At 50.7% G+C, this 51,533-nt stretch carries 47 protein-coding genes and 2 pseudogenes; 25 read left to right on the top strand and 24 right to left on the bottom strand.

The window, feature by feature from the left end; all coding sequences use genetic code 11:
• Positions 1-341 precede the first annotated feature (341 nt).
• On the top strand, positions 342-2,279 hold the full coding sequence (locus NR177_RS21385) for a methyl-accepting chemotaxis protein (RefSeq protein ID WP_256853598.1): 1,938 nt from the start codon (positions 342-344) through the stop codon (positions 2,277-2,279).
• 576 nt (positions 2,280-2,855) lie between these two features.
• Here NR177_RS21385 and NR177_RS21380 read toward each other — a convergent pair.
• Positions 2,856-3,830, bottom strand: coding sequence for an IS110 family transposase (locus NR177_RS21380; protein ID WP_256853597.1), 975 nt, complete (start codon positions 3,828-3,830; stop codon positions 2,856-2,858).
• Positions 3,831-4,313: 483 nt separating this feature from the next.
• Here NR177_RS21380 and NR177_RS21375 point away from each other — a divergent pair, with 483 nt between their 5' ends.
• Together NR177_RS21375 and NR177_RS21370 are read left to right on the top strand one after the other, a co-directional pair.
• Entirely contained in the window at positions 4,314-5,858 is a 1,545-nt protein-coding gene (locus NR177_RS21375) for a methyl-accepting chemotaxis protein (protein WP_256853596.1), read from the top strand.
• Entirely contained in the window at positions 5,851-6,180 is a 330-nt protein-coding gene (locus NR177_RS21370) for a hypothetical protein (RefSeq protein WP_116585159.1), read from the top strand. The genes NR177_RS21375 and NR177_RS21370 overlap by 8 nt, the downstream gene beginning before the upstream one ends.
• Positions 6,181-6,677: 497 nt before the next feature.
• Here the strand turns inward: NR177_RS21370 and NR177_RS21365 are convergent, their stop codons facing one another.
• Complete coding sequence (locus NR177_RS21365) at positions 6,678-6,920, bottom strand: XRE family transcriptional regulator (protein WP_116585160.1); 243 nt, start codon at positions 6,918-6,920, stop codon at positions 6,678-6,680.
• Positions 6,921-7,344: 424 nt separating this feature from the next.
• On the opposite strand from NR177_RS21365, the gene umuD reads away from it, so the two are divergent.
• The 7 genes and pseudogenes from umuD to umuC form a co-directional block, all read left to right on the top strand.
• Positions 7,345-7,794: a translesion error-prone DNA polymerase V autoproteolytic subunit gene (gene umuD / locus NR177_RS21360; RefSeq protein WP_110287057.1), complete on the top strand. Its 450-nt coding sequence runs from the start codon at positions 7,345-7,347 to the stop codon at positions 7,792-7,794.
• 8 nt (positions 7,795-7,802) lie between these two features.
• Positions 7,803-8,030, top strand: a pseudogene (locus NR177_RS21355) (DNA polymerase V subunit UmuC); the annotation flags it as partial.
• Positions 8,031-8,103: 73 nt separating this feature from the next.
• Positions 8,104-9,087, top strand: coding sequence for a site-specific integrase (locus NR177_RS21350; protein WP_256853595.1), 984 nt, complete (start codon positions 8,104-8,106; stop codon positions 9,085-9,087).
• Position 9,088: 1 nt separating this feature from the next.
• Complete coding sequence (locus NR177_RS21345) at positions 9,089-11,200, top strand: tyrosine-type recombinase/integrase (RefSeq protein WP_256853594.1); 2,112 nt, start codon at positions 9,089-9,091, stop codon at positions 11,198-11,200.
• Positions 11,201-11,476: 276 nt separating this feature from the next.
• Positions 11,477-12,124 carry a hypothetical protein gene (locus NR177_RS21340; protein WP_256853593.1) on the top strand — a complete coding sequence of 216 codons (648 nt, stop codon included), beginning with the start codon at positions 11,477-11,479 and terminating at the stop codon, positions 12,122-12,124.
• Positions 12,121-13,344: an XRE family transcriptional regulator gene (locus tag NR177_RS21335; protein ID WP_256853592.1), complete on the top strand. Its 1,224-nt coding sequence runs from the start codon at positions 12,121-12,123 to the stop codon at positions 13,342-13,344. Before NR177_RS21340 ends, NR177_RS21335 begins: the two co-directional genes overlap by 4 nt.
• A gap of 219 nt (positions 13,345-13,563) precedes the next feature.
• A pseudogene (umuC, locus tag NR177_RS21330) lies at positions 13,564-14,619 on the top strand (translesion error-prone DNA polymerase V subunit UmuC); the annotation flags it as partial.
• Here umuC and NR177_RS21325 read toward each other — a convergent pair.
• The 5 genes from NR177_RS21325 to NR177_RS21305 form a co-directional block, all read right to left on the bottom strand.
• The gene (locus NR177_RS21325; protein WP_256853591.1) at positions 14,620-15,159 is read right to left on the bottom strand and encodes a hypothetical protein; all 540 of its coding nucleotides are present in this window, start codon (positions 15,157-15,159) and stop codon (positions 14,620-14,622) included.
• An 830-nt stretch (positions 15,160-15,989) separates the two neighbouring features.
• A complete protein-coding gene (locus tag NR177_RS21320; protein WP_256853590.1) occupies positions 15,990-17,105 on the bottom strand; it encodes a ParB/RepB/Spo0J family partition protein in 1,116 nt (371 codons plus the stop codon).
• Positions 17,105-17,968 carry a ParA family protein gene (locus NR177_RS21315; protein WP_256853589.1) on the bottom strand — a complete coding sequence of 288 codons (864 nt, stop codon included), beginning with the start codon at positions 17,966-17,968 and terminating at the stop codon, positions 17,105-17,107. Before NR177_RS21315 ends, NR177_RS21320 begins: the two co-directional genes overlap by 1 nt.
• Before the next feature lie 273 nt (positions 17,969-18,241).
• Positions 18,242-19,579: a hypothetical protein gene (locus NR177_RS21310; RefSeq protein WP_306278068.1), complete on the bottom strand. Its 1,338-nt coding sequence runs from the start codon at positions 19,577-19,579 to the stop codon at positions 18,242-18,244.
• A 141-nt stretch (positions 19,580-19,720) separates the two neighbouring features.
• Positions 19,721-20,572 carry a hypothetical protein gene (locus NR177_RS21305; RefSeq protein ID WP_256853587.1) on the bottom strand — a complete coding sequence of 284 codons (852 nt, stop codon included), beginning with the start codon at positions 20,570-20,572 and terminating at the stop codon, positions 19,721-19,723.
• Between the two features lie 555 nt (positions 20,573-21,127).
• Here NR177_RS21305 and NR177_RS21300 point away from each other — a divergent pair.
• Entirely contained in the window at positions 21,128-22,444 is a 1,317-nt protein-coding gene (locus NR177_RS21300; RefSeq protein WP_256853586.1) for a hypothetical protein, read from the top strand.
• 48 nt (positions 22,445-22,492) lie between these two features.
• Here the strand turns inward: NR177_RS21300 and NR177_RS21295 are convergent, their stop codons facing one another.
• Together NR177_RS21295 and NR177_RS21290 are read right to left on the bottom strand one after the other, a co-directional pair.
• Entirely contained in the window at positions 22,493-23,272 is a 780-nt protein-coding gene (locus tag NR177_RS21295; protein WP_256853585.1) for a site-specific integrase, read from the bottom strand.
• 246 nt (positions 23,273-23,518) lie between these two features.
• Positions 23,519-23,836, bottom strand: coding sequence for a hypothetical protein (locus tag NR177_RS21290; protein WP_256853584.1), 318 nt, complete (start codon positions 23,834-23,836; stop codon positions 23,519-23,521).
• Positions 23,837-24,357: 521 nt separating this feature from the next.
• Between NR177_RS21290 and vapB the strand changes: the two genes are divergently transcribed.
• On the top strand, positions 24,358-24,588 hold the full coding sequence (gene vapB / locus NR177_RS21285) for a type II toxin-antitoxin system VapB family antitoxin (protein WP_174260979.1): 231 nt from the start codon (positions 24,358-24,360) through the stop codon (positions 24,586-24,588).
• Entirely contained in the window at positions 24,585-24,998 is a 414-nt protein-coding gene (locus NR177_RS21280; protein WP_256853583.1) for a type II toxin-antitoxin system VapC family toxin, read from the top strand. Before vapB ends, NR177_RS21280 begins: the two co-directional genes overlap by 4 nt.
• Before the next feature lie 371 nt (positions 24,999-25,369).
• On the opposite strand, the gene NR177_RS21275 is transcribed toward NR177_RS21280, so the two are convergent.
• The 7 genes from NR177_RS21275 to NR177_RS21245 form a co-directional block, all read right to left on the bottom strand.
• Positions 25,370-26,239 (bottom strand): N-acetylmuramoyl-L-alanine amidase, encoded by an 870-nt coding sequence (locus NR177_RS21275; protein ID WP_256853582.1) that lies wholly within the window; start codon positions 26,237-26,239, stop codon positions 25,370-25,372.
• Positions 26,240-26,265: 26 nt separating this feature from the next.
• The gene (locus tag NR177_RS21270; RefSeq protein WP_256853581.1) at positions 26,266-26,541 is read right to left on the bottom strand and encodes a helix-turn-helix transcriptional regulator; all 276 of its coding nucleotides are present in this window, start codon (positions 26,539-26,541) and stop codon (positions 26,266-26,268) included.
• Between the two features lie 93 nt (positions 26,542-26,634).
• On the bottom strand, positions 26,635-27,384 hold the full coding sequence (locus NR177_RS21265) for a molecular chaperone (RefSeq protein WP_256853580.1): 750 nt from the start codon (positions 27,382-27,384) through the stop codon (positions 26,635-26,637).
• Positions 27,384-28,676, bottom strand: coding sequence for a fimbrial protein (locus NR177_RS21260; protein WP_256853579.1), 1,293 nt, complete (start codon positions 28,674-28,676; stop codon positions 27,384-27,386). Before NR177_RS21260 ends, NR177_RS21265 begins: the two co-directional genes overlap by 1 nt.
• Before the next feature lie 10 nt (positions 28,677-28,686).
• On the bottom strand, positions 28,687-31,170 hold the full coding sequence (locus NR177_RS21255; protein ID WP_256853578.1) for a fimbria/pilus outer membrane usher protein: 2,484 nt from the start codon (positions 31,168-31,170) through the stop codon (positions 28,687-28,689).
• Between the two features lie 18 nt (positions 31,171-31,188).
• Complete coding sequence (locus NR177_RS21250; protein ID WP_256853577.1) at positions 31,189-31,860, bottom strand: molecular chaperone; 672 nt, start codon at positions 31,858-31,860, stop codon at positions 31,189-31,191.
• 39 nt (positions 31,861-31,899) lie between these two features.
• On the bottom strand, positions 31,900-32,454 hold the full coding sequence (locus NR177_RS21245; RefSeq protein ID WP_256853576.1) for a fimbrial protein: 555 nt from the start codon (positions 32,452-32,454) through the stop codon (positions 31,900-31,902).
• A gap of 442 nt (positions 32,455-32,896) precedes the next feature.
• On the opposite strand from NR177_RS21245, the gene NR177_RS21240 reads away from it, so the two are divergent.
• Together NR177_RS21240 and NR177_RS21235 are read left to right on the top strand one after the other, a co-directional pair.
• The gene (locus tag NR177_RS21240; protein WP_256853575.1) at positions 32,897-33,775 is read left to right on the top strand and encodes a winged helix-turn-helix domain-containing protein; all 879 of its coding nucleotides are present in this window, start codon (positions 32,897-32,899) and stop codon (positions 33,773-33,775) included.
• Positions 33,768-34,226, top strand: a complete 459-nt coding sequence (locus tag NR177_RS21235) for a hypothetical protein (protein WP_256853574.1) — start codon at positions 33,768-33,770, stop codon at positions 34,224-34,226. Before NR177_RS21240 ends, NR177_RS21235 begins: the two co-directional genes overlap by 8 nt.
• Positions 34,227-34,293: 67 nt before the next feature.
• Here the strand turns inward: NR177_RS21235 and NR177_RS21230 are convergent, their stop codons facing one another.
• Entirely contained in the window at positions 34,294-35,850 is a 1,557-nt protein-coding gene (locus NR177_RS21230; RefSeq protein ID WP_256853573.1) for a sensor domain-containing diguanylate cyclase, read from the bottom strand.
• 828 nt (positions 35,851-36,678) lie between these two features.
• On the opposite strand from NR177_RS21230, the gene NR177_RS21225 reads away from it, so the two are divergent.
• The 5 genes from NR177_RS21225 to NR177_RS21205 all read left to right on the top strand — a co-directional run bounded on the left by NR177_RS21225 (position 36,679) and on the right by NR177_RS21205 (position 42,078).
• The gene (locus tag NR177_RS21225) at positions 36,679-37,770 is read left to right on the top strand and encodes a transcriptional regulator (RefSeq protein WP_256853572.1); all 1,092 of its coding nucleotides are present in this window, start codon (positions 36,679-36,681) and stop codon (positions 37,768-37,770) included.
• A gap of 1 nt (position 37,771) precedes the next feature.
• Positions 37,772-40,009, top strand: coding sequence for a P-loop NTPase fold protein (locus NR177_RS21220; RefSeq protein WP_256853571.1), 2,238 nt, complete (start codon positions 37,772-37,774; stop codon positions 40,007-40,009).
• A gap of 576 nt (positions 40,010-40,585) precedes the next feature.
• Complete coding sequence (locus NR177_RS21215; protein ID WP_256853570.1) at positions 40,586-41,056, top strand: hypothetical protein; 471 nt, start codon at positions 40,586-40,588, stop codon at positions 41,054-41,056.
• 84 nt (positions 41,057-41,140) lie between these two features.
• Positions 41,141-41,557, top strand: a complete 417-nt coding sequence (locus NR177_RS23910) for a hypothetical protein (protein WP_306278065.1) — start codon at positions 41,141-41,143, stop codon at positions 41,555-41,557.
• Positions 41,554-42,078, top strand: a complete 525-nt coding sequence (locus NR177_RS21205; protein WP_256853569.1) for a hypothetical protein — start codon at positions 41,554-41,556, stop codon at positions 42,076-42,078. Before NR177_RS23910 ends, NR177_RS21205 begins: the two co-directional genes overlap by 4 nt.
• Positions 42,079-42,293: 215 nt before the next feature.
• Here NR177_RS21205 and NR177_RS21200 read toward each other — a convergent pair whose 3' ends face one another.
• Together NR177_RS21200 and NR177_RS21195 are read right to left on the bottom strand one after the other, a co-directional pair.
• Positions 42,294-42,578, bottom strand: a complete 285-nt coding sequence (locus NR177_RS21200; protein ID WP_256853568.1) for a hypothetical protein — start codon at positions 42,576-42,578, stop codon at positions 42,294-42,296.
• Between the two features lie 175 nt (positions 42,579-42,753).
• A complete protein-coding gene (locus NR177_RS21195; protein WP_256853567.1) occupies positions 42,754-42,963 on the bottom strand; it encodes a hypothetical protein in 210 nt (69 codons plus the stop codon).
• A 402-nt stretch (positions 42,964-43,365) separates the two neighbouring features.
• On the opposite strand from NR177_RS21195, the gene NR177_RS21190 reads away from it, so the two are divergent.
• The 3 genes from NR177_RS21190 to NR177_RS21180 all read left to right on the top strand — a co-directional run bounded on the left by NR177_RS21190 (position 43,366) and on the right by NR177_RS21180 (position 45,495).
• Positions 43,366-44,007 carry a hypothetical protein gene (locus tag NR177_RS21190; RefSeq protein WP_256853566.1) on the top strand — a complete coding sequence of 214 codons (642 nt, stop codon included), beginning with the start codon at positions 43,366-43,368 and terminating at the stop codon, positions 44,005-44,007.
• Entirely contained in the window at positions 44,004-45,020 is a 1,017-nt protein-coding gene (locus NR177_RS21185) for a hypothetical protein (protein ID WP_256853565.1), read from the top strand. The genes NR177_RS21190 and NR177_RS21185 overlap by 4 nt, the downstream gene beginning before the upstream one ends.
• Positions 45,021-45,114: 94 nt before the next feature.
• Positions 45,115-45,495 (top strand): hypothetical protein, encoded by a 381-nt coding sequence (locus NR177_RS21180; RefSeq protein WP_256853564.1) that lies wholly within the window; start codon positions 45,115-45,117, stop codon positions 45,493-45,495.
• Positions 45,496-45,532: 37 nt separating this feature from the next.
• Here NR177_RS21180 and NR177_RS21175 read toward each other — a convergent pair whose 3' ends face one another.
• From NR177_RS21175 to NR177_RS21155, 5 genes are all read right to left on the bottom strand, one after another.
• On the bottom strand, positions 45,533-45,826 hold the full coding sequence (locus NR177_RS21175; protein ID WP_256853563.1) for a DUF1493 family protein: 294 nt from the start codon (positions 45,824-45,826) through the stop codon (positions 45,533-45,535).
• Complete coding sequence (locus NR177_RS21170; RefSeq protein ID WP_256853562.1) at positions 45,820-46,278, bottom strand: STM2901 family protein; 459 nt, start codon at positions 46,276-46,278, stop codon at positions 45,820-45,822. The genes NR177_RS21175 and NR177_RS21170 overlap by 7 nt, the downstream gene beginning before the upstream one ends.
• A 151-nt stretch (positions 46,279-46,429) precedes the next feature.
• Positions 46,430-47,734, bottom strand: a complete 1,305-nt coding sequence (locus NR177_RS21165; protein WP_256853561.1) for a DUF1173 family protein — start codon at positions 47,732-47,734, stop codon at positions 46,430-46,432.
• A gap of 39 nt (positions 47,735-47,773) precedes the next feature.
• Positions 47,774-48,292, bottom strand: coding sequence for a phospholipase D family protein (locus NR177_RS21160; RefSeq protein ID WP_256853560.1), 519 nt, complete (start codon positions 48,290-48,292; stop codon positions 47,774-47,776).
• Between the two features lie 523 nt (positions 48,293-48,815).
• Positions 48,816-49,037 carry a KTSC domain-containing protein gene (locus NR177_RS21155; protein ID WP_256853559.1) on the bottom strand — a complete coding sequence of 74 codons (222 nt, stop codon included), beginning with the start codon at positions 49,035-49,037 and terminating at the stop codon, positions 48,816-48,818.
• 188 nt (positions 49,038-49,225) lie between these two features.
• On the opposite strand from NR177_RS21155, the gene NR177_RS21150 reads away from it, so the two are divergent.
• Both NR177_RS21150 and NR177_RS21145 read left to right on the top strand, forming a co-directional pair.
• Positions 49,226-49,429: an Hha/YmoA family nucleoid-associated regulatory protein gene (locus tag NR177_RS21150; RefSeq protein WP_256853558.1), complete on the top strand. Its 204-nt coding sequence runs from the start codon at positions 49,226-49,228 to the stop codon at positions 49,427-49,429.
• A gap of 377 nt (positions 49,430-49,806) precedes the next feature.
• On the top strand, positions 49,807-50,673 hold the full coding sequence (locus NR177_RS21145; RefSeq protein WP_019105437.1) for a RepB family plasmid replication initiator protein: 867 nt from the start codon (positions 49,807-49,809) through the stop codon (positions 50,671-50,673).
• The last annotated feature ends 860 nt before the right edge of the window (positions 50,674-51,533 follow it).

The raw sequence follows: 51,533 nt of genomic DNA, 5'->3' as shown, positions 1-51,533 counted from the left end.
CCGCACTCCACGCTGAATTATCAGACGCCGTCTGAATTTGCAGCGAGCTGGAGAAAGGGTAATTCTGAGAGTGAAGGTACCGACATTACTAACTGACGGTTGTATCTAATCCCGGGGGCAGGTCAACTAATGCCGCTGCGAACAGAACTTCATCCCGAGAAAAAATGATTATTTAGCTTAAGTGCTTTGTTTAGCGTTACTAAAAGTTTATTCCGTAAAGCAGTAAATCAACAATGCGGTATAAAGTTAATGAAGGAATAACCGATAAAAAGGTTAAGGTGCTTTGCAAATGTATCTTTTGTAATTGTCACTATAACGAATTAATTCACCAGGAATTATAAATGAATAAGATTCTTAACAATATAAGTCTTACCGCCAAATTTGCCATTCTGGGCCTGTTTTCCCTTGTCCTGTTCTCAGTTCCTACCATGCTTTTTGTTTCCGAAGGTAATAAATACATTCAGGATAAGCAAAGGGAGGTAACAGGTGTACCCGTAGAAAATAAGATTTTAGCCCTACTCAATTTGATACAGCGCCATCGTGCAGAAACCGCCCTTGCCATTGCAACTAAAAATCCAGCAACACCGTCCCGCGTTCAGGTCAGAGATGAAATTGAAAACATTACTGACGTTATTACTAAAGATATGGCCAAGACAGAAGGCAGCGCTGCCATAATCAGCAAAATTAATGATGTGCGCACACAGTGGAGCCAGCTACAGCAGAGAATCGATTCTTCACAACTGACTCTGACAGCCAGTCTTGATGCGCATGCCCTCCTCATTCGCAACCTTTTGAACGCGAACCGTGATGTGCTGGATTTTTACGGCCTTTCTCTCGATTCAGATATCAACACGTACCGTTTAATTACGAGTAATTTTTCATCATTGCCTGAATTGACCGAAAGCCTTGGGAAAATACGTGCATTCGGCACTTCCCTTCTTGCCCGAAATGAAAGCATAAGTGAAGCAGACTCTGTCCGTATGGAGTCTTTAATCAGTAATGGTTCGTATAACCTGAATTTATTTGTTCAGGATTCTGAAAAACTATTTTTATCTGATAACACACTTAAGCAAAAGTTCAGTGCAGATGCAGATGCAGCCGTTCAGGAGGCAAACAGTGCTCTCAAAACCGCTGAGGCGATTTTTATTAACCGGAGCATGACGAATCAAAACCCGAAGGACTATGCAGCGCTCTTTACGCACGCTATTAACAAATTCAGCGACTACGCCATTGGTGGAGGTAATGAGCTGAGTGAAATACTGAATGCGCAGATTAAGGAACACCGATATGCACAATATGCACTACTGACCGTTCTTGTTTTTATCGTCCTGTTGGCAGTAATTTTCGCTCTGGTTATCATTCGCTCCGTTACCAGACCTGTCAGTGCAGCATCAAAGCTGGCGCTTGAAGTCGCAGGTGGTGACCTTACGTCAACATTTACGGTGACAGGACGTAATGAAACTGCCGGGCTGCTCAAGGCATTACTGCAAATGAGTCAGCGACTTACACTTACGGTTGAAAACATCAAAAGCAACGCTGTCACTATTGCTACCTCATCTGAAGAAATTGCTCGCGGAAATGGTGATCTTTCTGCGCGAACTGAACAACAGGCAGCCTCTCTGGCTGAGACTGCGGCCAGTATGGAGCAGTTATCGTCAATTATCGGCAATAATGCAGATAACACGCGCCATGCTGCTGAAATGGCCAACTCCGCTACCAGTGCGGCCTTAAGAGGCGGTGAGGCGATGGAGTCAGTGCTGGCTTCAATGGAAAAAATAAGCAACAGTGCGGGGCAGATTAAAGAAATCATCTCCGTTATTGACGGGATAGCGTTTCAGACTAATATTCTTGCTTTAAACGCAGCCGTTGAAGCTGCCCGGGCAGGTGAGCACGGCAAGGGCTTTGCTGTTGTTGCATCTGAAGTCAGGGCACTCGCACAGCGATCGGCTGGAGCGGCGAAGGAGATCAAAGGACTGATTGAGCAGTCAGTTGAGCATGCCGAACAGGGAATTTCGATGGCCCTGGATGCCGGTGAAAAAGTTAAGCAAAGCGTGGAAGCTATTGAGCAAACATCTCAATTAGTCAGAGAGATTTCATCTTCTTCTGAAGAACAAAGTGCGGGCATATCTCAGATAAATATTGCGGTGACACAGATGGATCAGGTTACGCAGCAGAATGCCGTACTGGTTGAAGAGTCTGCATCATCTGCTGATGAACTTGCAAGCCGGGCCGCAAGCCTGAGGGATGCTGTCAGCGTATTCCGCACAAACGCTGTATAATTGGTTCAAATACTTTAGTTGTGTGCCATTTAATGCGGCAACATTTTTACAAAACTTCTTCTGTATTTGCATTTGATAAGCCATCTTGAGGGATGGCTTATCTCCTTTAAAACCATGATAAAGTTATACTGTTGCAATTAAAGGCCCGGTGGACTAATTGAACGCCTGTTGAAATATTTGGCATTACCCCCCAACTGCCCATATGAGCTACGCTCATAACATCCGTAATGCAACCTGCGACGCGTTCCTCTTTATAGTTGTTTCTATTGCGGATGGCCTTCATAATTCCTCTCGTGCCGGACGGCGCGTTACACCTTCCCCCTGGGGCGCTGTTCTGCACTCGCGCCATCCGGCCATTCAGTCAAATCTCTTACTACGCAGTTTCATCAATCAGACTTCAAATTTAAAAATGGCGATATGCAGCAAATCATTAGAGGCGGGGTTAGCTGCATAGAGGCGCTGGCCTGCTCTCGGTAAACTAACATTCCATGATGCAAGCAACGTCCGCTTTTGGCACAAAGCGGACATGAGTCCCCGACCTAACATTAGATGCAACTATCGGTTGATAGTGTCACTTTAATGTACGCAAGACTTCTGAATTAAGATCGCCTGCCCTACGGTCTTTTTTTCTCCATCACGGACTATTGCATTTATGATTGTTATCAGCTTTCGCATACATGCCGTTATGGCAACCTTGAAAACCTTTCCTCTGGCGATCAGATTTTCATAAAAAGCCTTAATTTCCGGGTTATAACGTATAGCCGAAAGTACAGCCATATACAGCATTGAACGGATATCAGATCGGCCCTCCCATATAGTCCTCTTCCCCCTGAAATTACCACTATCCCGCGAATAAGGGCAAAGCCCTATGAGGGCACTGATTTTGCGGCGATCAAGCGTTCCCAGTTCAGGCACCTGAGTAAGTAATCCTGCCATCACAACCGGCCCTACCCCTTTAACTTCCCTTAGCAATTTCACTTTTTCTTTCAGCATGGGCATTTTACCGATTCTTTCAGCGAGGACTGCATCGATGCGCTTGATTTCTGATGTCAGCCAATGAATATGACGTCGTATGTCGGACTTGATTTCCTGATCTGTCTGCGCTTCGAGACGATTCGTTTCCATCGTGCGACTGGCAACAAGCTGACGACGGCGGCTCGCCATTGCTTTAAGCCTCAAGAGCTCACTGTCACACTTTTGTCTGACCGGCGGCTCCATACGCACGCCGTACTCGTGAATAACTTTGGCATCCTGAATGTCAGTTTTTGATCTAATTCCCATAGCCCGGCTGAAGTTCTTTATCAGGCGGGGGTTAACCACAGCAACGGCAAAACCATTGAGTTCCAGTACATCTACAAGTGCTCTGTGGTAGTTACCCGTTGCTTCAATAACAAAAAGACTGATCTGTTGTTTTCTCACTGAATCCAGATTCAACAGTTCATCAAAACCTTTCGCTGAGTTTTCAAAATGAAAGGTGTCTGAGTTGTCACTGATACACACATCAAAGCTCTTCTTGGCTATATCAATACCTATGACAGTTTTCATGTTCATTTCAGTTCTCCCGGTCTTGCAAAATTCGGGCTGGTATTAACCGCCCAGGCAGTTGTTCGGGCTGCTTATGAAAAGAATGCTGCGCGGTCCGGCTCACCCTCGGGCTTCAAAACCCAGCAGGACGGTCGTGCTGCAGCATCGTGTAGCCAGTCTAAACGGGCTTTATGAACATACAAGCAGGACGAGCGCCAGCGGCACTTGACTGCGCAGCGGCCCGGCTAACGTGAAGGCACGGTGCAGGCCCCGAAAAAAGAGAAAGAGAGAAATGCGTCAGAGGGAAACGGTGAAGTCCGGCGTCAGGCGAAGCCGCCACGCCGCTTAAAAGCGGAGCGCAGCGACGGCCGCAAAAAGCGGTGATTAACGGCCGTTAACTGATAAGAAAAATTTGCCAATAAAGACATAGAACCCGTGATACCGCGTGCCGATAGTAACCTGTGGTTAGCAAACACAAACACAGCAGATAACTTTAAAAAGAGAACGTTTATGAAAATTTCCACCCGCCTTGTCGCAGGTTTTGGCCTGCTCATTATCCTGCTCACGCTGTGCACCGGCACGGCACTGCAGGCGCTTCATCATGCCCGTGAGGGCATGGACGACACTGTTAACCGTAAAATGAAGAAATATCAGCTCGCTCAGGCGATGTTCGGTGAAAACAGGGACATCGCCATTACGGTCAGGAACATTATCCTGTTCAGTGATCCGGCGCTGATGAAGCCTGAAGTTGAGCGCATCAACAAACAGAAAGCCCTGTTTATCGCCAACCGGCAGGCCCTGGCCGACATCATGAAGACCGATTCGACTCCTGCTGGCCGGGAAGCTTACAGACGTATCACCGACGCCGAAGGCCCAACCTTTGCAGCCGTGGATAAAGGCCTTCAGCTCGGGCTGGCCAACCTTGACAAGCAGGCAGCGGATTACCTCATCCGGGAGTTACGCCCGGTTCAGGGTAAGCTTCTCGCGGCCCTTAAAGATATGGCCGAGATACAGGAGCGTAACAGTCAGATTGCGGTGGAGCAGAACAGTACCGCCACCGACCGCGCCTCGCTCATCCTGATGTTGCTGACGGGCACCTCCGTCCTTGTGGCGGCGGGCGCCTGCTTTGTGGTCATCCGGATACTGATGCGCCAGCTGGGCGGCGAACCCGCGCAGGCGCAGGCGCTGGCCGCAACCATCGCAGCCGGTGACCTGACGTCACCCGTAACGCTTCGCCGAAACGACACAACCAGCCTGCTTGCCTCCCTCGGTACTATGCAGGCCAGCCTGCGCGGCCTGGTGACGCAGATTAAAGAGACCGCCGCCTCGGTCGCGCTGGCCGCCGACGAAATTGCGCAGGGCAACACCGAGCTGTCCTCCCGGACCGAAGAGCAGGCAGCCGCGCTGCAGGAAACGGCCGCCAGCATGGAGCAGCTCACCGCCACGGTGAAAAGCAACACGGCCGGTGCACAGCAGACCGCAGAGTCCGCCCGCGAGACCGCGCGGACGGTGGATGGCGACAAGGAAAAGGTGCGCGACATGACCGAGACCATGCACAGCATCCAGGAAAGTGCCCTTAAGGTCCGGGACATCACGTCGGTGATTGAAGGCATCGCATTCCAGACCAATATTCTGGCGCTCAACGCCGCGGTGGAGGCAGCACGTGCCGGTGAAGAGGGCCGCGGTTTTGCCGTGGTGGCCGGCGAGGTCCGTACGCTGGCGCAGCGCAGCGCCACGGCCGCGAAGGACATCAAGGCGCTGATTGAACAGGCCGTCGCTCAGGTGGAAAGCGGCGTGGAGGTCGCGTCGGGGACCGGACAGAGCATCCTGAAGATTGTCGGCATGGTCGGCGAACTGGCCGACTCCATGGACACGATTGCCCTGGCCTCGTCGGAGCAGATGCAGGGGATTTCCCAGGTGAGCGTGGCCGTGAGTCAGATGGACGGCGTGACGCAGAACAACGCGGCGCTGGTCGAGGAGTCCTCATCGGCCTCACGCTCGCTGTCTGAGCAGGCGCACGCGCTGAGAGGTATGGTGGAGGCATTCCGTGTCTGATGATGACCAGCCACATCCTGATGAGAAACTGATGAAGGCCGTCAGGTCGATGAAAGCGGATCTGGACGCGATTTACACGCAGCTGAGGGACGGAACCTATGCTGACCCGGATACTTTCGTCAACAACTGGGCGCATCTGATAGACCGGGTCAACAAAATGACGCCGGTACTCAGTGAGCCCGGCGTCATGGAGGTGCTGCTGCGCACGGACGTGATGGCTGCGGCAGAGCTGCTGGCCATGACGCATGCCGTAGGCATCATTGAGAACTTTATGCGGTGCCTGGAGCATCAGACCACAGAGAGAAGCCTCAAACCGCGATAAAGTCTGACCTCACCTGACAGTAGAATGTCACAAAGCGCGGGTTTACTGTGTGTCGCTGTGATGTGTTCGTTGTCAGAAAGATGTCCTCGCCTCCGGGCAGGCCCGTCGCCTTCGTGCTGACGGGCTTTTTTTTGCGCATATCACTTTCCCGGCTCTCTGCTGGCAGGCTGAATACCCGCGCCATGCCTGGGCGAAAAAAAACCGCCCTGCTCAGAGGGCGGCAAATCATCAGACTTCAAGTGGGTTACTCTGCCTGTGGCAGAGGGGGTTATTCTGTCGACTGCCCCGCCCGTCTGCAAGCGTGAGCAATGAGCTTTTTAACTGAACACGTAACTTCAGTCAGCACCTGCCCTGCCGTTATACAGGTGCTCACAAAGTGAAACAGGATGCTTACAGAGATGAACAAAAAGGTGGCTACGCTTTCTTTCGCTGCATACCGTCGTGTCAGCTAAAGATGGCTGTTTTTGACTTATTTTGCCCGGCATACCGGGCTTTTTTTAGCTGTCGTGACTGAGCTTCCTGAGTTCCGACATCGCCTGCCGGACCAGCCAGAAACCGGGCGAATAAAACACGCGGCCCAGCTTTTCCGCCAACGCAGGCGTCACCGTCATCACATCCCTGAGAATGAGGCGGACCTCATGCTCCCGCAGCCCGGAACGCCGGCAAAATTTGTCCACGCTCATGTCGTATTCACCCAGCAGGGACGCCAGAAAACGGCCCACTGATTCATGCTCATCCATACAAGCTTCCTTCGTCCGTGATTTTCACCCGAGCATAAAACATGCACCTGCCCTGTTCAACGTTCACACAGCCAGATAATACCGCCCTTAAAACGTGAGCAGGCAACGCTCGCCGCAGAACACGGCTGAGGCGTACCGCAGCGGAGCGAGGAACGAACAGCCGTGTCGGGGAAGCGTCATTTCACTTATGTCAGCAACGACTGCTTACGCGCTCCCCTGACTGAAACTACCTGACAAAAAAATTATTAGCCTGCTCAGTAAGATAAGCGTCCCCTGAATTGCCTGGCGTCCGGTTCCCCTTGCCATGCGACTCCGGCTCAATAATACTGTTTTTATATACAGCATTATTTAAGGGGGAATTTATCATGTCAGAATCATTCACTGCCGCACCGGCTTCAGGCCATTCAGTCCGGAGAGCGGCGCCATGAAAGCAACATCCTCCCGGGGCGGGCTGACAGTATTCAGGCCTGCCGACATCCGTCCCGTGATGCGCATCCCGCTGTTTGTTGAGCGCTGCGCCGCCGGGTTCCCCTCCCCTGCCACCGACTACGTCGAGGCAGAGCTGGACCTGAACGAGCTCTGCATCACCCACCGGGCCGCCACGTTTTTCGTGCGCGCCAGCGGCAGCAGCATGGAAGACCTGGGGCTGTACGACGGCGACGTGATGGTCGTCGATCGCGCAAAGGAAGCCACGCACGGTGACATCGTCATCGCAGAGGTGGGCGGGGAGTTCACCGTCAAGCGCCTGCAGCTGCAGCCACAGATTGCGCTGCGCCCGATGAACCCGGCCTATCCGGTAATATACCCCGAGGAGCTGCAACTGCTGGGCGTGGTCACCTGGTTTTTCCACAATACCGAGGCGCGCCGGAGGTAACCATGCCGATGTTTGGTCTGGCTGACGTCAACAGCTTCTACGCGTCCTGTGAGGCCCTGTTCAGGCCTGATTTGCGGGGAAAACCTGTCGTCGTCCTTTCGAACAACGATGGCTGCGTCATAGCAAGAAGCAAAGGAGCCAAAGCCCTGGGCATAAAAATGGGGACGCCGTGGTTCCAGATAAAGACGCTGGATTTCCCGGAAAAAGTGCATGTCTTCAGTTCAAATTATGCGTTATAGTATGTTAAGTGGAATGCAACATTAGCTGAGTAAACTTTGAGCAGCAACACTGCTGACAGAGGTGAACGCAATGCTGATTCCTCCGAATGAACATGTCCTGTTGCTCGCAGAGCGCTGGCTGAAACTCTTATCCGATCTGGGGCGGGCGCAGGCTACGCTCACGGCCTACCGCAGTGCCCTCCATCATTATTTTGCATTCTGCAGCCAGCGCAGTATCGAACCTGAAAAAGCCCGGTTTGAAGACTTAGCAGCCTATATCAGTCCTCAGCTACCCGGTATGCCTTTTCCCGCGGCCAGCGCCACGCTTCAACTTCGCCTGTCTGCGATCCGTCTCTGGTATGACTTTCTCGTGTACTTGGACCTGTGCACGGTAAATCCGTTACCCCGCTCCGGCACGCCCGGCATGCTGAATTCAGGCCGGGGGCTGGTCCCACGCGTTGTAAAACTGCCACGTATTCCTGACGATGCGCAGTGGCAGTCTTTTCTTTTCCATGCCGCCGATTCTCCGCTCCGCGACCGCCTGATGCTGGCCTTAACCTATTACGGGGCGCTGCGGCGGTCGGAGGTAACCTCGCTGAGTATCGAAGACTTCGATTTTGCACACCGTCTCATTCGCATTCGGGCAGAAACCACGAAGAGCCAGCGTGAACGGATTGTCTGTTACAGCCCGGCAATAGTACCCGTACTTACGGCACACCTTATGCAGATAAAGCGCACCGGAATAGCACGGGGGGCTCTGTTCCGTTCTCAGTCCGATCGTAATCAGGGCGCGCCGCTTTCGTTTTGGACATGGAGCAAAACGGTACGAAAATGGGCATTGGAGACCGGGATGCCGGATATCTCAACGCACACTTTCCGGCACTTGCGGTTGACGCACCTGGCGCGCGCAGGCTGGAAGCTGCACGAGCTTGCGACCTATGCGGGACACCGCGATCCGGTGACCACCCAGATTTATATTCACCTGTCGGGTCGGGATCTTGCTGCCAGGATGGCCGGGGCCATTGAAACGGCAGACAGCCGAATGGCTAACCTTATTTTCAGCAGAGGAAAATAATATGGAACCGTCTAAACAACCTGAGAATGTGTGGGTCCCCTTCGACCTTTCCGTGTACAGGCTTGATATTTCACTGACAATGGCTGAAAAAACGGAGCTGAGTACCCATGTTGGTCGGGGCCATATGTTACGTATGAGACCCGTACCGAATATCATCAGACCGCTGTATGACATAGCCACAGACAGTGGTACCAGCAAGGAAGTCTCTGCTCTGGTCATACTGAATATTCTGAGAGAAATACATTTGTCCGGCATGCCTTGCTGGCAGTGGCCACAAATACGCTGGCAAACACTGTGCCAAAACACTACACAAGGCCGTCCCTTGATGGCAGCATTTGCCTGGCATCTGGCTGGTCTGCATGACACGCTCAGTCTTCCTGATATCCGGAAGCCGGCACTTTATGCATGTGCAATTTTCGGAAAAACCATTTACTTCAGGGAACTGCGTCGGCTGACTGACATTTTAAAGTCGCTGGGCTATGCACCCGGCAGCCAGAACACGCATATGTCAGGAATTCTGGCCACGCTAATGATCGTAAACAGGGATCCGCGGCTTGAGACATTTACGCCGGAACTGCTGTGGCAGGTTCAGACCAGCATAGCGGCACGGACTTCCCGGTATGTCGGGCGGGTTTCACACGGGCTCGCCGCGCTGGGGATTATCAGCGCACCGCTTAGAATGCGTAATTATACGAAATGGTACGATAAACCGGTGGAAGGAATCGATCCGGCTTGGGTGAACTGGTGCCGGCGCTGGCGAGAAACATCTGTGCTCAGGCCTCGCACCCGCGAAAACCAGTACAGCTTTATTTTGCGTTGCGGCCTGTGGCTGGCAGAGGCCCATCCGGAAGTGAGGGAGCCCGCGGACTGGACCATGGAAATCTGTGCAAGCTTTATCGCGGCGGTAGGCCGGATGAACGTGGATGAACTTCAACTGGGTACGGAAAGAGGTGTCCGGAAGTCAGCACGTTCCGGCGAGCCCATGATGCCTCACTCTCGTGCAAATTTTATTTACTCTATCCGTCGCTTTATGAACGACTATGAGAACTGGGGGTGGGGGCGTCTACGTTTCAGCCCTGCACGTCACCTCTCCACACCGGATACTCCTCTTTTCCGGCGCGGCGTCAATCCCCGGGTTATCGACGATCCGGTCTGGCTGAAGCTGATATGGGCCAGCCTTAATCTGCGTCAGGAAGACCTGCTCACTGAAATACATTACCCGCTGGCCATGCTACAGGCTATGGCTGTAATCTGGACCCATGCTGGGCTCAGGAAGGGTGAACTGCTCCGGCTGACCACTGGATGTATCACACCGCAGGCTGAAGATATTGTGAAAGAAGACGGCAGCATCATCCCGGCCAGTACCCTGTGCTATCTGAATATCCCTGCTGGTAAAACTTCTAAAGCCTTTGTTAAACCAGTCGCGGCCGTCGTGAAAAAGTATGTCGATATCTGGCTGGCCGAACGCCCGGTAGAACAGGCGATGCTTGCCGACGAGCGCACCGGCGAAAAAGTGCGGTTTCTGTTTCAGTACCGCGGTAAACCTGCCGGTGGTGCCATTCTAAACCGTACGCTGATTCCGATGCTGTGTGCAAGAGCAGGCGTTCCTACAGAAGACAGCTACGGAGTGATAACCAGCCACCGCGGACGGGCCTCAGCAGTGACCGCACTGGCCAGCGTACCCCAAGGAATGTCGCTGTACGAACTGATGCAGTGGACGGGGCATTCCACGCCTCAGTCCACCATGCATTATCTGCGTATCCGACCGACTCAGCTGGCTGCCTCGTTCGTCAAAGCAGACAGAGTCGCCCACATGATTAGCGTGCTGGTTGATCACGATCCTGAAGCTGCCAGCCTCACCGGACCCGCGACATATTATGATTTAGGCGATTCGTACTGTACTAACCCTTTCTGGAGCAGCTGTCCGCATAGAATGGCCTGTATCGGCTGCGACTTTAATCTGCTGAAAGACAGCGCGCGCGGACTCTTACTGGAGAGTAAAGCATCCATCAAGCGTTATCTAGAAGAGGTTCCGCTAACCCCCGATGAGAAAGCCATAGTCGAACAGGATACCGAAAAACTTGACCGGGCCCTTAATAAGATCAACAGATAAAGCATAGGGGATAAGATGGGAGCCTATGCGCATCAAACAGATATCGTTATTCCTTTACATTTCTACACGTTACAAGATTAAGTCTATTCCCTCATCTGGTGAATCGCCGTCCATTTAATGAGCGGTATTTTCTGTTCTCCGCAGAGTCAGAGGAATGGCGTTCGCACCCTGATTAACATACGGCACACCTCTTAAAGGAAATTTTTTAAGATAAAAACGTAGACACGCGAAAAAATAAAGATGTAAAATCGCGACTATCAGTGACAGTGATAGGAAATGGTCGTGAAAAAATCAAAAGTGGCAGATCTTATCGTCAAGCATGTCCCAAAACAACTTCTCATGGCCCTTTCTGACGCGATTTATGCGGCGTCAAAGCGTTCATTTGATTCCGCAAAAAAGAAGAATCAAGGTCATAGAGCGACAGCCCTAGGACTTGAGCGCTATCTGAATTTGAATGAAACTATTCATGAGGTATTTGAAGCAAATGGTTGTAATCCCGGTAAGTTGTCGGGCAACCGAATAGTTGAAGGTCATTGTGGTATCTTCACTATTGCTCGTGAAAGTTATAGCGATAATCAGTGGAAAAAACTTTTTCGCAGCAAACGTAAGCAAGCACTTATCGCTGAGAACGTTTATTTGGAAAAAGTAGTACAACCGGATTTATTCTCCGAAGCTTCTGATATACCTAGAGCCACACTATTCATAGTATGTCGATTTTCTGGTTCGCTGGAGTCACAGCCCGAAGCCCCTGTTTCAATAGAGCTAGTTGTTCCAAGTTCTGACCGGAAGAACTGGGTTTTTCATGAACCAATTGAACTTTTTCTAACCCGATATGATGTTGTTCCGTCTCAAGAAGATAATGCGTTCCCTGGATTGAGAAAAGGCGTTATCAAAGGTGACGGCACAAAGGATGATGATGTATGAGCCGAGGAATTACTGAATTCCAACCTGACAGATTAGCTCAAGTTTTAGCCGCCAGACGACTATCACAAACTCAACTGGCAACTATGATTGGCGTATCTCCTGCGACTATCAGCAAATGGCGCTCTGGGCTTCAGGCTCCTGAGTCAGAAGCTTTAGAGCGCCTCGCCTCCGTCGTCAACGTTACTCCTGAATGGTTTACACGCCCACCATTGCCGGGGATGTCGAAGCCCTTGTTCAGGAGTAATGCTTCTGCCCATGTAGCAGCCCGAGCTATGCTGGAGATCCGTATTCAGTGGGCTAATGAACTTGTTACTAAGCTCGCTGAATTTGTTGAACTGCCAAAATTAAAATTACCACACCGTACTTTTACCAATATTGACGAGATAAGTGATCCTGATATCGAAGATGCTGCTAATGAATGCCGCGCTTTGTGGAACCTTGGTACAAAGGAGATCCCCGACCTTGCTTTAGCTGCAGAGAGTAACGGCATCATCCTTGTTAGAGAAGAGACTGGAGTCGCTCAAATTGAAGGGCTTTCTGCCTGGAGTGATACTTTAGGAGTTCCTTTTATTCTGCTTTCCTCGGATAAAGGCAATGCATTCCGTAGCAGATTCGATCTTGCGCATGAGATTGGGCACCTGATTCTTCACAGGTATGTTGGCAATGAGCTTGAGTCAGAACGTTACAAACTAAAAGAAAGCCAAGCTCATAAATTTGCCGGAGCTTTATTACTACCTGCTGAGACATTTGCCGAGGAAATCAGGACCCCTGTCACATTAGACAGCCTGCTTTTAACTAAACAGAGATATGGGGTTTCTGTTGCAGCAAGCATAATGCGTTTGCACGCACTGAGCATTATTACTGATGATGAGAAGCAAAACCTCTACAAACGCCGTTCAGCACGCTGGGGGGTTAAGTCAGAACCCGGAGATGATTATCGTGCCCCTGAAAAACCACGTCTATTGAAACGTACAATAGAATTATTGTCTTCTTCGGGGATCATCTCTGTTGAAGGAATGGCTGCTTTTGCGGGATTATCGGCTATTGATGTTGAAATGTTAGCTGGTTTACCTGAGGGCTATCTGTCCGGTAAGAAAGCAGCGGTAGTACATTTGGCTAGATTGAAATCTATGTTAGCCGAAAAGCGTGAAGAGCAAGTGGGCAGTCACAGTGGTAACTTGGTACATTTTCCAAAATCTCCAAAGCGTTCAGGCTCTTAATACTCACATAGCCATGTGTTAATTAGGCATGGCTTCACATCAGGATTAATAAATTGGTTTTTCGCATTTTAATCAAAAACATAGTTCTATGCCCTTCCAGTTCCAGCTTTTATTAATTTTCAAATCACCTCAGTAGAGCTGCTCAATGGACGCAAAATAAATATTCGCTTTTTGCTGATAGCTGCCAGAACTTCTTTACTAGCAACTCTAGAAATTCCATTCCACATAAATCATAGCCTTAGCCAGCGTGTGATGTCTGCTCTGGAGGATATGACGCCAAAAGTGGAGCAGTATTCTATCGATGAAATGTTCCTCGACCTGACCGGCATCGATGGCTGTGAAGACTTTGAGCACTTCGGGCACCGGCTGCGTGCCCATGTTCTGGCCAGAACCGGACTGACCATCGGGATCGGCAGTGCCCCCAGTAAAACTTTAGCAAAATCAGCCCAGTGGGCCTCCAAAGAGTGGCCACAGTTTAAGGGCGTACTGGCGCTGACGCCCGGAAACCCGAAGTGGACCGAGGCGCTGCTGATGCGCCAGCCTGTCGAGGAAATCTGGGGCGTTGGCAGACGTATCGGCAAAAAGCTGAACCTGCTCGGCATCACAAACGCGCTCGAGCTGGCACGCACGCACCCCGCCTTCATCCGGAAGAACTTTTCGGTGGTGCTGGAAAGGACGGTGCGGGAGCTGAACGGCGAGGCGTGCATTCCCCTGGAGGAGATGCCGCCGGCAAAGCAGCAGATTGTCTGCAGCCGCAGTTTCGGTTCACGCATTACCACCAAAGTGGCCATGCAGCAGGCGCTCTGTCAGTACGCCACGCGCGCAGCCGAGAAGCTCCGTGGCGAACGCCAGTACTGCAGGCACATCAGCGTGTTTGTGCGGACGTCGCCGCATGCGGTCGGCGAGACGTTTTACGGCAACACGGCCGGGGAAAAACTCACCCTGCCCACGCAGGACACGCGCGACATCATCGGCGTGGCCATGCGCGCGCTGGACCGTATCTGGATTGATGGCCACAGGTACATGAAGGCCGGTGTCATGCTTGATGACTTCACGCCTCACGGCGTCAGCCAGCTCAACCTGTTTGACGACAACCGGCCACGGGCCAACAGCACGCAGCTGATGCAGGTACTCGACGGCATAAATCAGTCAGGTCTGGGACGAGTATGGTTTGCGGGTCAGGGAATTGATACCGAGTGGAAGATGAAGCGGGATATGCTGTCACCGGCGTGGACCACACGCTGGAGCGATATCCCTGTCGCACGAGTAATGTGATCAGATACGAAATGTATCATTCATGTCCGCGTTCTCGAGCAAATTATTAATTTTACTTTGCTCACTAATTATATTATCCACGAGTTTAAATTGATACCTCTCACGGGCATAACTGTTTGTATAATCTTTACCATCCATTCCATAGAATCGGGTGTTATATGGATTATTGTGAGACTGAGTAACGCGATCCAGTTCACCCAGATGTACTCGGAGAACTTCATAACTAGCCGAAATTTTAGTCTGTAACAAGTGGATTTCGGCAGTCCTTTTTGCAACCTGAAGCTGCTCTGCAGTTGCCACATCGTTTTGTTTTACCTCTTCCCTCTGTGCTAGATAGGTTTTGAGGACAAGCATGACGGTGACGAGAGAGATTATTGGATTCAGTAAGCCGCCAAAGTAATCGCCCAGAACCCCCCAGTCAGCAGGATTATCCGACAAGGAATAATGGGCGAAATGAATCGCATAGACGCCTATTGCAATTAGGCCTGTTAAGATGCACAAAGCTATACATCCAATGAACATCCAGTTTACCTTACGCACTTCTGTACTCCCTGTTGTCTTAATATCCAGGCTTAAAATTTCGCATGCGAAATTTAACGGCGATGTAATTCTCTGACGTGGTTAGTCAGAGCGTAGTGATGTCTGGCCCAACGCCCGCGTTTTGCTTCAGCATGAAGCTGCAGACCCGGACTCGAGGTAGTTGAATAAAGGATGTTTATAACCCCGGCATTACTCAGAAAAGATGCCACAGTCCTGATATTAGTACGCGTATAACCACTGTTTCTCTCAAACACGTCCAGAGACAGAGTGTCTTCCCCTGCATCGAGTGCATCCAACAGTGCAGAGATGAGCCGGGAAGCAAGTGAACGACGGCCTGATTCGTTTATAAGATGATCGAGCTCAGTAAATGTCATGGCTTACTCGCTATAGCTTTTTTCTCGTACGGTAGTGATGGTCTTCTTCGATGGCTGCAATTATCCACCCTGTGGCAACTTCACGTGAGATGCCCTCAGGCAAAGCAGCGCAAATGGATGCCCAGTCATTTTCAAGCCGGAGACGGATGTATAGGGCAGCGAAACCAGCCCATTCAGTTTCTGTCGCTGGTCTCCAGCCGCTTTTTATAAGCAGATCGAAAGCTGACAAAGCAGCCCACATTGGGGACACCTTTCGCTTACTCCATTCACTTAGAGCAGAGCCTGGCACCGCAGTCTCACGCGAGATTAGTCCGGCTTGGCAGGCATGTTCAGTAAGGAAAGCGGCTTTTTCAGCCGCTGTTCCTGTTGAACTTTTAGCCCAGATATTTATGACGCTTCCCCGGAACTTGCCTGCAAGCTCAGTGAATGGGGTGACGGGATACTTGCTCAATCGCTTTACCTTACACCCAGGAGCAGAATTTCGCTTGCAGGTACATGTATCTCGCCATCTATGGTTTTGATCCAGACCATGCCAAAATCGTCAGGAGATTTATCGAGCATCAAGTTGCATTCCTGCCCCTCGAACGAATAAACAGGAAGCAGGGCAGTTTTGGGCTTTGATTTTACTGGCTCGGGCCTGATTTCAGGATCGGCAGGAAAGGGAGGTATTGCTTCCTGAGAGGAACCATCATTATGACCGGTATCACCGCCTTCAAATTTCGCATGCGAAATCTCAGGACCTGTCAGGGTAGGTTCTGTCGGAACGCTTTTCTGACGCCCACGGAGCTCATCAAGTTTTCTCTTAACCAGAGCACGGGTAAGCGTCTGTCCCGCGTTCGCCTGGGTAATGAGCGCATCTGCAGCACTCTCATTCAATTCATTAAGCTGAATCAGCGAATAAATTAAATCAACGTCGGAAATCGCCTTGCTACGAAGCAGCTTCTTGATTTTATCGGGAGCAGATTCTATGCGCATGTGTTTGCTGACAAAAGCCGTTGGTTTTCCAACCGCTTTAGCTATCTGTTCCCCGGACATACCGAACGTTTCTTTCAGCTGGGCAAAACTGACAGCGGTGGCCAGAGGTTTAAGTCCGGATTGCTGAAGGTTCTCGATCAATTGGCCCAGAATTCGCTCTTTCTCGGTCTTAGGCGGCTTACCGATATAGATTTCAATGAACTCATCCCCACGCTTCTTCATAGAGCGTATGCGTGTTGCACCCAGCCAAACGCGGTAACCCTTTTTGTCTCTCGGGAAGCATCGAGCGGGCGAAAGTGTTCCAAAATCCTGCATAGAATCAACCATGCCGGAAATGATTTCGTCGTCAAAGTCTTCCTCAGGACGAACCTGCTCAAGTTCGTAAATTTCATCTGCCCTGACGCGAACTATCTGCCCTTCTGTTTCAAGTGAAGGGCGTGCGATTTCGGAACGAATTTGCAAGGCTTCAGTAGTACCTGTAGGCGCAGCAGCAGAACGGGTTGCCACACTCGCTGCAACCTCCGGCAGTACCTGATTAGGTGAAGTACTACCGACTTTCTTTTGCTGAAGTTTTTTCTGAAATTTACTGGAGGCCATTATTGCTTACCTCCAGTCAGCTCAACGATTCTTGCTGTCAGCTCCTGATATTGATGCGCAGGCTTACTGGCTGGCGCGTATTCTCTAATTGTCTGCCCCAGTTCAATTGCTTCTTTAGCAAGGTTTTTAACCCATGAGATGTACCCAAGAACCTTTTCCGGACCGTAGTTTTTTTCCGCCAGTATCTCAAAAAGCTGAGTTAAGTTGTGCGTTTCAACAGGGCTGAGGTAACCATCCAGTAAGCCCTTACTGTAGCTCTGCACTGATGCCTGAGTAACGTAAGCCCCAAGAAATTTCAGTTGGGGGTTGTAGTTCTTTTTGATCCTTTGCATGTATGAAAGCTGCTTACCAACGCCGATGCGAGACTGCTTTTCGAGGAGCGTCGGTATCATCAGATAGTCAGCCACGAGATGTGAAGCGATAAGCAAATTGCTGTAGTCAGGTGCAGAGTCAATGAAAATATAATCGTAGTCATAGCGCAACGCTTCCATTCGCTCTTTAAAATCAAAAATGCAGTCCTGAGGACGATAGTTGATCTCATTAAGCTCATTCGTTGAGCCGATGATATGACGACCATCAGGCAGTTCGTGAGGCTTTACCTCGGTATTAAGATAGAAGAGCTGATGGGCATTGGCTTCGCCAGGATTAAATGCATTTCCCATTGGGTCCTTGTCAATCGACAAGGGAAGTTCCTCAGGGAATGTTCTCTCTGTCAGACCTGAGGTAGCATCAAAATCAATCATGAGCGTTTTAAGCCCCGATTGTTGCATGTTGTAGGTTATTTCATTAGTTGACTGAGACTTTACTACACCGCCTTTCTGGTTACCGATGATGATAACCGTACCTGCACGTTTTGAACCCATCGCTTCATCCTCAAGATTTCGCATGCGAAATTTTTGTGATGGCTCGTCGCTGACTGGAATGGCCCTTAAGGACCGGAACTGACTAGCTCCTGAGAGTCTGGCGTTTCGCCCTGAATGTTAACCGGCTTTCCGGCAACACAAGCAGTATGCCAGGGCAGACATAAAGAATCAATATTGATTCTTTATGTTATCCGGATTTCGCATGCGAAATTAAGGTGATAGTCGGTAAAAGATTTCGCATGCGAAATTTTTAATCGGTGGAGCTCCATCTGCTTAGTCTTTCAGGTGCTGAAATTTTCCAAACAGGTGACGGCTAAATGATTTATCGGGTTCTTTAGGCCAGTTTTGCGGATCTGTTACTAACCCCCCTATCTGACGCATCCCTTTGTGCTGCTCTGATTTACGTTCACAATAATCTTCGTCCGTATAGCCCATAGTTTCGATTACAACAGCATGTTTTGCGCCTTCTGGCTCAACCACATTGATCAGAAAGTCAGGCAGGACATAGCCTATCTCGTCGTCAACGGTGACCTCAATATCGAAGAGTGGGCGCTCCAGTGACAGCCTGGGCGCTGAATCTTTTCTGGACAGCCACAGTGCTGATTCGAAAAGGCTGTCAAGCGTCTGCCGCTCAAGGTTACTGTCTACAGGAACGGGGCAGGTGCGACTGTATATGGCATGCGCGTAAGCTTCGCTGCAGATAACCTCACCAGTCGATGATCGTCTGTATGCCGCAATGACCAGGTATGGTGGACGAACGCCATCCTGCGATTCACCGTTAATGCTGACGCCTTTTTCAGGCGTGAAATGATATTTGTCACCTTTTATCTCATACACAGCTTCATCCCGGCTGACTTCATCAGCGACAAAGATCTGGTAGAAAATCCGGGCTTTTCTGGCAGGCCATCGCGAATCAGGCTTCTCCAGCTTAACCATATACGCTTCAAGCGCCTGCTTACTCATCCAGGGTTTGAAAAGAATAATCTCTGAAAGAGTACGGCTGCGCATAAATTCCTGTTTCTTAGTTACAGCCGTTAAAAGCCGAAGGGATTCAACGAGAGGACGTGTAGGTTTTGGATGTAAGCGATCAATTTTGTTAAATCCGGAATCATCTATAAGTGTCAGTAACACTCTGGCCAGACTGGTGCGCCGCTTACGTCGTGTTCTGTCAGGGCTGACAGTTGGTGATGCTCCTGCGGCGCGGATGGTTACGTCCGTGTCGTCTGCAGGAAGAAAATTGCGATAATTAACCCTGCTGCTGCCTGGTGATTTTCTGGTGCCGCTTCGCGTGGCACCTTCATCATCATCAGCTTTAAACTCACGATACATGGGGCAGGTAAGGGCATGTTCGTGGTTAAAACCCGAAAGGAAAAGCTTACGTGTATCTTCCCTCATCTTCGCACTGTTTAATGCCGGAGATTCTCCCGGGACGCAGCTGCACTGCAGCCATGCTTCTTTCTGGCGCATGGTGAGTATGATCGCCTCTGCAATGTGACGTCTTTCCGTCCTGCCTCTACCAAAAAAATCATGTACTGCTGACTCTTCCTCATCTGTCAGCTCACGGATAAGAGCACCCCGTGGTGCTTTCTTTCTTACAAGCATCATGCCCATAAAACCCCCGTAAAAAATAAAACCAGAAGATTTCGCATGCGAAATCTTCTTCTGGTGAATGGCCATTAGTAAAGGAGCATGCGGGTTATTCTGATTACACTGGGAGTTATAACTTCAGGATGCGTAGGCTGCAGTTTTTTGCTACTCGAGTTCTACTACAGGAAAGTGCTCATCCGCAGGGGCTACTGAATCCGAAAAGAGTTGTACTCCCTCCGGGGACTCAATCTGGGCAATGATTTCTTGGACACCAATATTCATAAGTTTTTCAACTAACGTCGGGCAGTTTTTTGGAAAATTAAGAGCTTTAGTATTGAACCGCGGCTTGAAGTGCCGAATCATCATAGCTTCAAAAGTCTCAATGATATCAGGGAAAGAGAGGAGTGGTGGCTCAAGGGGAGACGGACGATATAAAACAATGGATACGGTCTGCAAACTCTGTCGGCTGTTTTGCTCCGCTAATAACGTTTGTAGTTTATCATGTCCTTCACCCAGACGATCTTGAGCTTCACGTCCCTCAGCTTTGGCTATTCCAATATATTCTACGCGACAAGGAATGGGCGGATGGAGTTCTGCAAAGTTCAGAAGAAAAGACAGATCGCAGGGGAAAGCCTTCGTTCCTTCCCAGTCTCCAGTGAACCCGAAGCTATCTGGAAAGAGGCCAAAATTAACCGCACGTACATCCGTAAATTTAAACCTAGGCCAAAAGGTAATTGTCTTTTCTGTGATATCACCCGGAGTTAATTCAAATCGAACATTGGCCTTGAAGGAACTTGGACAAAGCTTACATACTGACTCCGGCACAATCATCACTCTCGAATGGGTTACTAAATGATAGATTTTGAAATCACCAAATTCTCCTTGCAATTGAAGAAGACGATCCTTGCTAAGGCTAATTTCTTTTACGCCATCCATCATGCCTGCAGGTTGTTCCAAATATTCTATAAACAATGGGTCAATAACTGTTGACGGACCTGACTCGAAGCTCAAAATCATTGGGATATCCATTTAGTTGAGTTTGTATTAATCTACAATATATTACGCAGTCCTGAAAATGATTATTTTGAAAAGGTTTATCATTTCAAACCATGGTATGTATACTTGCACCCTATGGTATTTGGTCACGCCCAGCGCTAACACCTTCCTGCAGAATTCGTTGAAGTCGAAATTATTTGTTCTATAAGGTTATGTAGCCTTCTCGGGTTAATACCTTACCGGTATCAGAATTAAGTCGTACCAGCGTGATGCGTAGTATGGCTATAACAATTACTAGCTGGCGTCATAATCTTAAATGGAAGTGGAGCAAGATAATGAGGCACTGCGCTGATTGAGTTGGCTAACGCGGGGAGAAACACAGATCAAACGAACTGACTTCAATCTTCCTCTTGATCCACCTGATTTGGAAAAATTTTTGGCATTAAGCACCACGAAGTAAGGAACGCAAAGTCGTTGATTACAAAAAATATAATTACTACAAAATATTGTATTTTTTACCCGCTATAGGTACTAAAAAGGTAAAATACTGCTTTAAGTATTTACGGGGTTAAAGGAATGTTTGAGGGCGTGGAATTTGATAGCGATGTGGTAGCTGGTCTGGAGTGGCTTGCCTCCACTCAAGCGGATAAAGGTAGTTTTTATCAACGCTTAGAAAAAGCTCAGCGCAGCTATATCTCTGCAACAAGTAAAACCACTAACTTTGGTAAACCATTCGATCCTTCCTGGCATGGTCCGGACGCTGTTGCAGGTTTTCTGTCACAAGCCAAGTCTCTGCTCGATAACCGCAGAGCATATGAAATATCTGTAGCTTCGCAGATTATTCCCTGGGTGAAGCGCCTTGGCCAGTGTGCCCGAATGTTGAAAACGATCGAAGGTGCTGAGGAACGCGCCCGAAGAATGCTCTCAAACAGTGGAGTTTCACCTGACACAGCGTTGTTTGAGTTAGTTCTGGCCGGGAACTATGCTCTCCATGGCTACCGGGTCGAATTTATACCGGAGCAAAAAGGTGTTAAGAAAACGCCGGAATTCAAATGCAGTATCAGTGAAGATGATTATTTCTTCGTCGAGTGTAAAAGGCTTCAGAAAGGTTCCTATGCCATACAGGAACTGGAATTACATAATCGCCGAGCCCATCTCGCTGAACTGCGTATCAACTCTAGAAAAATGAATATCTGGTTCGATGTAACCTACAATTGTGAAGTCAAAGATACTCCTGAAAATTATCTCATTAATCACCTTAATCAGTACACGGATTCGTTATATCAATGGCAGGATGAATACGGATGCGGGTTTATTAAACCTGCTGACTTTAGTAAGATAAAAAAGGACATCGCGGAAAAGGGCTCTTTACTGTTTAATATCAAACTGGCGCGTCTCATTAAGGGCTCCCAACTCGAAGATGAAAATTACAGCGTATTTGCTACTGGAAGAGCCGATGAACGGGATGGGCGATACATCACCCACGCAAAAAATGCCTCTCTTTTAACATGGCGATGTGTTAATGAAAAATCGTTTGAAGCCAGATCCAGACATATAACAAAAACGCTTTCAGAGATAGACGACCAGCTTTTTGGATATGGTCTGGGCGTAGGTCATATCGCCATGGATGTGGATGTTCAAAAAGATGTGGCGGACAAAAGAAGATCCAAAAATCATAATGCTGCTAAAAAATTTGCGAGCAAATCAGACATCGTTCGCCTCAATATTCATTATCTGGTTCCTCGTGTTGACGAGAAAAGCTCATGGTTAATAGACGAGACTGTTGACGATTTTTATACCCATGATTTGGTAAAAGAGATCATCCCTGTGATGCAGGCTTTTCCTGACGCAGTACTTTTAGATAACGGTTTACCTGGATGGCATCAGAAGTGAACATAAATTAACCCGCATCGTTTTTAATGCTGTGGCCGGATTGATTTATTACAAAGGCCTTTTAAGCATCGCCACAGCCTCACTGCCCGGCATCGAAAACTGCACCCGGTGCCTGGCCGCCACGTCCAGTGCAAACACCTTCGTATAGACCTCCGTCGACTTCATGCTCTTGTGGCCCATCAGGCTCTGCAGCGCCTTGAGCGGGATCCCCGCGTAAAGCATGTGCATGGCGTAACTGTGCCGGAACGTATGCGGCGTCACCGGCACCGAAAAATTCACGCCGTCCTCCGCTGCGGTGGCTACCGCTTCATTAATCCATTTGCGGACGGTCCGGTCGGTCACGGTCCACAGCCGCACTTTTTCCGTCCGGCCGGTTTCCGGGTTGCGCCGCTCCAGCGGAATGCGCAGCGTGGCCACCATCATCTCGAGCTGGGCAATGTACTGCGGATCGGACAGCGGTACCAGGCGGTGCGGAACCACCCCCGAGGGAAAACGACCGGAGCTCCGGGCTGCTTTTTCCCCACGCTGTTTCAGCGTGGCCAGCTTCACGAAGGGATGGGGCGGCGTCAGGGTGAAGTCGGCCCGCGTCAGGGCCAGCGCCTCATTGATACGCGCCCCGGTGTTCCACATAGTGGTCAGCAGCATCTTGCGGTGCAGATCCGGCACGTAGTGGAGCAGGGCGCTGACCTCCGGCGCAAGCAGGTATTTCGGCAAATCGTCAATGAGTGCGGCCATCTGACGGAGCGCAAGAGCGGCCGGATAGTCAATGGCCACCGGCAGCTGGGCAGCAGCCGGTGACTGAAACAGGGTGGGCAGATTCATGGTCATAAAACCTCATTTACCGGCAGTGGCGTGCTGACAGGGCTGACGGTCTTCCATGACGTCAGACCAGTAATGAGCCTGACACAGTGCGTCATGAAAATCCCGGACGGGGCAGCTGCAGGCCTTCCGGCAGTCAGCCTGAGGGCCGGGTTTTCCGCCCTGTTGCCGGTCAGCTCATTGGCGGTCTTGTCCGTATGCATAAGGGTTAATGGTCCTTTGTGCGTGTCGCTGTATTCAGGATCTCTCATTAACCTAAAGAAGATCCATTTTGAATGCCGCCTCAGCAGGTATGCTCAAATCGATTTCAACCGCGCCGGCCGGAAGAGAACTGAAGGTCAGTGCGGTACCAGAAAGCTGTACCGACCAGTCTTTCATATCCGGAGCATCGAGCCGGCTGGCCATTTCTTCGTAAACGCCGTTTTCCTCATCAAGAAGCACAAGGAGGTTTTCGCCAAGGGAGTTGACGGTCCGGAGAAGCCAGCACGTCCGGCAGCCGTAACCTGCCCAGTATGCGACAATCTCCGCCGGAGAATAACTGTTCCCTTCGTTAGTAAATTTTTTGTTAGCCATAAAGTAATTTCCTTATCAATATTCACATCCGTGTTTGTATTGAACATGACAATCACACCTGTAGCATTCACCCCCACATCATGTGACATGAATAAACTACAAGCCTGCTAAATATTACTACCGCAATTACCGGAGCAGTAGAAATGGAGATTCCGATTTATTCCTCTTATGGCATTTTTCGGAACTCAAGAAGCAGAAAAAGAAAGTGATGCTCAACAGTTGAGTTACGATTCAAGTATGAAAGCATGTTCATAACCCATTGTATATTATAGCACAAAATTTCATTCTGTTTCAAAAATAACCGATTTATCTTTAAGATCCGGTTCTAGCTTTTTTCGGATGTCAGCGTAAAAGGAGAAAAGAAAGCTTATAGCTGACATATCCATATGCCAGGCATCTGCATAGGTTTGGCATACGCATATACTCATCATCTGCATATGTTATATATATACATATGTGCAGCATCTGCCTATACTTGGCACAGGTATAAATATAACGGCCATGAGGCCAGGAGAAAGACCATGAGAACCGTATCGATATTTAGAAACGGCAATAACCGTGCCATCCGCCTTCCCCGCGATCTGGATTTTGAGGGGGTGAGTGAGCTGGAGATCGTCCGGGAAGGGGACAGCATCATCCTGCGTCCCGTCCGGCCGACCTGGGGCTCATTCGTGGAGCTTGAAAAAGCCGATCCGGACTTTATGGCAGAGCGAGAGGACGTTGTGACTGACGAAGGACGATTTGACCTGTGAACAAAACGTATATGCTGGACACCTGTATCTGCTCGTTCATCATGCGCGAGCAGCCGACCGCCGTCATTGAGCGCCTGGAGCAGGCGGTGCTGCGCGGCCACCGCATCGTGGTCTCGGCCATTACTTACTCTGAAATGCGCTTCGGCGCCACCGGCCCGAAGGCCTCACCGCGTCACGTGCAGCTGGTCGAGGAATTCTGCGCCCGGCTCGATGCCGTCCTGCCCTGGGACCGCGCCGCGGTGGACGCCACCACGGAAATTAAGGTGGCGCTGCGCCTGGCCGGCACGCCGATCGGCCCGAACGATACGGCGATCGCCGGACACGCCATCGCCGCCGGTGCCGTGCTGGTGACGAACAATGTGCGGGAATTTGAGCGGGTACCGGGCCTGCCCCTGGAAGACTGGGTATGACAGGCGGCGCACCCGTCTTTCACCGTTCCGGACAGGGGCCCCGTTCCGAGCTGTCCTCTGCGGGCGTGGCTCCCCTGCGGGCAAGCCTGACAAGCATCACCACTTCAGAACGGGCCGCGGCCACCCGCTTTCTCAGGTGCCGCCTCACCGCGCTGACGTTCATGGCTGATGCCGGCCGGCTTCGCTTCTCTGTTCTGCTCATCAGGCCTCACTTTCTGACTGACTGCCCGGGGCGTTTCACCTCAGGGCTGTTTTCTGAGTTCATGGGACCGTGACCGTCCTGCGGTCAGGCCGTGACTGATGTTCCGCCATCAGATAAATGCAGCCGGGAAGCTGCGGACAGACCCGCGGGCATGATGAATGGCGCGTCGTCACTGCGGGGCAGGGCGGTACTGCTCATCGAGTGCCTTTGCAATAGCCAGGGTTTCAGCATCGGGTGTGCCGTCGGTGTTTTCCGGCCTGAAATGCATCTGAAACGCGCGGACGGTTTTCCGTGTCTCATCATCCAGGACGCCGCTGAGCGGGATCTGGTCATAACCGTAACGCCTGAGCGCCGTCTGAAGAGTCAGGACATCGGCAGGCGCATCCGGTGCCCGTCCGGCCAGGTACTTCTGCACCCGCAGCGGTTCAGGCCACGCCCCCACGCCCTGCGCGGCCAGCGCTTTCCACGGAAACAGTTTACCGGGATCCTGTTTACGCAGCGGCGCGATGTCGCTGTGGCCGAGCACGTTATCCGGCGTGATGCCATAGCGCCGGATAATATCTTTAGCCAGCGCAGCCAGCGCACTGATCTGCTGCGGTCTGAAGGGATACCATGTCTTGTGGCCCAGCAGGTCTTCCGTGAAACCCGGATTCACTATTTCAATTCCCACCGACGAATCATTCAGGTTGACGCGCCCGTTCCAGTTACTCACCCCGGCATGCCAGGCTCGCCTTTCTTCACTGACCAGCCGGTAAACGATCGGTTCACGCGTGCGGCTGTCGACACGGTCAGAAATCAGGTAGTGCGCGCTGACGTTTTCGCCGGAAAGCAGCTTCAGCGAGTCCGCCTCGTCGACCGCCGTGTAATGAAAGACCAGAAAACGTATCCGTTCGTTCTGCGCTGCCGAGGAGTGGGTGTCGTCCAGCAAATAATTCTTTACGCTGACGTGCGGGGGCGTTTGCTTACTGCAGCCCGCGAGAACCATTAAGCAGCACAGGCCGGGCAGGATTGATGTTATCCATTTTTTCAAAGTAAACATAACTAATCCTTTATTTTATCATTCCGTTATTTATTCAAAGGTACAGGTGTGCTGCGGCGCAGAATACTGAATTCCACGCGGCTTTCCTGGTAATTCACTCTGTTTTCTAAAAACCACATGATGAATTCATTATTATTTCTGACCCCAATTTTTCGCATTACCCTCTTTTTGTAATAACTGACGGATTTTTCTTTCAGACCTGACCATTCCGCTATCTGCTTTATGGTCATGCCGGTCATAAAAAACCAGGTGACAGCAACTTCATTTTCGGTGAATAATAGACAGCGCTGTGTATTATCCATAAACGTCACAGATCCTCCATTGCATGATTATGGGCTAAAAATTTTTGTGAAAAGAAACTGGCAGAATTAATCTGCCAGATAAAATTTAACGTATTAATTCGAGTCTTCTTTCAGGGACCGGGTAAAGCTGAAATCTTTCCCGGCATCATCAACCAGGGTATATTCCACGGTCATCTCTTCACGGCTCATTACTTCCTTTAAACTAAAGCGTTTATGGCTGAAAGGGGCAATCATCCTGCTCATGCCCAGCTGCAATGGCTGTTCAACGGAAGACGACCTGATCTTTATCGAAACAGGCGTCACGTAATAGGGCGAGGGATTTTCCAGCTCCAGTGAATGCCCGCTGTCTGATAAACGAACGCTCAGACTTTCGGCAATTTTTTTAATGTCCATATGTCCCGTGAACGGTCGGTAAATAATCTTCAGCTGAGTGTTTAACCCGACCTCCACTTTGTTAGCATTTTCCCTCTGCTGAGATTTCTTCATGCCGGGTATTTCATAGAGGTTAATCCAGAAGACAGATTCCCGATCCCTGGGCAACGCTCGCATTTTTTCCGTGGGCAGTATCCTCAGATTCACGATTTTTCCGGGCGACATTTTTGTCACCGCAGGAATAACGATGAAGGGATAATTTTTTTCTTTATTGAGATCGCCTGCACTTCCGTCATCAATCCAGCTCTGAAGTAAAACCGGCGCATTTCTGTCGTTATTGACGATAAGCAGACGCCTGTCACTGTCGTTGCCGCTGAACAGTACTCTGTCCTGCAACGGCACGACCGCTGCATGGAGCCCCAGCGAAGTAAATAAAAAAGAAAAAAAGAAAAAGTGAGAAAAGCACTTCATCACCAGTACCTCACCACTATATATGCCGTCGCATCCACCTTACCGGGTGTGACGGTGTCAGCCGCATTCAGAATCGCGTATGAAGCAAAATACCGTGATGTGATGTCCACCTGGCTGTTGCTGTTTCTGGCGCGATTGACTTCTCCGGTGAGCAGAGAAAACCAGCCTTTTGTATAATCGTCGGTATACGCGTTCGTTATAAATCCAAACGGAGTGTCGGAGCCTGAAGCTGTTATGGCAATACCGACATTCGAGGCATAGCCGTCCTGTCCGTAATGGTCTGACACGAGGTAGGGCATCCACTGCGAGTCGCCAGGGGCATTGGCGGGACGCGGATTAGTGGTTCTGAAGGCAACGGAAATCTTATCTGGACCCACGCCTGCGGTCTGATTGATATAGGCATTGATGAGTGGGCCGCCACAGCGGTAAGTGATTTCAAAGTCTCTACCCGTTTTCACGCCAGACTTTAAATCGCTGACCGTTACCTTGGGTAAAATAACAGGGTTGGTATAGTCAAGAACACGGCATCCCCAGGCCGACTGTTTAAACGTGTTTGCCGGAGAGTAAACCATGCCGAAACCAATCCAGTTTGAGTAGCCGAAGCCATCATAATTTGTAGCACTGTCACTACCCGGCGTGATTTTTCGATCGTCATTCCAGCCGGGCCCGACAAATACAGTGTACCCGTTCGGCTGAGTACATTTGTAAGATATACCGTTTGCGGTGTCTTCGGCTGGGTCACCGCAGCCGAATTTGTTACCCCCTCCCCTGTAGGTGGCAGGAAACCGGTAGATTTCTGCCGTCACGCTGCTGAAGTCGCGGGCATAAAAATTGAGCCTGTTCCCTTCCTTGTGCCCCGATATGGGAGACTGCTGCCAGTATCTCGAGAACACCTTACCGTCTTTATTGCGCGTAATCTTGATGCCGATAAAAGGAAAATAGGTCTGGTAGACGCCCTCCCCGTTGCCGTTAAGACCGCCCACGTTACTGTCTCCGTTGGTGGCAAAATTCTCATATGTTTTGCCTTCATCGGCGAGATCACAGGTATAAAGCAACTGATCTCCTCCCTCAGGGAAGGCCCCAGCCTGGCCTACGCTGGCAGTGGTAGAGCCAATCAGGCCGGTCGGCATAAACTCCGTCGGCTGAAGGGTTATGGGACCAAAAACCAGGGGAACGCCACCTGTGCTGTCACCTCCTTGTCCGTTTTGATACACTGGCGTGCATTTGGCCAGAGCTGACGATGTAAAAAACGTGACCATCAGCAGGGAAAAAACAGCTGCTTGCTTTTTCATGTTTGTAACCTTATTGACAGACTGCGGTGACATAGTTGAGCGCTTTTGATGACCTCAATTTCACGGGCGCATAGCGGATGACACACTGTTCACCGGCCGCACTGCCCCAGCGGGCGGTCAGCGCCTCTCCGTTTTCAAGCCGCAGGTAGGTGTTACCCGCCTGACTTACCGTAGCCACGTTATTGCCCTCGGAATCAAAGATGTCGGAACCCAGAGGAACCCAACTGCCATCACGGCGTTTCAGCTGCATCATCACGGGGATTCCCTGACGGGTTTTAAAGACCAGTCGTGTGACTGAACCTGCATAGGGCGTAACGACATGCTGGCTGTCAATAATATCAACATCCGCAGATCCGCTTTCAGGCGCATCAAGGTTGATACTGTTACGTCGGTAAGGCATCAGCGAAGGAATGATGGCGTAACCTGCACTGTCGATTTTAATATTCTGACCGTTAAGCACCGTGGCCCCCTCAGCCCCTTTGGCCTCCACAATCGCAAAGGTATCGCTCACGGTATGCCCCAGAGTGATCCCGCCACGGTGTACCGCGACGGCACCGCTCATCGACCCCGATGCCTGCCAGCTTCCCGGCGATTTTGATACCGTTCCGCTCACATTGGCTTTGGGCAGAATGGTGGACAGACTGAGTCCCGTATTGCTGCCCGCGCGGGCCTGGCTGTAGTTCAGGCCCCACTGGGTAGTATTGTCCTTGCCAGCGCTGCCAGACAGCGAGGTCTGATAGCTGTGGTCATTATTACTGCTGACGTATGTCGCAGACATCGTCGTGTTCCGGTTATCGCGCCCTAAGGGCACGGAAAAATTCAGGGCAAACTGGGTATCTTTGTAATATTCCTTGTGGCTGTCATCTTCAGGCATCCCGAATCTCTGCGCGTCTGAAACCCGCGTACGGTACTGTCTGGAAATGCTGAAATCCATGTGGATACCGTAAGGCAGGGCCGTGTTGTATCCCACCTGATAAGAAGTATCTTTATTTCTTCCGTCGTAATAATTTTGTGAGGATCCCGAAACATAGACGCTGCCCAGTGCGCCAAGCGGCTGGCTGATGTTGACCTGAAGCCGATTTTTTTGCATGTATGTTCCCCCTTCTACCGACGACAGAGGGGTATCGGAGTTGTTAAGAGCCACAATATCCTGCAGGTCCCGGTAACCCTTCGTGGAATACCGGTAGCCGGCAAAACTGATTGTGGTGCCAAGCGGCCCCAGCGTCTTACTGTACTGGGTATTCACCATCCATCCCTGCGTGGTTCTGCCATTTTTCAGTCTGGCATTTGACCAGGTGGCGGATGTCCCGAAAGCACCGAGCGCCGATGAATAAATTGCTCCGCCGCTGGCCGCCTGATAACCACTGCCGACACGTAATCCGCTGTTTGCCGTTACCGTGTTTGAAACGCCGTATTTAACGGAATACTCGGAAAACTGATTGAAGCGGGCGTAGTCGCTGATTTTTCCCGCAGAAAACGCATAGTCCAGACGTCCGGGACGAACAGAGCCTGGCAGGGTAGAATAGGGTACTGCATATTCAGTGATGCTGCCGTCACTCTCCGTGACCCTGACCTTCAGGTCACCACCATAGAAAGCCGGTGCCAGGTCATCAATACTGAAGTTACCCGGCGGCACGGTCGTCTCATAGATTTTATATTTCTTCTGAAAAACCTCGACTTTCGCGTTAGTTCGCGTAGTTCCCCTTACGGTCGGTGCGTACTGAACCAGCGAAGGGGGTAATACACGATTGTCTGTCTTCAGGCTGACGCCTGTGAAACTGAGCCCGCTGAAGGTTTCAGAAGAGGAGCTGAGCTGTCCTACTGACAGCTCACTTCGCAACAGCGGTAAGCCGCGTTTTACATAAAAGCGTGAGGAATTCCACCTGGAACCATAGCGGTTACGATTGAAATTGCCCTGCTGCCGGAACTGCCACTTGCCTGCATTAAAGCCGCTGCTGAGGCCGAGGTAAGTTGAGCTCAGTGCGCCTGAATAGCTGTTGTGGGACTCATACTGGTTGACTGTATAGTTTGAGAATAAAACAGTGCTCCCTGCGTCAAACTCACTCGCCGGAATATAGTCATCCGGCCGCTGTACCAGCAGGCTCTGGGGCACCACAATGTTTACCCTCAGAGAAGAAAGATCGGGCGCTGCCTTTGCCTCCGGCAGAACGGCTTCAAGAATATACCTCTCTTGCGCTGCAAGAGATTCAGGTTTCTTTTTAAGGGGTAAACTGTTAATGAAATCCCCCGTGAATACCGGTGTCAGTTTTTTATCTTTCATTTCAAAATCCACTGTTTTTTTAGAAAAAAGTTTATTATTCAGATAGACAGAAACATCATACTTCCCAGGTTTATAAAAAGAGTCTTCGCCTGATAATGCAGCAATACCACTCAGCCCGCTTGCCCTGAGCATGACAGGACTGAATTCATATTCTTCAGCATGGATATAAAAAGTACAGCAGGAAAGAAATAAAGGATAAAATCTGATCTTCATTTTCATAGAATCATAAAATTAGTTATCAGCGATCAGGAAGTTTACTGGCGTGCCATAATCATTGATCATAACCGCATTGAGCGGGCCACTTAGATGTTTATCCTTAATTACTGTGGAATATTTCCCACCGGGCAACAAGGTGATTTTTTCGGCTAAAAGACGATTTCCATTACTGATATCTCTTATAGAAAGGATATTCGCCGTGTTGTTATTTACCACCAACACTCCATCATGCACTCGGTAAGAGATATTGCTTTCGTCTTTTGCAGTAAAAGCATTCACCGAGGCAGGCCTGTAAATAATTTTTAACCGACTCCGGATAATGATATTGAGGCGATTAACCTTACCTTCATTTTTTCGGACACCAGGGATCTGGGTAAAATTCAGATAAAAAAGAGACTCTTTATCCTGTGGCAATGCGCCGGATAACAGCTTAATTTTTACCGTCTGCCCCCCTTTTTCTTTAATTTTAAAAACAGGCGGCATGGCAATAAAATCCGGTTTCTCGCTGTTGTCGGATTCTACCTGAACAATAAAAGGATTATCACTGGTGTTATCAAAGGTAACTGTTTTTTCAGTTATACCTTCCATTACAATTCGTGAAGCGTTCATAACCACAGCAGCCTGCGTTGCGCTACTGATTAAAAAGAATAAAACTGAAAATATTTTCAGGTATGTTAAAAGTTTCATAAATTATTCCAGCCCCGCGAGAATCGCGGGGCGCAGTTTTTAGAGATAGCTGATAGCGTACTGAACTGTCGCTTCGACTTTACCGGCTGTGGCAGCACCACCGGTAGCAATATACTGAGCGGTATACTGTGCTTCTCCGCTGGTGTCGCCCGGGTTGAGTGAAAATGCCTTAGCAAACGCCTCACCTGACTGTAAATTAATAACGTTATTATCCGGATCCAGTAACTGAATAGCGACATTACTTGCCGGAGAAGAAGTGGCAATGTTTTTCAGGTTACCGGAAGCATCAACACTGGTTGATGCAAAATGAATTTTAATATCCTTGGCCGCTGCTCCAGGATCAGTGCATCCTGTCAGCTTCATGCTGAATGTCGTGGGTGAAGAAGTATTACCCGCGGCGGAAAGATCGCTGAGCTTTGCCGTCTGCATCAGTATAACTGGTGCGGCCGAAGTAGAGTCATTGACACTGATGTTACACGTCTGGGCGGACACTTCACCTTTGAAACGAATACTGTTTTCCTGTGCGGCAAATACACTGCTGCCTGACAGAGTAGTCAGGGCAATAATCCCGGTTAACAAGGTCTTTTTGAACATTCCAGTGCTCCTAAAACGGTTGTCTGTTAATTAACATGCAGAAAGACGCCTTTGGAATTCAATCATTCATTCCGCATGTAATTTATCTTAATGAATAATACTGACGTACTGACTTCGAACTAATAACGTAATCAGCCAAAACAGTCTATGCGGGACGGAAGATAAGCGCACCTTTGAATTCCTCTGATTTCGTTTAAATTAATATTATTTTTATGTTTAAATTTATAATGTTAAAAATCAACAACTTAAAATAAATTTAGATTGATTTATTATAAATAACACAAAGATAAAGTCGCTCTATAAAGACGTGATATACTTATTTTAAATTGATCTGAGCAGCTTTCGGATTTATGATCTTCCGCTCACATAAAAACTTCCCCCGCTCATTAGGCATATCATTTGTGCGGACTTTTGATTATTTATTTCACTGGTGGAGAATGCCTTGAGCAGAAAAATTATCCTTAACAGTTTTCTGACTTTTGAACCGGATAAAAAAAGGATCACCGGCAGGGGTAACCCGGCGATTATCAGCGCATCCGCATCACTGTGCCTTGAACTGCTCATTGAAAATGTGGGGCAACTGGTCACGCATCAACAGTTCTATGACTATGTCTGGCGCCGGTTTGGTACGGAACCTGCTTCAACAACCCTTTATCAAAATATCTCGGCGCTGAGGCGTGCACTCTATAAAGCAGGTCTTCAGGAGGATATCATCCGGACCATGCCACGTAAGGGTTTTCTTCTTTCTCCACAGACAACCGTAGAGAAAGAAAGCCTTTCATCCTTCTCATCCGTCAGCCCCGTGTCGAAAAGTGCTCAGGCTCTCTCTGCAGGCGCTAATAAAATTCCAGAGCATGGCGCTTCAGATGAAGGGATGACTGCTGTGCAGAGTGAGCAAGAGACTGATCATGTGAAAAAAATTTTTTCATATTCATCTCTGGCTGAACACAGGATTTTAAAAGCCTTTCTGGGATCAAAAAAATTGATGGCTGTAACGATTCTTTTTATTCTGATAGTTTCACTCTGGTCTTTTTTTTATATCAGAGCCGGAATGAATTACAATGATGCTGTTTTTATTTACAGTACGGATTACAAAGGCTGTACCGTATTCAACAATGCAGATGGGTGGCTTAGAAAAGAAGAGGTAAAGAAAAAGATAGATGATCTTAACATAAACTGCAGCGCAACTCCTTATGTTTATCTTACCGCTTTCAAACATGCAGACAGTCTTTCATACTTTAACTGCGAGCACCCGTTAGACGGACGTGTAAGAGCGAACTGCCGTTCCCACTACTATGTGAAGAACCAGAATAATGATTAAAATCATCCTCCTGATCATCTTCTGTATTGTCATTTATTTATTTACGCCATTCAGCAGGAACGGAGAAAACACCATTTCATGCAAAGCCGATGTCTCTTATCTGTGGAAGCAGGATCGGCTGGATTTACTCATCACGCAAAACCTTCATGACGGAAAGGGCGTTCTTTCAATGTCTGGTATTTTATATGAAAACGATAAAGTAAAATCTTATCTGAGTAAGACGGTTTCATTTTCATACGTTCAGAACAGTTTTTTCTACTACTTCCGATCTGAGCTGATCATGAACTCACCTCAGATGACGATGAGCCTTGCCGATCAGAAGACATGGCTACCCGACTTTTTTACAGAGAACAATAAACCGTTAGTACTCAAAATCAGGCCTTATGGCAAAAATTCCTGGGTTTTTTATCCCGAAAACACACCGCTTTTCATCTGTGAAAGAAGCCATTAACGGATATAAGGCCAGCTGAATCCCCGTGTCCTCTACGCCCGGGCTAATGCGGACCAGAAAATACCGGTCAGGGTGTGTGTACTGGATACACTGATGTCACCACCCGGTTCCGGCCTCCGTGTTTGGCCCTGTAGAGAAGCTGGTCTGCCAAAGCCAGCGCTTTTTCTCTGTCTTCGCCGAGTTCACAAACACCTGCTGAAATCGTGATGTGTTTCACTTCGGGAAGCTCTACTGTGGCAATGTTTTCACGAATACGGTTTACAACCACTCCGGCTTCGCTCAGCGTTGTGTCTGGAAAAAAAATGACAAACTCCTCACCGCCGAACCGGCAGACAATGTCCTGAGTGCGGCATCCTTTTTTTAATAAACCTGAGACAGCTATCAGTACTTCGTCCCCGGTATCGTGTCCGAACTGGTCATTAACCTGTTTGAAGTGGTCGATATCAAAAAGAGCCAGGGTGTGTAAGCTATCCCCCCCTACAAAAGGCGCAGTGAGTTGATCGAACCCCCGCCGGTTATGAAGTTTCGTCAGATGGTCCGTCAGGGCATCATCGCGCAATACAGAAAATGTTTTATTGATGGTTTTTGAATAAGCCAGAAACGCTTTTTTGAGCCTGTCAGCCTCTCTGTACCAGGCTTTTATTTCATCCATTCCGGATAACCGCCCGGTCGTACCTGAGCGTGTCAGGCGTGCCAGCTTCTCAAGTGGCTTTGAAATCCTGGTGGAAATGTAAAGACTCGCGATGACCAGCAGAAGCGACAGTAGCAGCCCGTAGAGGATCACATCTCTGACGATACGTTTGAGCAGTGCGGCCGTCACGTCAGTTGAAACGCAGACGAACACATGCCAGTTAGTTTTTACAACGTCAGAATAACCCAGCAGGCAGTCCTGATGATTTAACAGGGTTTTCATGGCGCCATATTTTTTCTGTTTCAGCTGCGCCGACAGATCCGGGCTCAGACTGATTCTTTTCCCGGTCAGTGCCTCATCCGGGGAATAAACCACTTCGCCGTTATCGGAAACAATGCTGACAGTCGTTTTATCAGCATAGAAGTGCTGGCTCAGAAGACGACTCAGCATGCTGACCTTTGTAAGATAGATTGAGCCTGCCAGATAACCCAGATATTCGCCCGAGGGGGAATATACCGGGTTCGACAAAAAGATGAGGTAGTTTCCCGTATAGGGGGTGAGGGGTTCAGAAACAAAGGGGCCTTTTTTTACCGCCTGAAGCTGCCCGGGCGCCACACTGAGTAACGTTCCTGACGGGATGAAATTTAAGGGAGAAGCTGCCACAACCTGTCCCTCAGGCGACAGGGCCAGCACGGAACTGAACATATCAGACTGCAGACGGAGCCTGTCAGTCTCATACTGCAAAGCCTGCAAATCCCTGTAACTGGTTATCTGTCCGGCGCTGAAAGCGAGCTCCTTCTGAGCCGTCCGGAACATGTTGTCGGCAGTGTAGGCCAGTTTGCGGGCATACGCATTGCTCGATTCCAGAATACGCTGTTCGGCCAGGTTCCTCAGCACAAAGCCGGTCACTGTGGAAAGCAGGATAATAGTAAGAAGTATGCAGCACACCGAGTGCAGACACAGGAGACTCTTTAGTGAGGGCTTGCTGGGCATCGTTTGTCCCTGATGGCTTATTTTTTTCTACTGAATAAATGCTGGCACAGACAGTTATCAACACAGCAGCGGTTAAACAATCAGTGAAGCAGCACTGCTTTTCATAAGAATACAGCATGGAACCTTTTGCAGACGACAAAGCCAGCTGGCCGTTTCAACTGTACATGTTATGAATTTTATACAGAGCAACACGAGAACAGAGCCGAGCCGCCTTTAAAATCCGTATCACAGGCAAAAGAGGGTCATACTGCAGCAACATCGCTTTACTGAAACGAAAAATCAAGCCTGCCAGTCGTGATGAAGACATTTTATGTCCAGGGAATGCCCACTCCAGCACGACAGTAGCAGCCCGGGCTCACCGACATGTTTAATGAGAATGACCAGACTCAGCGGGTGCTATACCACCATTCGACACAACAATAACTATTCCAGCCGGTAACTGAGGTTAGATTAAGAGCGCCCGGGCAGTACCGAAAACTTCCAGGCTTCTCCACGAAAAAGAGGAAATGAACTATAAGATTATGAATTTAATGAATTAATTAAATAAAACATCCTGCATCTCCTTAATGTTGAAAACTATCTATACCGACAGAATTGAGATCCAACAACACGATCCCTGAAAACAGTAAAAATCATAATCTAGCCACAAATCATAAAGTTAAGTAAATTTCCGCCTCTGGTTCTTTTCGGATCCAGGATGAAAAAGAGATAAAACCATGCAGTACATTTAAAATAATGACATGATGTCATTTTAAAATAAGAATGCTTTTACTTCATTCATTGTGCATTCTATTCCATTACTTTAACCTACATTACGGAAAAGACACCATGCTGAGCCAGCTGACATTACGGTTCCCCCGCAGACTGATCGCCTCACTCAAAAACCGCGCCGCCAGTGAAGAGACGTCCGTGAATGCCCTGGCGGAACGCCTTCTTGAAAGCTCCCTGCAGGCACCGGCACCGGACAGCGAATACCGGACTCTGGTGACCAGCCCGGACGACACTGTCCGCAGCCTTTACCGCAAGATCGTGCTGGGTGAAACCTTTGGCCGTCACGCGCTGACCCGCGCCGAGCTGCGCTTCATTCTCGTCCAGGCCCACGCCGCCTACCGCAGCGCCCCGTACGATGAGTACGTGAATGCGGAGAGGGTAAAGCTGATGCTGACCATGATGTTTGAGATCCTTACCTGGCAGGCCGCAAACGGCGTGCCGGTGGACAGTCACTACATCCGCGGAACCTTCCGGTTCGAGAGCGAGGACTGGGAGAACGAAGGAAGGCAGTTTCTGGCGCAGCTGGAGCCGGTAATCACGGCCGGGTTTGCCGAAATACTTGTCAGGCCGTTTATTATCCCGGCATTCGGGCTTGAGGCCGTCAGCGAGGCGGCGCTGGCCGCGATCTTCAGTACTCCCCGGCTGCTGCAGGTTTTTCCGCTGGTCATGCAGACGCGGGACTGGACTTATGAGGAGCGGAACCGGTTTGCCGAAGAAGTGCGTCCGGAAATTTTTTCCACGGAGCGCTCATTCAGCGCCGGTAATGTGAATATTGACGTGCGTGTGGACGGTCATGATAAAGATGCGCGCGCGTTGCGCTGGTACGACGTCCCACGCCTGTTTGTGCTGATCAGCGGAAAGGACTTCATGATGCCGTTTGAGTGGCCGCACCTGGCCGGGCTTTACCGCATGCTCGCCGCCTGTCGTGACGCTCCGGCCCCCCTGACAACCATGAAGCCCGGCAGCCTGGTCAGCCTCATTCTTCCCAGGCAGGAAGGACAGGATGCCATTGTGAGCTTTGATGCCCTGAGGGTGTTTGTTCCGCTTGACGCGCTTAACCGACTGGCGGCGGAGCTGACGGACGCCATGGATCACGGCCCGCTTGCCGACGCGGTGACGGGTCTGAGACTGCTGTACGGGGATCTCTGAAATGGACATGAGAGAGCGCAGGGTCGCCTCGGGGGCGGGTAATGACCTGCCGGTCAGCACGCCGGAGGAAGACCGTTACGGCTTCAGCTCGCTGGCGGAAAACCTCGCGCACAGCATTTTATCCCTGGACGCCGGGGTCAGCACCGTCATTGGCATAGAAGGGGCCTGGGGAGCCGGTAAAACCAGCCTGCTGAATCTCCTGCGCCTTCGCCTGGTCGAGAACAGACCTGAAAATACGCACATTATTCCCGTTTCGCCCTGGCTCAGCACGACCGGCAGCAGCGTGGAAAATCTGCTGCTGCCGGTTGCGGCTATCCTGAATGAAGAACAGGAAAAACGGTACTCATGGCTGCGGCGTCGGTGGAGGAACGTTCGCAAAAGCCGGGCGTCCGCGCTGGCGACTGACGTGCTGCGTTATGCGCAGCAGGCTTCCGGACGGATAGCCCCTCTGGCAGAGCTGGCCGGTGAGTGGATACCGGGCGGTGGAGTGGCTGCAAAAATCATGAAAAAAGTCTCGGCCGTGGATCTGTCCGCCCGCAGACAGACCACAGCAGCCCTCAGGGCGGAAATTGAAGGCAAAATCGCGGCCCTGGATCTTAACTTTATTGTGGTGCTTGACGATCTTGACCGCCTGGAGCCTGCACAGGCCGTTGAGGTGCTCAGGATGGTGCGATCCGTCGCGGATTTTTCGCGGTTCCGCTACATATTATGCTATGACCCGGCGGTGCTGGGGCATGCCGTGGAGGTCGGGTTAAATGTCCAGAATGGCCGGCATTACCTGCAGAAAATTGTCCCGCTTTCGTTCAGCCTGCCGCGCCCGGAGTCCTTCGACCTGCGTCGCGAATTTCTTAACGACGCTCTTCAGCTTTTTGAAAAAGTGAGCGGCTCAGAGGCTGATTATGCAACTCTTCTTGATATTAAATCCGTGGCAGGCACATTCGGTGCGATGCTGAGCACCCCGCGGGAAGTCAGGCTTACTCTCAGCAGCCTCGCATTCCGCTACCCCCCGCTGAAAGACTACGTATGGTTTCCGGATCTCTGCCGTTTGCAGCTCCTGCGCATCACTGCTCCGGAGCTTTATGACTGGACCGAGCATTATCTCACTGAAAACGCCACGGTGGCGTCAGGGTCAGGTCAGGTTACAGAAAAAGAAGTCGCATCGATAACCCACGAACTTCTTGAACGGCTGTCGACATTACCTGCGGTTTCTCCCCTTACCGTGACCGATCTTGCTCGCTTCTTACCCGGCATAGAGGGGTATGATGAAAAATCGCTGAAACTTTTCATCCCCGCAAACTCCCGCGTAAAAGCAGTTCAGGAGTCAGACAAAAGACTCAGCAGTGGTTTCTACTGGCGATTCTATTTTGCCTTTACTCCCCCTAAAGACGTTCTTTCACCAGACTTTTTTGATGACCTCTTCCGGATGGCCGGCAATACAGCAGCGCCAGAAGAACTTTCAGAGTTCTTGTTTAATCAGATGACGAGTAACGGATTTTCAGGCAGGTGGTGGTTTGATCATATCATGGACAGGTTAACGCCCGAGCTGCTTGAAAGGGCATCACGTGTGCAGTGTCTGGGGTTGCTTGAGTGTCTGTTCCGCAACGGACAGGAAATACTCCGTCGTTATCAGGCGCGCGGAGAGTGGCTCAACATGGGTGATCTTGGAATTAAGGAGCTCGCGGATAAACTGCTTCGCCGGCTTGCGCAGGAAAACCGGAAGGAAGCGCTTAAACTGCTGGAGCATTCGCTCACAGATGAAAAATCATTCTGCTGGACGATCTCTTACCTGCGCCACCTTCTCTGGCAGAACGGGCTTGCCGGCAACCGGCCCGCTTATGAATATGACAGGGTGCTTGATGATGCAGAGCTCAGAAAGCTTTGTGCTAAAACCGCAGCCTGGCTTGAAGTGCCTGAGCACATCGCCCTTCTGTGGAAGCAGGAAGATCCTTCAGACCTCATTTATGCATGGCGCGAAATCAGCACGCCTGAAAGGGTTGCCATGTGTCTGAGTTCCGCAACCAGAAGCGACAGCGATTTTTTGCAGGTGCTTCTGTGGCTCAGATTCAAAGGGATCAGCACAGCGGCCGGGGGATACTATGGGCTGCGAATGAGTGTTGTGCAGGACATTTTTGGCGGAGGAGATGCCGTTTCAGAAAGGCTGAAAGACATCGAATCAGAAGGTAAATTTCCGGAAGAAATCCGGCTGATACGTGAAGCGATTACTATGGGACGAGACTGAGTCACCGTGTGCCTGGGCATGCTGTTGAAGCGAGGGTGAGACATGATGCACGGCAGCCACAACATCCGTGCATCACTTTCACACAGGAAAAGAAAGGTAGTACAAGTGGGGTTCATGCTCAGTGAACAGGATTACTGCCGAATCAGCCGGCAGAAAAGAAGTCCTCCAAGTGATACCACCCTTGCGGCGATTCCTTTACATCTGCGTGGAGATCCCGGAGATCAGGCCCCAAGTTTGCCCCTTTCACGATCATATCTGTTTAATCACGGTTTAAAGTCATTTCAGAATAAATAAAAATAAACACACCGAAACAAATAAGCTGCATGCTGACTATGGCAATAATGAAAGGGGTGTGCAATATATTTAACACTGCATTAACACAGCAACTAATAATCATGAACCTCTGCTCCGCGTAATTTACCCCGCAGAGGAAACATGAATTAGCTTTTATTTCAGCACTAAAAAAACCTGAAAATAAAGGAGGCTGCAGCACCACTCAATACCACCCCGGAAAAACTGTAATACCCATTCTGCGCAGTAAATAAATTTATTTTATCCATGATAAGAGGATACATCGTGAAATTTAAAAATATGACTGTGTTAGCGAGTATGGTTCTGCTGTACTCGGCTCAGGGAATGGCGAGGCAGTATGATGCCGCTGCATCAGGCTTTGCCTTGAGCAATCCTAAAGCCACCTTCCTTCTCGTCGGAGCAGGGGGTGCCGGCGGGGCCGGGGGACAGGGCGGAGCAGGAGGTGCGTTTGGCGGCCAGGGGGGCCAGGGCGGCCAGGGTGGTCAGGGCGGCCAGGGCGGAAATGACGGCAACGGTACCGGCAATTCCAGCCAGAACGGCAACAATTCTAACAACGACAACGGCAGTAAAAATGGCAACGGAGCTAATCAGGGCAACAACAGCAACAACGGCACCGGAAACGCCAACGGCAGTCAGGACGGAAACGGAAATGATGCCGGCAACGGCAGCACTGGCGGCGGTGACAGCAGCGGCGGTGGCGACGGTGGCGACGGCGGTGGCGACGGCGGCGACTAATGTCTGACTGATCATCCTACCACAGCTCCTGCCTTTGCCCGGGCGGGCAGGAGCATTCTGTTTTTCACAGCACAGGAACCGCTTATGAAAAAGACCAGATTCTCTTCAGTTCTGATCGCCGCTGCGCTGACAGCGGCCTATCCGATTTACTCGCTGGCCCAGACTGCCAGTGACGCAGATACCGCATCCTCAGTTCAGCCAACCGTACCTCACTCAGGCAGCGACGGCGTCAAGGGCAGCGGTGATAACGGCGGTGCCGGCGGAAAAGGTGGGGCTGCGGGCCAAGGCACAAACGGTGGCAATGGCGGCAATGGCGGGAACGGGGGAAATTCGGGCAGCACCGGTTCCGGCGACAGCGGAGGTGCCGGAGGTGCCGGGGGTGCCGGTGGTGCCGGGGGTGCCGGTGGTCAGGGCGGAAACGGCGGACAGGGTGGTAACGGGGGAGCCGGTGGCAAAGGCGGCTCGGGAGGCGAAGGTTTTCTGAAAAGGATTTTCCAATGAAAACAGCAGTCATACTGACGTCTTTACTTCTTCTGCCGCAGGCCAGAGCCGGCCTCCACGCCGACCCCTTGTTTACACACCCCGGTATCATACTGATTGATGCTGCGGCCGGTGCCAACGGCGGTCCGGGACAGGACGGGGGCCGAGGGGCTGATGGCGGTCCGGGAGAAAACGGTGGCAGGGGTGGAAACGGCGGCATCGGCGGCAACGGTGGTCAGGGCGGTAACGGCGGAGCCGGCGCAAATGGCGGCAACGGCGGAGATGCCGGTCTGGGAGGCAACGGCGGCAACGGCGGCAATGGCGGCAACGGCCAGAACGGGCAGGCCGGCGGGAACGGCGGGAACGGCGGCAGCGGCAGCATGGGCGGCAACGGCGGCAACGGCGGCAACGGCGGAAACGGGGGTAACGGCAGCAACGGCAGTAACGGGGGCGCTGGCGGGAATGGCGGCAGCGGCGGCAGTATGGGCGACGGCGGAAACGGCGGCAGTGGCGGAGACGGCGGTGGCGACGGCGGCGACTGATCCCGGCATGCATGAGAAAGGCCGCTCTGGCGGCCTTTCTGCGCTTAAGTGCAGGAAATTCGGGCCCTGCCGGCCACACGGGTTGCCGGCAGGGCCGCTTTCACGCCAGACTGGTAGCCTGCCCCCCGTTTACTGATGTGCAGCGTTCATACCCTGGCTTTACAGAAAAAACCGCCCGGAGCATCCTGATCCCGGACACTCTTTGTGAGCCTTTTCTAGGACGCGTCGGTACCGCCATTCGGGTCACCGCCATCATCAGGACCCGGGTCACCACCATCATCAGGACCTGGGTAACCGCCATCATCAGGACCTGGGTAACCGCCATCATTAGGATCACCGGTGTTACCACAGGCACCACACTGTTCTCCGCCTGACGCTTTCAGAATTAAACTCGCGGCTTGCGGGTTCTGAAGCGGGAATTCCGGATGGATAACCGGGGCAGCCCGGCATAATCCGGCTACTAACATCAGTAACAACGCGGACGATCTACGTATTTTCATATTGACCTCAGCTGTTAATGAAACCTGACAAAAGGGCGGGTCACTGCCTGCTCTCAGCACCACTCATCCCCGATGACCCGTCCCGGCCTCCGGGCCCGCCCGAGCCGCCTTTACCGCCTTTACCGCCTTTACCGCCGGGACCGGCATCGCCTCCGTTACCGCAGTTCCCTCCCTCCTAACCGCAGTTTCCGTCTTTGCCGCCGTCACCGTGCCGGCCTCCGGGCGTGTTGTTTCCGCTCCCGCCATTAGCATCGCCAACTTTTAAAAACTGAGCCTGCGGATGGGCGGCATTTGCCTGGATAAAACTGAGATGACCGACAGAGGTGGCGCCGGCAAAACCGGAGAACAGCAGAACCATGAATAGTGCAGACTTAGTTTTTTTCATAATAGCTTCGGATTCAATGATAAGAACGGAAATGCATTACGGAAGAACATATGTAAAGCCACTGCAACTTAAAAATATATCAATCTGCCCCGGGAAATAAACTTACAAAAATTAAATTTAATGTTTCATTTGTTTTATATAATGTAAAAAAATTTCCATCGGTAACATAAAACACAACTATTATACCTAAATGACAACCAACTACTAAAATAGCATTAATACTAAAGCCTCATATTAATAACTTGTTAATTATTAGCGTGTTAATATTAGATAAAAATTTAACAATAAATAAATTCAATAGTTAAACCCCCAAAAATATATAATGAAAATCGCTTACAGCTTTATCTGGTTAAAACAGTAAATACCCGTCGTTCAGCCTCTGCAAAAAAGGAAGTCAGTGAAATGCTTTATATGATGCTCTGCAGTTTTGTAATGGTCATGGGTATGCAGGTGATGTTCAGCCACATGGCAAAAGGGTGGGCCGGACGCACTGCCTGGGACATCACGGAGGGGTTAGCTATTCCTTTCCTTGCGCTGGCTCTGATATCGCCTTTTGCTGTCACGCTGTCATTCCTGGACCGGACCATGAGCTATGACGGGTTTTCCCGCCTGTCACTGAGTTCACAGTGGGCCGTTTTACTCGCAGCCGTGAGCCTCTGCATCATTTATATCCGGCGCGCCTGGCTCGTCACCCGTCGTTTCTGGTACTGCGGCACTATAGTGGCCACGTTACTGCTCACGTTCATCTTTGCCGATAGTCTCTGGTTTGTTTCGGGCGACGGCATCGCCGTGGTGTCCCCCTTTCAACACGGTGAAAATGAAAACAGTGTTGTGGACTGCCCACGCGAAACCATGCTCGTTCATTATGTCAGAGGAGGGCCTTCAGACTGGCGCTGCCCGGAAAATCTCGTGCTGTTGGGTCAATCGCCACGTCCTTTCCTGCCCTGGCCGGACTACCGCAGCGGGCGCAGTCAGCAGCTCTCGGACGCAGTCAGTACGCTCATGGACAGTGCCCGAAGCACGCAGGGGCGTCAGAAACCATGAAGCTGTTTACCTCACCGTTAACCCTGACCGGGCTGCTGCGGATTGCGACGGAAACTGCCGTCGCACTCACCGTTATGCGGCTGGCCCTGACGCACACTCAAATGCCCGTCACAAAAACGGCCGCCATGCTGTTATCCGGTGTGCAGTATGCGGGCGGACTGGTCGTCACCTGCTGTTTTATCGCCGGTCTTTTTTATCAGCGTTACAGGCTGCGCGTGCTTTTATACGGCTTTACCACCTTCACCGTCCTGATGGCCACAGTCGGAAACTTTGCTGACAGCCTTCTGGAGAAGCCTGGTCTGTTGATGGTTATCCTGACCGTCTATGCGTGCTGTCTGACTGTGGGCGCCGTCTGCCAGTTGGCGATCCGGATGGACCATGAGCAGCCTGCCGGCGTCCGGTTCGACACCCCCATGTCGGTAGAAGCGGCCAGACCGGTAACCGAACAGGACCGGCGCGTTATCGCGGCCCATGAAGCCGGACATGCCCTGCTTTATGCCGCCTGGTCACCGCTGCCGGACACGCTCAGAGTACAGGTGAAAAACAGGACCGACGGAAGCCACTCACTGGGTTTTGTAAACAGCGGGGTTCCGCTCGCCCAGCTGACAGAAAAGGAAACCGCCGAGTGGCAAATGCTGCTCTGCCTGGCAGGTACCGCCGGCGAGCGCTGTTACATGAGCCGGGTTTCGCTCGGAGCGGTGAACGACGCCACACGCTGGCTGGACGTAGCCACCGCCTACCTGAGTTGCCATCTCCGCGACGGCGTGTTTTACCCTGAACCGGCTTCGGAGCTGGAAATCGACTGCAATCAGCGTCATCTTGCCGCGCTCAGGAACACCCAGAATGCCCGGCTTGAAGCTTTTTTTGACGTGAACCGGGGGGTGCATGCGCGCCTGACAGAAACGCTGCTGGAAGACGGCTCACAGGCTGGCGCGGCGCTGCTTCCGTTTCTCGCTGACGTGCAGCTGCCTGAGGACTTTCCCCGGGTGAACAATCCCGGCAGCAGTTCCTGAGCCCAGTATTTGTAAACCCCCGGACTGTGCTGCTGCGCCCGGCCGTCCGGTTCTTCATCAGCGCTCTGACTTATTATCTGTGAGGATTACCGACATGACAGGCAAAACAGCAGGCAGACAAAAAACAGTCTCTGAAATCTTCACACTTTTACTGGGGCTGCTTCTTATGTTTTTCGTTTTTTTGGTTTTAAAATCTGCGATGTCAGGCCTGGGATTCACCAAATACCGGAAGGGTCATCTCAGGGAATACGGCACACTGGCACTGGTTAAATCGGACTGCCACTTTTTTGGCGGCGATGACCTGTCCGTGCTGGTTCTGAAAAGCGGCAAAGTTGCGACGGTGGACGGGTGTGTCAGGGCCGAGCCGGGAACTGCCGTTCAGAAACCGGAGTATAACCTCACGCTGAGCGGTGAAGAAGCGGCCAGAACATGGTGCATCGACGGAACCTGCTACTACGAACGGGAGCAGGGGTAAACGCTGCCCCCACGTGACGATACCTGAACGGTCCTGCTTATTCGTAGCGCCAGTGACCTGCGAGAGCGGATTGAATAAGCATATCGATCGTCAGAGGGATGGCCTCGCGCGGGTTTCTTGGGTAATAGCGGCTGAACATTACCTGATCGGAATCCATTCCAAACGCATCAAAGACGTTCTGCAGGCATTCGGCCGCATCTTCCGGGTCCAGCTTCATGTCCAGGTTGAGCGACGTTTCTGGCGTGAGCGTTTTTTTCCGAAACGTCAGCAGGGAACGGCCGTTCCACGGCTCAATGAGCGCCATCACGCGCGCCTGGGTCTCATCTACCATAACTTATCCTCCCCGCGGGCGATGGTGTTATACCGGTTGACCGTGTGAAAGCTGATATCGGCAACATCTCTGGCCAGAATCACCCAGCCCACTACAGGGACCGCACGCCCGATAAAAGTGCTGAGCTTGTGTGTCCATCGTATACGCGCCGTCCAGGGGGGATATCCTCCCACGACAGTGGGGAGCTGAATGCCAAAGGGAAACCTGGCGGTCCGGAATACTCTGCGCGCAGCACGTGAAGCGTAGGATGTGCCCTTTTCCGCATCGCGTGGTTTGGCCCGGGTGGTCAGGACATTTCGCCCGGAAAGGATAGCCACGATCGCGCCGAAGTCATCAACGCCCAGCTGTGCAGCGACTTCCTCGCAGAAAATCATGAAAAAGAGTTCACCTGCGGTCAGGTTTGGTCTGCCCGCGTAGAAGTAGGTGCCATTTATTTCTTCAGTCGTGTCCACTGCCTGCTCCAGCAAGTTCAGCTTCAGTCATCATGTTCGCGCATCTTAAACAATAACCGCCACGTTCTGACCTGACAACCTGACGGTCAGGGACATGACTGTGAGGTTCAGTAATTCAACCGATGCTTCCTTCGTGTATACAAGATCAGATTCAGAGTGAAGGAAATGCCGGCATCTCTGACCTGTCGGCAGCGTTCCAGCACCACCAGTGGCCCGGCCCGTATTCCCTGTCGTAGTGGTCGGTCTTCGCCTGCTTACGCTGCAGGTACTCAGGCGTGTTCATGCCGAAGACCTCCATCGGCAGCGCATCCACGCCGGGAACGTCCTTCAGCACAAAGTCCGGAAACACGTCTTCCTCACCGTCGTAGCGCAGCGGCTTGATGAAGGCGCGTTTTTCCTGCCAGAGCCGGTCTTCCACCATTCCCTCATAGCCCGAATCCAGCGGAATAAAGCGGGGGCTGACCGTCATCAGCGCCACGTCGATGACGGTGCTGCAGCTGGACGGCCGGTTGCGCCCGTCGACGTGTCTGAACGTCGTTTCGGGCGGTTCCGTTTCCGCAATGACCACAACTTTCATTCCCCGGCTCCAGTCGCCCAGCTCGCGGCCAAAGCTCCTCTCCAGGCGCAGGCGCACGTCTTCCGGCAGCATCAGGTCAGGGAAGCCGAAAAACAGCCCCAGCGGGAGCGTGGTCTGCAGCCGTGCTTCCGCAGCCTCATTCCGGCTGGCCAGCACGGACACCACGATGAGCCGCCGTTTGTTCTTTTCGGCCACTCTCAGGTGTTCCCAGTTTGAAATGACCTGCGGCGTACCCTTCATGGCCATTAGCAGCAGCGATTCCTGCAGCGGCACGCGGCCCACGCGTATCCGGCCCGCCGTCTGCTGCAGGCGCCAGCTCACCCAGCCGGGCGTGCGTTTCTTTTTATCGAAGGCGGGATGCCAGACGTTGATGCCGGACTGTTCCCACAGCAGGTGAAGCAGCCCCAGAAGGCGCATCGAGGGCCGGCGCTTACGCTTCACCGCTTCATCAACAGACACGTCTTCAGCCAGCTTTACCTCTGACGGGGCTTTTTTCTGCAGGCCGGTGGGCAGCCGGACCACGATGGTGCCGTCCGCGGCGGAGCGTACTGCATTCCCCTGATAAATCTCCGCCTGCCGTTCGTCTGACCACACCGAATAAAACCGGCAGTCAGGCTTGTGCTCATTGCCCGTAAAAGCATATGAAGAGAGCCAGCAGCGTTCAGTCTCCCGGGAGTAGTGCACCTTCAGGCGGCGTTTTACGGGGTCCGTCTCTGCCGGCAGGCAGCTGCAGGTGACCACCGTGGTCTTTTTGTTGTCGCGGGCATACTTCAGCCAGCGCTGCCAGACAGGCGTTTCGTTCTGCTGAAAAGCTTCTGAGGCCTCGTGGTGGCCACGCTGACCGGTGAAGTAAACCGGATACACTTTTTTCTTAGTCATATACAGCCCGCCTTACCGGCAATATTATTTATATTGTTATTATCGGCTGCACTGTAGAGGCGATGATTCCGCCCAGAGCCGGTTAAATTCATCCTGATACTGCTTACTCACTGACAAAGTATCTCTGATAACCAGCGTATTTTCAGCATTACGCTTTTCAGCCGACGAGGTGTAATTAAAAGAGCCCGTCTGCACGCCGTGATTTCCTGTCACAATAAATTTGTTATGCATAATACTGTACTGCGAATCTGTTCTGACCTGGACACCAGAACAGGCCAGCTCATTAACCAGCGACCAGCGGTCGTGACTTTTCTTTTCGTCGGCCACTAATCTTACAGGGACACCGCGGCGCGAGAGCTGCAGAAGCACTTCTGCCACAGGCTCGCTGGTAAATTCGTACGCAGCCACGTCAGCAGAACCCGTAGCGGAGCGGATGAAGTCGGTGATGAGTTCCTGCGCAGTGCCGCCCGGTGAAAAACCCGCCTGGAGGTCAGATTCAGAACAGGAATAAAAGGGAGCTGTCAGAAGAAGCAGACAGCAACTGTTTATTTTTATCATTATTTATCCACCCTGTTTAATCAGGGATTAATAATAGCTCCGGTACGTTCAACAAATAAACAATATCTTTTCACAATTAAAAAATTTTAATAACTTATAACAATTATCGACTGAAGTAATGAATTCCCTTTCCGATAATCTGAATAAAAGATACAGAGAGGATAATATGAACCAGTTTCATGAAATTAATTTACTGACATCACGTGGTGATATTAATGGTGCACTGTCGCTGATAAATTGCTGGACCGAAAGCGTTGCACGTAAGATCATGAAAAAGGCCGGATACCCGGTCCCTTCAGACAGAGGGCGTTCTTTCTGGCTGTGGGTCCAGCAGACGCTGATGCAGGCCGTCCGTGAAAAGCGAAGTGGTTACACGCGGCGTTTCTCACGTTCGTTCAGCTGCGTCAGGCACAGAGCGCAAAATGATTATGAGGAATATGTACGCATGATGGCAGAGCCGGTCATGAATGTTGGTCCTGCCGGTAAAAGTGAAGACATCTTTCCCTGCCAGGCTGATAATCCTTCAGAAGCTGAGTTTTCCCCGCAGGGAAGTGTAATGGCCATCGATACTGGTACGGAAGTAGGCATCCGGATCGCTGGCTTTGCAGAAGGTGTGATAAACACGTACCGGCACGCTGAGCCAGCGGCGGCTGGTCCCGTTGCGATATTCCAGCTCGAGAAGGCCTGTGCTGACGTCGTAGCACACAAGACTGAAAATCGAAGAGTTGATGGTATGCGGTTTCATTTCCCTGCCCGTTCTTTACTGTCACTCAGTGTTGAAGCTTTCCGCTCCAGAGTATTCAATACTGATTGATCAGGCCTTTGTGGCCACTTTAAAATCCTTATTTAAGAAAAAAAGATTTTCTCTCACAAAACGACCTGCCGTTCACAAAGGCTGTCCGGCAAGCTGCTGCCACAATTATAAGGAAAAATATGACAAAAACAGACTGGCTCATGAGATTTCGCCGCTGCCGTTCAGCGGAGACGCTTGAAGCCGTGTATGAACATCTGTTGTATTCAGACCACACTGAAGAACAATATGAAATCACCCGAGCCTACGATCACCGTAAGGCGGAACTGGCCACAGGTAAGCTGTATGACTGTGTTCCTCCTCATGTGTGGAAATTCGTAGAGTGAACCTGCTACATAAGCTTTTCATCAGAAACTGGCTAAACGAATACAAATTTTTTGTGTTCGTTTAGCCAGTTGAACAAGCCGAAGGCGCGTTAGTAAAGATGGTCGTTTATCCACATGTGCACAGGCTCGATCCAATAAATATTCCAGTAAGATCCTTATAGCTCCAAATAGATCCCGCTATCTCTCAGACCTTGTGGTGACTGACTTCAAGCTAATTACAGATGTGTGCTGGTGGGATAAACATGTGTGCTGGCGGGAAGAACATGTGTGCTGATGGGCTGGTAATGTGTGCTGTTGGGATGTAATGTGTGTGCTGTTGGGATAGAGGTGATCTTTACTCACAGTAAGATCCTGTGACTACTAAGTGAGATAATTATATGAAAGATGAGTCATTTATCGGTGATGCACTTTACAGTGACATGGTCAGTAAAGACAAACAACTCACAGTTAATTCCAATAATACCGTCCAGCCTGTAGCGCTTATGCGCCTTGGCGTTTTTGTTCCTAAGCCCACAAAATCTCAGGGCGAAAATAATGTAGTGGATGCATCTGAATTATTCTCACAGTTAGAGATAGCCCGGGCTGAAGGCTATGATCACATCAACATTTCTGGGCCAAGGCTCAATATGGACAGTGATTTTAAGGTCTGGATTGGAGTAATTTATGCCTTCAGCAAGTATGGTCTGGCATCAAACAAAATCGAACTGAAGTTCACTGAGTTTGCCAAAGGGTGTGGATTTTCTGCTAAACGAATTGACGCCCGACTCCGGCTTACCATTCATGAGTCTTTGGGCAAACTTCGTAATAAATCAATCTCTTTCAAACGCGGGAGTGATGCGAGGGGAAGTTATCAGACAGGCCTTCTGAAGACCGGTTATTTTGATGCTGAGAGAGATATTGTCCAGCTGGAAGCTGATGAAAAACTGTGGGAGTTGTTCCAGTTAGACTACAGAGTCCTTTTGCAGCATCACGCCATTAAAGCACTTCCAAAGAAGGAAGCCGCCCAGGCTATTTATACTTTTATTGAAAGTCTTCCTGCCAATCCGATTCCAGTCAGCTTCTCAAGACTGCGCGAGCGCCTTTCTCTCAGCAGTTCTGTCAGTGAACAAAACCGTACGATCAAAAAGGCGCTTGAGCAGTTACAGAATATCGGCTATCTGGAGTTTTCGCTCGTCCGTAAAGCCCGCGAAAACTTTGTTATCATTCATAAACGTAACCCCAAGCTGAAACCTTCCGATATCTGAGTGTGTGCTGATGGGATAAATACGTGTTCGTCACGGTAGTGTCCGGCTCTGAAGCAACGTTCCTGCCGGTGAACCCGCCAGCACACATACTCAGCTTTTCTATGAATACGCGCCTGTCACCACACATATTCATTTCTCTATGGTGAGTTAGTACCTGTCAGCACACATATTCGGTCATTGAATAGGGATTTTCCCCGCCAGCGCACATTTTTGCACGTTAAACACAGAATTTTTACCCGCCAGCACACACTCCAGGCTGGTTGCTTCTTCGTTATCATTCATCAGGACAACTCGCAGATATCTGCTGCCCGCCAGCACACATATACCCCTGTTTCTAATGCATGTGAGATACCCGCCAGCACACATAATTGCATCTCAGCACGTAACTTACACCCTCTAGCACACACATTTGTGTGTCCTAAACCCGTCAGCACACACCGGGCACTGGATTACTTCATCTATGCCCGTCAGCGCACATACTTTCAGGTTCATCTCCGTTGAATCCGCAGCAGCGTATTTTAGCGCAGAGAGCGGAACCATCCCGCCAGCACACATATCTAGGTATTTGGTTAAGAAATTGTTTGTCCGGCCGTAGATTTGTCGTCCTGGCCTGGTTATGTCTGGCTGTATCGATGCCCGTTGAAGAAAGGATGCTGGTCATTCTGCTTGCTCATGTACACGGAATGGTTTCCCCGCCAGAACACACATGTGTTCATTACGTATACATCATCCCTCTGACCTGCCCCCAGGATTAGATACAAAGCTCAGTTAGTAATGTCGGATCCTTCACTCTCAGAATTACCCTTTCTCCAGCTCGCTGCAAATTCAGACGGCGTCTGATAATTCAGCGTGGAGTGCGG

This window comes from Pantoea sp. Fr+CA_20 (assembly GCF_024520835.1).
Lineage (GTDB): Bacteria > Pseudomonadota > Gammaproteobacteria > Enterobacterales > Enterobacteriaceae > Pantoea > Pantoea allii.
This window is presented reverse-complemented; position numbering and strand designations above follow the sequence as displayed.

Coding starts and splice junctions, on each gene's coding strand:
- NR177_RS21385 (WP_256853598.1), top strand. CDS start 342: ATGAATAAGATTCTTAACAATATAAGTCTTACCGCCAAATTTGCCATT.
- NR177_RS21380 (WP_256853597.1), bottom strand. CDS start 3,830: ATGAACATGAAAACTGTCATAGGTATTGATATAGCCAAGAAGAGCTTT.
- NR177_RS21375 (WP_256853596.1), top strand. CDS start 4,314: ATGAAAATTTCCACCCGCCTTGTCGCAGGTTTTGGCCTGCTCATTATC.
- NR177_RS21365 (WP_116585160.1), bottom strand. CDS start 6,920: ATGGATGAGCATGAATCAGTGGGCCGTTTTCTGGCGTCCCTGCTGGGT.
- umuD (WP_110287057.1), top strand. CDS start 7,345: ATGAAAGCAACATCCTCCCGGGGCGGGCTGACAGTATTCAGGCCTGCC.
- NR177_RS21350 (WP_256853595.1), top strand. CDS start 8,104: ATGCTGATTCCTCCGAATGAACATGTCCTGTTGCTCGCAGAGCGCTGG.
- NR177_RS21345 (WP_256853594.1), top strand. CDS start 9,089: ATGGAACCGTCTAAACAACCTGAGAATGTGTGGGTCCCCTTCGACCTT.
- NR177_RS21340 (WP_256853593.1), top strand. CDS start 11,477: ATGGTCGTGAAAAAATCAAAAGTGGCAGATCTTATCGTCAAGCATGTC.
- NR177_RS21335 (WP_256853592.1), top strand. CDS start 12,121: ATGAGCCGAGGAATTACTGAATTCCAACCTGACAGATTAGCTCAAGTT.
- NR177_RS21320 (WP_256853590.1), bottom strand. CDS start 17,105: ATGGCCTCCAGTAAATTTCAGAAAAAACTTCAGCAAAAGAAAGTCGGT.
- NR177_RS21315 (WP_256853589.1), bottom strand. CDS start 17,968: ATGGGTTCAAAACGTGCAGGTACGGTTATCATCATCGGTAACCAGAAA.
- NR177_RS21310 (WP_306278068.1), bottom strand. CDS start 19,579: ATGGGCATGATGCTTGTAAGAAAGAAAGCACCACGGGGTGCTCTTATC.
- NR177_RS21305 (WP_256853587.1), bottom strand. CDS start 20,572: ATGATTTTGAGCTTCGAGTCAGGTCCGTCAACAGTTATTGACCCATTG.
- NR177_RS21300 (WP_256853586.1), top strand. CDS start 21,128: ATGTTTGAGGGCGTGGAATTTGATAGCGATGTGGTAGCTGGTCTGGAG.
- NR177_RS21295 (WP_256853585.1), bottom strand. CDS start 23,272: ATGACCATGAATCTGCCCACCCTGTTTCAGTCACCGGCTGCTGCCCAG.
- NR177_RS21290 (WP_256853584.1), bottom strand. CDS start 23,836: ATGGCTAACAAAAAATTTACTAACGAAGGGAACAGTTATTCTCCGGCG.
- vapB (WP_174260979.1), top strand. CDS start 24,358: ATGAGAACCGTATCGATATTTAGAAACGGCAATAACCGTGCCATCCGC.
- NR177_RS21275 (WP_256853582.1), bottom strand. CDS start 26,239: ATGTTTACTTTGAAAAAATGGATAACATCAATCCTGCCCGGCCTGTGC.
- NR177_RS21270 (WP_256853581.1), bottom strand. CDS start 26,541: ATGGATAATACACAGCGCTGTCTATTATTCACCGAAAATGAAGTTGCT.
- NR177_RS21265 (WP_256853580.1), bottom strand. CDS start 27,384: ATGAAGTGCTTTTCTCACTTTTTCTTTTTTTCTTTTTTATTTACTTCG.
- NR177_RS21260 (WP_256853579.1), bottom strand. CDS start 28,676: ATGAAAAAGCAAGCAGCTGTTTTTTCCCTGCTGATGGTCACGTTTTTT.
- NR177_RS21255 (WP_256853578.1), bottom strand. CDS start 31,170: ATGAAGATCAGATTTTATCCTTTATTTCTTTCCTGCTGTACTTTTTAT.
- NR177_RS21250 (WP_256853577.1), bottom strand. CDS start 31,860: ATGAAACTTTTAACATACCTGAAAATATTTTCAGTTTTATTCTTTTTA.
- NR177_RS21245 (WP_256853576.1), bottom strand. CDS start 32,454: ATGTTCAAAAAGACCTTGTTAACCGGGATTATTGCCCTGACTACTCTG.
- NR177_RS21235 (WP_256853574.1), top strand. CDS start 33,768: ATGATTAAAATCATCCTCCTGATCATCTTCTGTATTGTCATTTATTTA.
- NR177_RS21230 (WP_256853573.1), bottom strand. CDS start 35,850: ATGCCCAGCAAGCCCTCACTAAAGAGTCTCCTGTGTCTGCACTCGGTG.
- NR177_RS21225 (WP_256853572.1), top strand. CDS start 36,679: ATGCTGAGCCAGCTGACATTACGGTTCCCCCGCAGACTGATCGCCTCA.
- NR177_RS21220 (WP_256853571.1), top strand. CDS start 37,772: ATGGACATGAGAGAGCGCAGGGTCGCCTCGGGGGCGGGTAATGACCTG.
- NR177_RS23910 (WP_306278065.1), top strand. CDS start 41,141: ATGAAAAAGACCAGATTCTCTTCAGTTCTGATCGCCGCTGCGCTGACA.
- NR177_RS21205 (WP_256853569.1), top strand. CDS start 41,554: ATGAAAACAGCAGTCATACTGACGTCTTTACTTCTTCTGCCGCAGGCC.
- NR177_RS21200 (WP_256853568.1), bottom strand. CDS start 42,578: ATGAAAATACGTAGATCGTCCGCGTTGTTACTGATGTTAGTAGCCGGA.
- NR177_RS21195 (WP_256853567.1), bottom strand. CDS start 42,963: ATGAAAAAAACTAAGTCTGCACTATTCATGGTTCTGCTGTTCTCCGGT.
- NR177_RS21190 (WP_256853566.1), top strand. CDS start 43,366: ATGCTTTATATGATGCTCTGCAGTTTTGTAATGGTCATGGGTATGCAG.
- NR177_RS21185 (WP_256853565.1), top strand. CDS start 44,004: ATGAAGCTGTTTACCTCACCGTTAACCCTGACCGGGCTGCTGCGGATT.
- NR177_RS21180 (WP_256853564.1), top strand. CDS start 45,115: ATGACAGGCAAAACAGCAGGCAGACAAAAAACAGTCTCTGAAATCTTC.
- NR177_RS21175 (WP_256853563.1), bottom strand. CDS start 45,826: ATGGTAGATGAGACCCAGGCGCGCGTGATGGCGCTCATTGAGCCGTGG.
- NR177_RS21165 (WP_256853561.1), bottom strand. CDS start 47,734: ATGACTAAGAAAAAAGTGTATCCGGTTTACTTCACCGGTCAGCGTGGC.
- NR177_RS21160 (WP_256853560.1), bottom strand. CDS start 48,292: ATGATAAAAATAAACAGTTGCTGTCTGCTTCTTCTGACAGCTCCCTTT.
- NR177_RS21155 (WP_256853559.1), bottom strand. CDS start 49,037: ATGAAACCGCATACCATCAACTCTTCGATTTTCAGTCTTGTGTGCTAC.
- NR177_RS21150 (WP_256853558.1), top strand. CDS start 49,226: ATGACAAAAACAGACTGGCTCATGAGATTTCGCCGCTGCCGTTCAGCG.
- NR177_RS21145 (WP_019105437.1), top strand. CDS start 49,807: ATGAAAGATGAGTCATTTATCGGTGATGCACTTTACAGTGACATGGTC.